The organism is Aquisphaera insulae (genome assembly GCF_011064615.1).
Lineage (GTDB): Bacteria > Planctomycetota > Planctomycetia > Isosphaerales > Isosphaeraceae > Aquisphaera > Aquisphaera insulae.
This window is the reverse complement of sequence record NZ_JAALJH010000050.1, coordinates 1-57,671: the sequence shown is the minus strand read 5'-3', so window position 1 is coordinate 57,671 and position 57,671 is coordinate 1. Positions and strand designations below refer to the sequence as shown.

The following is a 57,671-nucleotide window of genomic DNA, read 5'->3' as shown; positions in this document are numbered from 1 at the left end:
CCACCGACCTGACGAGCGTCTTCCTGGTCACCAAGCACTTCATCGACGACATGGCCGGCCGGGGATGGGGGCGGGTGATCAACATGTCGAGCATGTCGGGCGAGATCGGCAACTACGGCCAGGCGAACTACGCGGCCGCCAAGGCCGGGATGATCGGCCTGACCAAGACGCTCGCCCGCGAGTACTCCCGCAAGGGGGTCACCGTCAACGCCGTGGCGCCCGGCTTCACCCGCACGCGGATGACCGAGGGCATCCCCGACAAGGCCATGGAGATGGTCCTGGCGGCCACCCCCATGGGCCGGATGGGCGAGCCCGTGGAGATCGCCGCCGGCGTCGTCTACCTGGCCTCGCACTCGGCCGGCTTCATCACCGGCCACATCCTCGACATCAACGGGGGATTCGCGATGTGACGCGCGGGCCCGATCGACCGACGGCCCCCGCCGGCACGACACACCTTGACGGGAAAGGCACAGCCATGGCCACCACCAGTCCGCTCAGCGACGCGGCCGCGGCCGCCGCGAGGTTCCAGCAGCAGTGGTTCGAGCAGTTGCTCACGCAGCAGAAGGCCTTCTACGAGGCGACCCTCAAGACGTGGAGCCGCTTCTTCGCCATCCCGCGGGTCATCGAGCAGGCCCGCGACGTGCAGGTGGGCACCACGCCCTCCGACGTCGCCTACGAGGAGGACACGCTCAAGCTCCTCCACTATCGTCGCGAGGCCCCGGCGGCCTTCAAGGAGCCGATCCTCATCTGCTACGCGCTCGTGAACCGCCCCTACATCGTGGACCTGCAACCCGACCGGAGCGTCGTCCGCCAGCTCCTGGCCCGCGGCTTCGACGTCTACCTGATCGACTGGGGCGTCCCCTCCGCGGCCGACCGGAGCATGACGCTCACCGACTACATCGACAGCCTGATGGGCAACTGCGCCGAGGTCGTCCGCAAGCGGCACAATACGCCGGCCCTCCACCTGGTCGGCTACTGCATGGGCGGGACGATGTCCACCATCTTCACGGCCCGCAACCCGAAGCTCGTGAAGACGCTGACCACCATGGCCGCCCCCATCGACTTCGCCGCCGGCAAGGACGACACGCTGGTCTCCTTCTGGTCCAACCCGGAGTATTTCGACGTGGATGCCCTGGTGGACGCCTTCGGCAACGTCCCGGCGACGTTCCTCCAGGCGAGCTTCGCCATGATGAAGCCGGTCCAGAACTTCTACGGCAAGTACCTGACCTTCTTCGAGAAGATGGACGACGAGAAGTTCATGGAGAACTACTTCGCCATGGAGAAGTGGGGCAACGACAACATCCCCGTGGCCGGCGAGACCTTCCGCGAGTTCGTCAAGAAGCTCTACCAGCGGAACGAGCTGGCGAAGAACACGTTCACGCTGGGCGACTCGCCGGTGGACCTGAAGAAGATCACCTGCCCGGTGCAGATCCTCACGGCCACGGGCGACCACCTGGTGCCCCCCTGCCAGAGCGACGCCCTCAAGGACCTGGTCGGATCGAAGGACGTGATGCTCCGGAGCCTGGCCGCCGGCCACATCGGCCTCTCGGTCAGCTCCAAGGCCCACAAGTCCTTCTGGCCCGAGTCCACCCAGTGGCTCGCCGAGCGGTCCACCAAGGCCAAGTGATCGCGGGATGATCGCGCTCGGGCCCCGGCCGGCGCCGATGGGCGCCGGCCATGCCTCGAGCGGTTGCCGGGCGTCTCAGAACGCCTTCGTCAGCCCCGGCAGCGCGCAGGGATAGATCCCGTCCGGGCCCGGCTTCGACCTCGGCGCGGCGTCCCAGGCGATCCGTTCGGGGGCGTACGCCAGGTCGGACTTCACGGCCTCGTCCCAGGTGACGAGCTGGCCGGTATAGGTGGCCATGCGGCCGAGGATCGCCGTCATCGTGCTGTCGGCGGCGCCGTCGAGCTCGTTGTACGGCTTGCCGGCGACGATCGCGGCCATGAAGTCGTCCCATTCCACCTGATGGCCGTCGCGCACCGGCTTGAGGGCCAGCGGGGGCTTGCCGTTCTCGTGGATCGTCACCAGGTCGTTGCCGTCGAAGCTGACGCGGCCCTTCGTGCCGTGGGCGTGATGGCTGAAGTTGGACCAGGTCCCGGCGATCTGGCTGCACTCGCTGAAGCTGTACGAGCCGTCGCCGTAGGTGTACTGGACGCAGTGGTGGTCGTAGATCTCGCCGATGCCCGGCTCGGCGCGGACCTGCCGGCCGCCCAGCCCCGTCGCCCGGGTGGGGACGCCCCGGGCGATCCAGTTGCAGGCGTCGATGCCGTGGACGTGCTGCTCCACGTGATGGTCGCCGCTCAGCCAGACGAAGTGATACCAGTTGTTCACCTGGTACTGCATCTCCGACATCCCGGGCTGACGGGGGCGGTTCCAGATCCCCTGGGTGTGGAAGTACGCCCGCGTGAACAGCAGGTCGCCGATCAGGCCGTCGTGGATCCGCGCGACGACCTCCTTGTGGTTCTTGGCGTGGCGGAGGTGATGGCCGACCGCGATCGAGAGCCCGCGCCGCTTCGCCTCGTCGTTGGCGAGCTTCACGGCGCGATAGCCGGGCGCGTCCACGGCCACCGGCTTCTCCAGGAAGACGTTCTTCCGGGCCGCGACCGCGGCGGCGAGGTGGGCGGGGCGGAAGCCCGGCGGGGTGCAGAGCATGACGACGTCCGCGCCGGCGGCGATCGCCTTCTCGTAGGCGTCCAGGCCGACGAATCGACGCTCCGGCGGGACGTCCACCTTGTCGTGGAACTGGCCCTTCAGGTCGCCGAGGGCCCGATCGATGGGCCCCTCGAAGGCGTCCGCCAGGGCGAACAGCTTGACGTTGCTGTGCGCGTGGTTGCCCAGCGCGTCGGCCGCCGCGCCGGTGCCCCGGCCGCCGCAGCCGACCAGCGCGAGCTTGATCTCGTCGCTGCCGGCCGCATGGACGTTGGCGACGGCGCCGAGGGCGGCCGTGGAGAGGGCCGCGGTCGTGGTCCCCTTGACGAAGTCGCGGCGGGAGACGGGCAGGGGGGAAGAGGCGGGCGATCGCATGGGAGGGCTCCTGTGAAGGAGAGGAGGAGGAACGAGGCAGGGAACGGTAGGGCAGTGCAGGGCAGGGGGCTACTGGAATCGCACGATCGGCTGGTCCACGGCCAGGCTGTCGCCGGCCCTCGCCAGGACCTCGGCGACGACGCAGTCGTCCTCGGCGCGGAGGATGTTCTGCATCTTCATCGCCTCGATCACGGCGAGGCTCTCGCCGGCGCGGACCTCCTGGCCGGGCCTGACGCCGACCTGGGTCAGCAGGCCCGGCATGGGTGAGAGCAGGAACTTCGACAGGTCCGGCGGCGGCTTGTCCGGCATCAGGGCCAGCAGCTCCGCGGCGCGGCCGGTCATGACGATGGCGTCCACCTGCGTCCCCCAGTGGTAGACGCGGTACTTCAGGCCCATCCGCTCGACCTGCATGCAGATCGGCACGCCGTCCCAGGTGCCGCGGAGGAGCAGGTCGCCGAGCCGCCAGTCGGTCCGCAGGGCGTAATCCCTGCCGTCATGGCGGATGTCGCAGCCCCCCGGGACCAGGTGCACGTCCAGGTGATAGCGCCTCCCCTGCATGAGCACGACCCACGCCGGATCGACGCGGCGCTCGTGCCCCTTCATCTGGCCCGTCGTCCGGACGGCGCGGTGGATGTACCGCCGCCGCGCGTACGCGGCCGCCGCGGCGAGCAGGAGCGGATTCTCGTGCTCCAGGGCCGCCGGGGAGAAGCCCTTCGGGAACTCCTCCGCGATGAATCCCGTGTGGAACCGGCCCGAGGCGAACCGCGGATGCCTCGTGAGCGCCGCCTGGAAGGCCAGGTTGGAGGAGATCCCGCGGATCACGAACGAGTTCAGCGCCGCCTGCATCCGCGCGATCGCCCCGGCGCGGTCGGCCCCGTGGACGATCAGCTTGGCGATCATCGAGTCGTAGTAGATCGAGATCTCGTCCCCCTCGAAGACCCCGGTGTCGACGCGGACGGCCCCCGGTTGCTCCTCCGGGGGGATGAAGCGGACGAGCCGGCCGGTGGACGGGAGGAAGTTGCGGAACGGATCCTCGGCGTTGATCCGGCACTCGATCGCCCAGCCGTCCCGCGCGACGTCCGCCTGCTTGAAGGGGAGCCGCTCGCCGGCGGCGACGCGGATCATCAGCTCGACGAGGTCCAGGCCGGTGATCAGCTCGGTGACCGGGTGCTCGACCTGGAGGCGGGTGTTCATCTCCAGGAAGTAGAAGCTGCGGTCCTTGCCGACGACGAACTCGACCGTGCCGGCCGATTCGTAGCGGACCGCCCTCGCCAGGGCCACGGCCTGCTCGCCCATGGCGCGGCGCGTCTCCTCGTCGAGGAACGGGGAGGGGGCCTCCTCGATGACCTTCTGGTGCCGCCGCTGGATGGAGCACTCGCGCTCCCAGAGGTGGACGACGTTGCCGAAGGAATCGCCCAGGACCTGGATCTCGACGTGACGGGGCTCCTCGACGAACTTCTCGATGAAGACGCGGTCGTCGCCGAAGGCGGCCTTCGCCTCGGTCCGGCAGGAATCGAAGCCCTCGGCCGCTTCCCCGTCGTCGCGGGCGACGCGGAGGCCGCGGCCGCCCCCCCCGGCGGACGCCTTGATCATGACCGGGTAGCCGACCTGGCGCGCCACCTGCACGGCCTGCGCGGCCGACTCGATGGGGTCGTCGAAGCCGGGGATCGTGCTGACCCTCGCCTCCTTCGCCAGCTTCTTGGAGGCGATCTTGTCCCCCATGGCGGCGATCGAATGCGGCTTGGGGCCGATGAAGACGATCCCGGCGTCCTCGAGCCGGCGGGCGAACTCCTCGTTCTCGGAGAGGAAGCCGTAGCCGGGGTGGACGGCCTGGGCCCCCGTCTCCCTGCAGGCGGCGAGGATCCGGTCGATATCCAGGTAAGACTCCCGGGACGGCGGCGGGCCGATGCAGGCGGCCTCGTCGGCGAGGTCCACGTGGCGGGCGTCCTTGTCCGCCTCCGAATAGACGGCGACCGTCCGGATGCCCATCGCCCGCGCCGTCCGGATGACGCGGCAGGCGATCTCCCCCCGGTTGGCGATCAGGATCTTCTGGAACATGACAGCCTCGGATCTCGCGGGGCTCCCCGCGGTCTCGTCTCGTCGCTTCGCGTCAGAGCGGGATGTTGCCGTGCTTGCGCCAGGGGTTCTCGAGCTGCTTGCCGCGGAGCATCGCCAGCGACCGGCAGATCCGCTTGCGGGTCTCGTGGGGCATGATCACGTCGTCGATGAAGCCCCGGTGGCCGGCGATGAACGGGTTGGCGAACTTCTCCTTGTACTCCTTCTCGCGCGCGGCGAGCCGCGCCGGGTCCCCCTTCTCCTCGCGGAAGATGATCTCCACCGCCCCCTTGGGCCCCATGACGGCGATCTCGGCCGACGGCCAGGCGAAGTTGACGTCCCCCCTCAGGTGCTTGGACGACATGACGTCGTAGGCCCCGCCGTAGGCCTTGCGGGTGATCACCGTCACCTTGGGCACGGTGCACTCGGCGTAGGCGAAGAGCAGCTTGGCCCCGTGCTTGATGATCCCGCCGTACTCCTGGGCCGTGCCCGGCATGAAGCCCGGCACGTCCACGAAGGTGACGATCGGGATGCTGAACGCGTCGCAGAAGCGGACGAACCGGGCCGCCTTGATGGCGCTCCTTATGTCCAGGCAGCCGGCCAGGACCAGGGGCTGATTGGCGACGAAGCCGACGGTCTCGCCGTCCATCCGGCCGAAGCCGATGACGATGTTCCTGGCGTGGTCGGGCATCAGCTCGAAGAAGTCGCGCTCGTCCACGACCTTGACGATCAGCTCCTTGATGTCGTACGGCTTGTTGGGATTCTCCGGGACGAGGGTATCCAGCGACGTCTCGACGCGGTCCGGGGTGTCCTCGGTGGGCACCGTCGGCGGCCGGCTCGTGTTGCTGGAGGGGAGGAAGCCGAGCAGCCGGCGGGTCATCATCAGGGCCTCGACGTCGTTCTCGAAGGCGAGGTCCGCGACGCCCGATTTCGACGTGTGGGTGATCGCCCCGCCGAGCTCCTCGGCGGTCACCTCCTCGTGCGTGACCGTCTTCACGACCTCCGGGCCGGTCACGAACATGTAGGAGGAGTCCTTCACCATGAAGATGAAGTCGGTCATCGCCGGCGAGTACACCGCACCCCCGGCGCACGGCCCCATGATCAGGGAGACCTGCGGGATCACGCCGGAGGCCAGGACGTTCCGCTGGAAGACGTCGGCATAGCCGCCGAGCGAGGCGACGCCCTCCTGGATCCGCGCCCCGCCGGAGTCGTTGAGGCCGATCACCGGCGCGCCGACCTTCATGGCGTGGTCCATGATCTTGCAGATCTTCTCGGCGTGGGCCTCGGAGAGCGAGCCGCCGAAGACGGTGAAGTCCTGGCTGAAGACGAACATGACGCGGCCGTTGATGGTGCCGTAACCGGTGACCACGCCGTCGCCGGGGACCGACTGGCCCGCCATGCCGAAGTCGACGCAGCGGTGCCCCTTGAACATGTCCCATTCTTCGAACGAGCCGGGGTCGAGCAGCAGCTCGATCCGCTCGCGGGCGGTGAGCTTCCCCTTGGCATGCTGGGCGGCGATCCGCTTCTCGCCGCCCCCCAGCCGGGCCGCGGCCCGCTTCTCATCAAGCTGGCGGATGATGTCGTACATGGCCGACCCCTCGCTGCGCTCGGAGTGAGTGGACGAGAGAGATTCGAGCTTCGATCGGGCTGCAATCGCGTCTTGATCGGAGCGGCCCCCCGCCCCCGGCTACGGGTTCTTCTCCGCGGCCTGGGCCTTCGCGTCGGGCGACCTCGGGGGCGCCGGCAGGTCCAGGTGGCCGAGTAGCTGATACGCCGCCGCGGAGGGGCCCTGCTCGCCGCTCGCCACGGCGGCGATCACGGCGTCCAGGTCGCGCCTCACCGTCGGGTGCCGGCGGAACCGCGCGCGGAGGCCGGCGTCGATCATCGCCCACATCCAGTCCACGGCCTGCCGCCGCCGCCTGGCCTGGAGCTCGCCGCTCTCGGTCATCACCTTGCTGTGCTTCTCGACCTCGGCCCAGAAGGTGTCGATCCCCTTGCCGGTGGCCGCGCTCGCCTCGACGACCGGCGGCCGCCAGTTCGCGGAGGCGGGGCGGAGCAGGCCGAGGGCGCCGGAGATCTGCCCCCGCGCGATCGCCGCCGCCTCGGGGTCGAGATCGGCCTTGTTGACGACGATGATGTCGGCCAGCTCGATGATCCCCTTCTTGATCGCCTGGAGGTCATCGCCGGCGTTGGGGAGCTGGATCAGGGCAAACATGTCGCACATCCCGGCCACGGTCGTCTCCGACTGGCCGACGCCGACGGTCTCGATCAGGACGACGTCGTAGCCGGCCGCCTCGCAGATCAGCATCGTCTCCCGGGTCTTCTCGGCGACGCCGCCAAGCGACCCGTGCGACGGCGAGGGCCGGATGAACGCGTCCTTCTCCTGGCAGAGCCGCTCCATCCGCGTCTTGTCGCCGAGGATCGAGCCGCCGGAGATCGCGCTCGAGGGATCCACCGCGAGCACCGCCACCCGCTTTCCCAGGCCGATCAGGTAGACTCCCAGGGCCTCGATGAACGTGGACTTCCCCGCGCCGGGCGATCCGCTGATCCCCAGCCGGACCGACTTCCCCGTGAAGGGCAGTAGCTTGTCGAGCATCGCCCCGGCCCTCGCCTGATGGTCGGCCCGGGTGGATTCGGTCAGCGTGATCGCCTTGGCCAGCGCCCGGGGCTGGCGGGCGAGTACCCCCTCCATCAGCTTCAAGTCGGCGGCCATCAGCAGCGGCTTGCCGGTCGTGAGGTCTTTCATCATGCGATGCGAGGCAGTGCATTCCTGCGAGGTCGGAGGGCATCCGCCCTCCCCGGAAGAGCTTCGAGACGGCCTCCATTATGAAGCCCACGCGAAGGCGAAACCAGCCACCCGTCGCCCCTGCCCGCGGATCCTCGCGGCGACCCGGCACTGGATCCTCGCCCGCTCCGCTCCGCGCCGCCGGGACCGGCGACGCCGGCGAGGAGATCCCTGCGCCCGTGCGCCACGGAGCATCGTGACTCCTCGGATGCCCCCGGCAAGGGCGTCGAGGGTCTGTCCCCGGGTCCGGCCCGCCGGATAGAGTGTGATTGAAGGCGATTCGCCCGACGAGTCGTCCCGATGTCGTGCCGTCCGCCGATGTCCTCCCTCGTGCCGGACTTCCGAAGGGGACCGCGCCCCGCCCTGGCGGCGGAATCCCCGGACCTGTGCGCCGCCACGTTCGAGGCCGGTCCATCCGGGCGCGACGACGGGAGCCACGACGGCCCGAGCGACGCTCTCCTCCGATGCTCGGGCGATGCGGTCCGGCGGCCTCGAGGTATCCATGAAGATCCCGGGAGTCCACGACGGCCTCGATCACGGCTCCGGCCCCCGCCTTCGGGATGCGGGCCCGGAGGTCCGGTCGCAATCCACGCCGGGACGGGTCGTGCTGACCTATGTGGGGATCACCGCGACGTGGGCCATGGCCTCGATGGTCATCCTCGAGAGGTCCGGCGCACGCGGGGCGCGGCTCTCCTGGCTGGCGGCCGCGGACGTGATCGGCTTCATCGTCGTCACGTCCATCGTCCTGCTCCACATGCTGCGGAGGCACCTCGACCGGATCGAGGCGTCCGGCCGGGTGCTGGCGGCGAGCGAGCGCCGGCTCAGGATGATCTTCGACGCCCTCGCGGACCCGATCTACCTCACGGACGAGGCCGGCCGGATCGTCGATGCGAATCCCCGCGCCTGCGAGTCGCTGGGGCACACGCGAGCGGGGCTGATGGGGCGTAGCGTGGCGGAGTTCGACGCCCAGCTCACGCCGGTCCAGGTCGAGGAGATCATGGGGAGGCTGAGGGCCGACCCGGACCGGACGCTCGTCTTCGAATCGGCTCACCGCCGCGCGGACGGCTCGATCTACCCGGTGGAGTTGCATGCTCGGGCGGTGGACTGGGGGGGTGAGGTCCGCTACCTCTCGACGACCCGCGACCTGACGGGCCGGCGGCGAGACCAGGCGGTGCTGAGGGAGAGCGAGGAGCGATTCCGGGCGGTCTTCGATCAGGCCGGCGTCGGCATCATCCTGGCCTCGCCGGACCGAGGGTTCCTGGTGATCAACGAGGCCCTGCGGGCCATGCTCGGGCTGCCCGGCGGCGAGCCCCCGGCGGCGGGAACCCGGAGGGCGTCTCGTCCTGGCGAGCTCGACCTGACCGACGTCGACCTGGCCCAATTGTTCGACGGCGCCGGGCCCGTCAGGGCGGAGAAGCAATACACCCGGCACGACGGCTCGTCGATCTGGGTGGACGTCTCCGTCGTGGCCATCAGAGATGCCCAGGGCCGCTACGATTACCAGCTCGCGGTGGTCCAGGACATCACCGATCGCCGCCGCGCGGAGGAGGAGTCACGACTGGCCGACGACCGATACCGGCTGGCGACCGCGAGCGGGCGGGTGGTCACCTGGGAAGCCGACGGGGACGCGACCATCCGGCGGATCGATCCGGCGTTCTGGGGGTGGGTCGACGGCGGTCCGGCGGGCCCGCCCGACGACCTGCCGAGCTGGATCGCCTGGCACCATCCCGACGATCGCGAGCGGATCGCCGCGGCGATCCGCGACGCGTTCGAGGGGCGCACGCCGGAGATCGTCTTCGAGTTCCGCTCGCCGACCACCGAGGGCACGACCGGGTGGTTCCAGTGCCGGGGGCGAGTGGACCGCGGGCCCGACGGACGCCCGCTCGGCGCCGCCGGCACGATCGTGGACATCACCCCCCAGAAGCAGGCCGAGCACCGCGAGAAGGAGGCCCGGGCGAGGCTGGAGGCGGCCCTGGCCAGCATGACCGACGCGGTGTTCGTCTCCGACGCGGAGGGCCGATTCGTCGAGTTCAACGAGGCCTTCGCCACCTTCCACAAGTTCAAGGGCAAGGACGACTGCGCGAAGACCCTCTCGGAGTACACGGACTTCCTCGACGTACGGTTCCCCGACGGCGAGCTGGCGCCGCTGGACCGCTGGGCCGTCCCGCGGGCGCTGCGGGGCGAGGCGGTGACCGGCGCCGAGTACACGCTGCACCGCAGGGACACGGGCGAGACCTGGGTCGGGAGCTACAGCTTCGGCCCCATCCGGGGCGAGGGCGGGGCGATCGTGGGCGCGGTCGTGACGGCCCGGGACATCACGGCGCAGAAGCGCGCGGCGGACGAGCTGCGGGAGAGCCGCGAGCGGCTCCGGCTGGCCATGGAAGCGGCCGGCGCCGGGGTCTGGGAGTGGGACCTGGCGACCGACGCCCTCTCCTGGTCCGACGAGGTCTGGCGGCTCTACGGCCTGGAGCCGAATAGCTGCACCCCGTCATACGAGACCTGGCTAGCCGCGGTGCACCCGGACGACCGCGACCGCGCCGACGCGGAAGTCCGGTCCGCCGCGGCGGCCGCGGCCCCCGAGATCTCCATCGAATGGCGGGGCCATGATCCCCGTGGCACGGAGTGCTGGCTGATGTCGCGCGGGCGGGCGGTGCGCGACACCGACGGCCGCCTCACCCGCTATCTCGGCATCGTGGTGGACATCACCGGGCGGAAGCGGGCCGAGGAGGCGCTGCGGTTCTCCGAGGAGATGTTCGCCAAGGCCTTCGCCAGCAACCCGGCCGCCATCGCCCTGACGCGGCTCGAGGACGGCCGATTCCTCAACGTGAACGAAACCTGGTCCGCGCTGACGGGCTATGGCCGCGACGAGGCGATCGGCCGCACGCCCGCGGATCTGCGGATCTGGTGGTCGCCCGCGGAGCGGGAACGATTCGCAGACGCCCTGCGCCAGCAAGGGTCGGTGGACGGATGGGAGCAGGACTTCCGGGGCAAGTCCGGCGAGAACTTCTCGACCCAGCTCTGCGCGCAGGTGATGGACCTCGGGGGCGAGGCGGTGATCCTCTCGACCTTCATCGACATCACGGCCCGCAAGCGTGCCGAGGCGGCCTTCCGGGACAATCAGGCATTCCAGGAGACCCTGCTGAGGGCCATCCCGGCCCCCGTCTTCTTCAAGGACACCGAGGGCCGCTACGTCGAGGGCAACGACGCCTTCTTCCGCTTCCTCGGCCGGGAGCGGGATCGGGTCGTCGGCCACACCGCCCACGAGCTCGTCCCGGCCGGCCTGGCGGACCTCTATACCGAGATGGACCGCCGCCTGCTCGCCGAGCGGGGCCTGCAAGTCCACCAGACCCAGTTGCTCAGCCCCGACGGGGTGCTCAACGTCGTCTTCCACAAGACCACCTTCGACGGCCCCGACGGACGGCCCCGGGGCATCGTCGGCGTGATCCTGGACGTCACCGATCGGGTGCGGGCGGAGGACGCCGTCCGTGCCCTCAACGCCGACCTGGAGCGGCGGGTCGCCGACCGCACCGCGGCCGTCCAGGAGCTCGCCGCGATCATCGACTCGTCCACCGACTTCATCGCCACCGCGACCCTCGACGGCATGCCGCGATGGGAGAATCGGTCATTCCGCGAGGTGGTGGGGATCCCGGCGGCCGGCGAGGGACGCCCGGCCACGATCGCCGCCCTTCACCCCGCCGACTCGGCGGCGCGGATCCTCCAGGAAGGGATCCCGGCCGCCGTCCGCGACGGCCACTGGGCCGGCGAGACCGAGGTGCTCGCCGCCGACGGCCGCGCCATCCCCGTCTCTCAGCTCATCCTGGTCCACCACGGCGACGACGGCGAGGTCGCATACATCTCGACCATCATGCGCGACATCACCGACCGGAAGCGGCTCGAGCGATCCCTCCGCGAGCGCTCGAATGAGCTGGCCCTCGCCAACGCCGAGCTCGTCCGCTCGTCTCGCATGAAGGACGAGTTCCTGGCCAGCATGAGCCATGAGCTGCGGACCCCGCTCAACGGCATCCTGGGGTTCGCCGAGGGCCTGGCGGAGGGCGTCTACGGCGAGTTGGGGGACGACCAGCGGAGGTGCGTCCTCGACGTGCACGAGTGCGGCAGGCACCTCCTGGACCTGATCAACGACATCCTCGACGTGGCCAAGATCGAGGCCGGCATGGTCGAGCTGGAAGTGGCGGAGGTGGCCGTCGGGCCGCTCTGCGAATCGGCCGTACGATTCGTCAAGCAGGCGGCGCAGCGCAAGTCGATCCCCGTGAGACTCTCGATCGACGACCCGGTCGGCCGCGTGGTCGCCGACCAGCGTCGCCTCAAGCAGGTGCTGGTCAACCTGCTGTCCAACGCGGTGAAGTTCACCGACGCCGGCGGGGGGGTCGGCCTGGAGGTCACGTACGACCCGTCGCGCCGGGTGGCCCGCTTCGCCGTCTGGGACACCGGCATCGGCATCAGCCCCGAGGGGCTGAGCCGGCTGTTCAAGCCGTTCATGCAGCTCGACTCGGGGCTGGACCGGCGCTACTCCGGGACCGGGCTGGGACTGGTCCTGGCCAAGCGCCTCACCGAGCTGCACGGCGGTATGCTGGAGGTGGAAAGCGAGCCGGGCCGCGGTAGCCGATTCACGATCGTGCTGCCCTGGGAGCCCGACGTCCGGCCCCGTCCCGAGGGCCGCGAGACGGGGGGGGCGGAGGCGCCGACCGGCGGAGCCGGGACGAATCCCGGCCTTGCTCAGACGCGGGTGCTCATCGTGGACGACGACCAGGCCGGCGTGCGTGCCCTCCGCGACTATCTCGAGGTGAAGGGGTACGCCGTCGAACAGGCCGCCGATGGCGAGGCGGGGATCGCCCGCGCCCGGTCACGGTCCCCCCACCTGATCCTGATGGACATCCAGATGCCGGGGCTGGACGGGCTGGAGGCGATCCGCCGACTCCGCCTGTCCCCGGGGCTGCAGGACGTGCCGATCATCGCCCTGACGGCGCTGGCGATGCAAGGCGACCGCGAGCGGGCCCTGAAGGCCGGCGCCACCGACTACCTGAGCAAGCCGGTCAGGCTCTCCGTGCTCCAGCGGCGGATTCACGACCTGTTGGCGGCCGAGGAAGGACTGCGAGGCAATCCGCGGGGGTGCGAGACGGGTCAGACGCCGAGGATGGACTGAGAGACGACGCCCTCGTTCAGGGTGGCACGCTCGGGCCGGCCCTTGTGCAGGTAAACAAGCCGGGAATGGTCGACCCCCATCAGGTGCAGGATGGTGGCGTGGAGGTCGTGGACGTGGAGCCGGTCCTCGACGGCGTGGAGGCCGACCTCGTCGGTGGTGCCCACGGTGCGGCCCCCGCGGATGCCCGCGCCGGCCATCCACATGGTGAAGCCGTAGGGATTGTGGTCGCGGCCGTCCCCCTTCTCCGACATCGGGGTGCGGCCGAACTCGCCCCCCCAGACGACCAGCGTCTGGTCCAGGAGGCCCCGGCGCTTCAGGTCCCTGAGCAGGCCGGCGACGGGCCGGTCCATCGACCGGCAGAGTTCGGCGTGGTTCTTCTCGATGCCCGAATGGGCGTCCCACCTGGCCCCGGCGCCATGGTAGAGCTGGACGAAGCGGACCCCGCGCTCGACCAGGCGGCGAGCCAGGAGGCAGTTGCGGCCGAACGCGGACGTCTCCCGGTCGTCGACGCCGTAGAGGGCCCTCGTCTCCTCGGGCTCGCCGGCGAGATCGACCGCCTCCGGGGCCTCGGCCTGCATCCGGAAGGCCAGCTCGTAGGCGCGGATCCGCGCGTCGAGCTCGGTCTGGTCGGGGTGATCCTCGGCGTGGCGGGCGTTGAGCCGATCGAGGAACTCGAGCTTGCCGCGCTGGCGGGCCTCGCCGACGTCCGCGGGGTTGCTCAGGTTCGGGATCAGCTCGCGCGAGTCGCCCCCCAGGCGGATCCCCTGGTGGGTGGCCGGCATGAAGCCCGAGCCCCAGTTGCGCGGGCCGCCGGCGACGAGCCCGGGGTTGTCCTGGAGCACCACGTAGCAGGGCAGGTTGCGGTTCTCGGTCCCCAGCCCGTAGCTGACCCAGCTCCCCAGGGAGGGCCGCCCGGCGACCGTCGATCCGGTGTTCATCTGGCAGACGCCGCCGACGTGGTTCAGGCCGTTCGACCAGCACGAGCGGATCACGGCGAGGTCGTCGGCGCAGCCGGCCAGGTGGGGCAGCCAGTCGGAGAGCCAGAGGCCCCCTTCGCCGTGCCGCGCCCACTTGCGCCTCACGGGCAGGATGGGCGAGCCGGCCTCGCCCATCGGCGTGATCACGGGCTTGAAGCTGGCGGGCAGCGGCTTGCCCGCGAGGGCGTTGACCAGGGGCTTGGGATCGAACGTGTCGATGTGGCTGGGCCCCCCCTCCATGAACAGGAAGATGCAGCTCCTGGCCCGGGGCGGGAGCGTCCACGGGCCGCCCCCCGCCGCGAGCGCATTCCCGGTCGGCGGGGCCGCCGGGAGCGGGCTCTCGCCGAGCATCCCGAGGAGCGCCAGCGCGCCGAAGCCGGCGCCGCCCCGCAGGAGCAGCTCTCGCCGCGTGAGCGGGATCTCGGTGTGGGGGATCGTGTCGTTCATGGTCGGGCCCCCGGCCGCGAAGGCGACTCAATCGACGTAGAGGAATTCGCTGGAATTCAACAAGGCATGGCAGAAATCGACGAGGGCGACCGCGGCCCCCGTGCTCGAAGGGGCCGCGGCGATCCCGACGCCCTTGCCGCCGCCCCCGGCGACGGCCTCGGGGGGCGCGGCGCGAAGGGCCTGGTCGTGGAGGAAGATGATGGCGTCGCCCCGCTCGTCGGGGGAAGGGGCGCGGCCGAAGGCCAGGCGATAGGCCAGGTCGACCCGCCCTCGGTCGTCGGAGGCCGACGCGGAGAGCCGGTCGGCCATCGCCCTGGCGCGGGCCATGGGCCACGACCCGTTGATCATGAGGAGCGCCTGGATCGGCGTCACGGTGACGTCGCGCCGCGGCGTGGTGATCGAGCCGTCGGGGCCGTCGAACGCCTCGCCCAGCGGGTCGCGGGTGTTCCGCATGACCCTCGTGTAGACCGTCCGCCGGGGCGCCGCGGGGTCGGAGGCGGGTCCGCCCATCGCCGCCAGGTCGAGCTCGCCGCTGGCGGCCAGCATCGCGTCCCGGATCGGCTCAACCTCGAGCCGGCGGGTGGACCAGTGCCAGAGCAGGCGATTCTCGGGGTCGACCTTCCGGGCGAGGTCCGCGCGGGGGTGTCCGGCCGCCTGACGGTAGGCCGTCGACGTCACGATCAGGCGGTGCACGTGCTTCAGGCTCCACCCGTTGGCCACGAACTCGGTGGCGAGCCAGTCGAGCAGCTCCGGGTGGCTGGGCCGGTCGCCGAGCCGGCCGAAATCGCTGGAGGTGCCCACCAGGCCGCGGCCGAAGTGGTACTGCCAGACGCGATTGACGGCCACGCGGGTCGAGAGCGGGTTGTCCGCCCGCGCCAGCCAGCGCGCCAGGGCCGTGCGCCGGCCGGTCGAGTTGGGGGCCGTCGGCGACCGGCCGACCCGGGCCGGATCGGGGCCGAGGACCGTCAGGAAGCCCGGCTCCACCGGCCGCCTGGCCCGGTCTCCCGGGATGATCGTCGGCGGCGCGATCGGCCCGACGTCCGTGATCGTGGGGGGCCGCGGGGGGGCCTGCGGCCGGTCGCGGTCGTGGGCGGCCAGGCGCTTCGTGAGCTGCTTGTACGTCGCGGCGTCCTTGCTCTTCTTCATCACCGCGTCGATCTTGTCGTGTTCCTCGGTCACCTGGCGGTAGGCGAGCTGGGCGAGCTGCTCCTCCAGCGGGGTCCGCCGGGCCGGCGGCCGGCCGAGGATCTCCTGCATCTCGGCCGGGAACTTGACGAGCGCGCCGCGGCCGAGCTCCTCGAGGTAGGGCCGCTCGAGCGCGGCGATCTCCGCGCGGACGTCGGCCGTCTTCGCCTCCCAGGCCGCCAGGGCATCCTCGTAGTGCTGCCACTGGGCGTTCGACGCCAGGCTCAGGTCATCGCGGAGGGCGATCGGCGCGAAGAAGGCCTGGAGCCGGAAGTAATCCTTCTGGAGGATCGGGTCGAACTTGTGGTCGTGGCAGCGGGCGCAGCCCATGCCCAGGCCGAGGAAGACGTCGCCGGTGACGTCGGTGATCTCGTTCAGGATGGTGCTCCACTGGCCGGGCACGTCGCGCTGGTTGCGCTCGTACGTGCCCAGCCGCAGGAAACCGACCGCGACCCGCAGCGCGGGGTCGGTGGGGTCGATCTCGTCGCCGGCGAGCTGCTCGGCGACGAAGCGGTCGTAGGGGCGGTCCTCGTTCATCGCCTTGATGACATAGTCGCGGTATCGCCAGGCGTCGGGTCGGTAGGCGTCGGCGCGGTAGCCGTCCGACTCGGCGTAGCGGACCAGGTCCAGCCAGTGCCGCCCCCAGCGCTCGCCGTAGCGGGGGCTGGCCAGCATACGATCGACCATGACCTCATACGCGTCGCCGGCCGGGTCGGCGACGAACGCCTCCACATCCTCGGGCGTCGGGGGCAGGCCCAGGAGGTCGAACGAGAGCCGGCGGATGAGCACCCCTCGCCCCGCCTCGGGGGCCGGCGACAGCCCGGCCGCCTTCAACCCCGCGAAGAGGAAGCGATCGATCTCGTTGCGACCCCAACCGCCGTCGTCCACGCTCGGGACGGCCGGCCTGCGGAGGGGCTGGAACGACCAGAACGCCCGGTCCTCGTCCGTGATTTTCGACGCCCTCGCCCCGGCGGCATGCGCCAGGGACGCGGCCCGGGCATCCGCCTCCGGCCAGGGCATTCCCATCGTGATCCAGCGCGACAGCGCCCCCCGCTGGGCCTGGTTGAGCTGGCCGTTGGGGGGCATCTTGAGGTCGTCGCTCGCGTAGTTGACCGCCTCGACCAGGAGGCTCTCTGCCGGCTTGCCCGGCACGACGGCCGGCCCGCTGTCGCCGCCGGCGACGATCGCGGCCTTCGAGTCGAGCCGGAGTCCCCCCTTCTGCTTCTCGGCTCCGTGGCAGCCCAGGCAGCTCGTCGCCAGGAGGGGGCGGATCTCCGTCTCGAAGTACTTCACCTGCTCCGGATCCGGGCCCTCGGCCGCCGCAACTTCGGGCGAGATCCCGATCGTCGTGACGACCGCCGCCAGCGCCATCGCGACGGCCATGCGCGTTCGTCCGGCGACGTTGTTGGATGTCCTGGCCCGGTGTCCCGTCCCTCGCACCATGTCCATCGGGGTGGGTCCTCAACCGGCATGGATCGGATCGCTCGGGACGCGCCGTTTCCCGCGCGAGCTATAGCAGGTGGGACGTGGCAGTGCCTCCAACAATAGTCGCTCTCTCATCTCTCGGCAATCGTTTCATCGAGAGAACAGAGAATCTGGCCAATGGATTGCGACGGCGAGCGGCGGCACCCGGACCGGTCGACATCCGACGGGCCGGGCGCATCGCCGCACGTCGACGGGGGGCTCACCGGGGCCGATGGCCTCCATTCGCGAAGGCCGGCCGGCCTCATGGCCCTCCGCGTCAGGGCCTACCTGGCTCGGCTCCCGGGGCCGCGACTCGCCCCAGGGCCGCGGCGAAGACGCCGCCCGTCTCCCCCTCCCAGGCCGCGACGACCGGGCCGCGGCCTCCGGGCGCGGCGGCGACGACCGGGTCGTTGCCCCGGCCAGCCAGGGTGAGGGGCTCCTCCCGGCCGGGGAGTTTCGCGAGGACTCGCCCGGGGCGGGACGCCAGCCAGACCGCGTAGGCCCCGCCCGGTCCGACCGCCGTCCAGGCCTGGACGCCGCGGCCGAGCCGATGCTCGGGCTCGTCGGGCCGGGCCGTGAAGACCTCGCCCGCCCTCATCCACGCCGTCTCGATCGCGCCGGGGGGCCCCACCGCCACGGAGCCGCCGTCCATCGGGCAGGCCTGGAGCCGCCAGGTCCCGCGGCCGAGCTTCTCTGCCGGGCCGAATGAGGATCCCCCGTCGAGGGAGCGGGCGAGGAAGAGGTCGCGCGAGCCCTCCACCTGGTTCCTCCACATCACGACGACCTCCCCGTCCGGGCCGACGGACACCGAGGGATGGCAGCACTCGCAGACGCTCCCGCCCGGCGCCCGATAGACCAGGCGATCCGGCTCCCAGGTGGCTCCGCCGTCCCGCGAGCGGGCCAGGAACACCTCGGTCTTCTTCGCGCGGAGGTCCAGCCAGGTGCAATACACGGAGCCGTCCGGCCCCGCGGCCATGCCGTGCAGCCCCTCCCGCGCCGAGCCCTCGACGCGGTTGACCCGAATCGGTCCGGCCCAGGTGTCCCCCGCGTCGGCGGATCGCCAGGCGAGCAGGTCGCCGGACCATCCCTCGCGCTCCAGCCCCCCGATCGCCGTGACCACGACTCGATCGCCGACGGCGGCGATGCGCGGCCCCCGCCTCATGCCCACCATCAGGGCATCCGCCCTGCCGACCTCCGAGGCCCGATAGCTGCGGCCGCCGTCGTCGGACCGCGCGAAGCGGATCGCGCCCCCCTCGCCGAAGGCCACGAAGATCCGGCCGCGGCCATCCACCGCCACCTGCGGCTGCCGGCCTCCACGCCCGGCGCCTTCCGCCGCCGACGCCACCGTCACGACGGTCGGCGCCTCGCCGCCCGCGGCCGCGGAGGCGAGCGCCATCCACGCGGGCAGGGCCAGGCCGCCGATCCACCGCCACGATAGATCATTTTCACATATCATCGCTGCATCCCCCATCGCCGGCCGGATCCCCAGGACCACACGGACGGTAACCGATCAGCCCGGGGCAATCCAGCGATCCGGCATCCACGGGCCGCGTCCCGGCCGCGCCAAATATCAAATATTTGCGATCACAGGATCTTCACTTGAAATGAGGCGTGGCGCGGCAACAATTGGTCCCGCCGATGATGAGTCGGACGCGGGAGCGGGGGGAAGTCCCCCTTCAGCCACGCGGCCCCGAGCCCTCGAGCGATGGCCTTGCCGCCCGGAAGGTCGCCGCCTCGGAATGAGCGTGCCCACCCTATTCCTCGAGTAAGATAAGCTCGATCGTCCTCGGCCATCCACTGCGTCCATCGAAACCGGACTCCATCCGCAGGCCGTCACGCCGGACGAGCTGGACTCACTAGAAGGAACTCCCGTGAAGCGAGCCATCTGGACCGCCGCCGGTGCGCTATTCATCGCCTCGGCCCTCACTCGTGGCGCGGCGGCGGGGCCGGTCGTCGAGCACGTCGTCCTCATCGGCATCGACGGGCTGAGCCCCGACGGCCTCCGCAAGGCGAAGGTGCCCGTGATCGACGGCCTGCGGAAGGGAGGGGCCTGGACGTACCACGCCCGGGGCGTCATGCCGACGTCCAGCAGCTCCAACTGGGCGTCGATGATCATGGGCGCCGGGCCCGAGCAGCACGGCGTCACGTCCAACGACTGGAAGCCCGGCGACAAGGCAATCACCCCCACGGCCGTCGGCCCCCGCGATCACTTCCCCACGATCTACGGCCTGCTCCGCGATCAGCGGCCGAAGGCGAAGATCGGGATCTTCCACGACTGGGGCGACTACGCCCGCCTGGTGGAGAAGGGCGTGGCCGACGTCATCGAGAACCCGAAGGGGCCGCAGGCCACGGCCGAGCGGGCCGCCGCCTACATCAAGTCGGAGCGGCCGACGCTCGCCTTCGTGCACCTGGACCACGTGGACCACGCCGGCCACAGGCACGGCCACGGCACGCCGGAATACTACGGGTCGGTCGAGGAGGCGGACCGCCTGGTCGGCCGGATCCTCGAGGCCATCCGCGAGGCCGGCATCGCCGAGACGACCGTGGTCCTGGTCACGGCGGATCACGGCGGCAAGGGGAAGGGGCACGGCGGCAACACGATGGGCGAGCTCGAGATCCCCTGGATCATCGCCGGCCCCGGCATCGCGGCCGGCAGGGAGATCCAGGCGCCGGTCAATACCTTCGACACGGCGGCGACGCTCGCCCTCGTGCTCGGCCTCGAGACGCCGGAATGCTGGATCGCCCGGCCGGTCCGCTCGGCGTTCTCGGCCGCCCCCTCGCACGGCAACGACCGCTGAGGCCCCGACGACATGGACCCTTCCAGGCGGCTGAAAATCCGGCGATGGGCGACGCTCGGCCTGCTGGTCACGGGCTACGCGGGCTACTACGCCTGCCGCTCGAACCTGCCGGTGACGCAGGTCATGATCGAGGACGACCTCGCGAGGGGCGGCATCAGTCACGAGGCGGCGCGGCTGGGCATCGGGGCGGCGGTCTCGCTGGGGATGCTCGCCTACGCCCTGGGCAAGCCGTTCGCCGGCCCGCTCGCCGACTTCCGGGGCGGCCGCGCGGGGTTCCTCGGCGGGATGCTCGGGGCGATCGCCTGCACCGTCGCGATGGCGATGACCGGCACGCTGCCGGCCTTCACGGCGCTCTGGGTCGGCAATCGACTGACGCAGTCGTTCGGCTGGGCCGGGGCGCTGAAGGTCGTCTCCCGATGGTTCGGCCCGGCCCGCTACGCCTCCGCGATGGGGGTCGTGAGCCTGAGCTTCCTCTTCGGCGACGCGGCGGCGCGGTTGGTCATGGGCCGGCTGATCCACCTGGGCCTGGGCTGGCGGGCGATCTTCCTGGCCGCGGCCGGATTGCTCGCCTCGCTCTTCGTGCTCAACGCGATCGCGCTGCGGGAATCGCCCGCGGACCTCGGCCTGCCGGAGCCGGACGCCGGGACCGACTCGGTCTACGGTCGCGAGGGGGACGATCCCACGGCAAGGGGGCTGCGGGACCTGCTCGGCCCGCTGATGATGAGCCCGGCCTTCTGGGTCGTCTGCATGCTCTCCCTCGGCCTGACGCTGCTCCGCGAGGCGTTCAGCACCTGGACGCCGACGTACTACACCGAGGGGCTCGGGCTGTCCAAGGCCCAGGCCGCCGACGCCAGCGCCCTGTTCCCGCTCTTCGGCGGCCTCTCGGTGCTGCTGGCGGGGTATCTCGGCGACCGGCTGGGCCGAGCCGGGCGAGGCTGGGTGATCCTCGGTGGGCTCTCGATGGTCGGCGTCGGCCTGCTGACGCTGGCCCTGGGGGACTTCGGCAAGAGCCCGGTCGGCCCGATCGCGATCGTGACGGCGGTGGCCTTCTGCCTGCTCGGGCCGTATTCGTACCTCGCCGGGGCGATCTCGCTGGACCTCGGCGGCAAGCACGGGGGGGCCACGGCGTCTGGCTTCGTGGACATGGCCGGCTACCTCGGCGGGGCCTTCGCCGGCTGGGGCCTGGCCAGGACCTCCCTTGACATCGGCTGGCGGGGCGTCTTTGCCCTGCTCGCGGGCGTCGCCTGGGCCTCGGCGGCCGTGGCGCTGATCTACCTTTTCATGCAGGCGCGGGCCGCGGCCAGACGCGGCACGCCCCGGGACACGACGACGACGATGACGATGACCCTCTTCGACCGGATCCTCGGACTCTTCTCCGATCGCGGCGACTCGGCCTACTACGGCGAGAAAGTCACCCAGTCCGAGCACGCGCTCCAGTCGGCCCACCTGGCCGCGCTCGAGGGGGCGGACGACGACCTGGTGGTCGCGGCCCTGCTCCACGACATCGGCCACCTGGTCAGCGGGCACGACGAGGACATCGCCGACCGCGGCCTCGACGGCCGCCACGAGGACGCCGGCGCCGCCTGGCTGGCGGCGGCCTTCGGGCCGTCCGTGATCGAGCCGATCCGGCTCCACGTCGCGGCCAAGCGCTACCTCTGCGCCGTCGACCCGGCGTATCGCGACGGCCTCTCCGACGCCTCGCGCCAGAGCCTCTCGCTCCAGGGCGGCCCGTTCGACGCCGCCGGCATCGGCGCGTTCGAGGCCAATCCCCATCACCGCGAGGCCCTCCGCCTCCGCCACTGGGACGACGCGGCGAAGGTCCCCGGGCTGGCCGTCCCCGGCCTGGATCACTACCGCGACCGGATCGAGGCCGCCGCCGCCCGAGCGGGGGCGGCCCGATGAGCCTTCGTTACGACGACGCCGTCGTGGGCGCCGGGATCGTGGGCCTGGCCCACGCCTATCACCTGGCGAGACAGGGGCGGCGTGTGATCGTCTTCGAGCGTCACGGCCGCGCCATGGGGGCCTCGGTCCGCAACTTCGGGATGATCTGGCCGATCGGCCAGCCGGCCGGCCCTCCCCGCGAGCTCGCCATGCGGAGCCGGGAGATCTGGCTCGACGTCCTCCGCGAGGCCGGGCTCTGGCACGGCCGCGTCGGCTCGCTCCACCTGGCCTATCGCGACGACGAGGCCCGGATCCTCTCCGAGTTCGCCGTGTCCGAGGCCACGGCCGGCACCGGCTCCGCGGTCGAAGTGATCGATGCCGGACGGGCCCGCGCGATGGCGCCGGGCGTCCGCCGCGACGGCCTGAAGGCGGCGCTCTGGAGCCCGGCCGAGACCTGCGTCGACCCCCGCGCCGTCGTCGAGCGGCTCCCGGCCTGGCTGGCCGAGACCTACGGCGCCCGGTTCGAGCTCGGCCTGCCGGTCCTCGGCTACGACCGGCCCCGCGTCCTCACCCCGGCCGGCGACCGCGAGGCCGATCGGCTCTGGGCCTGCACCGGCGACGAGTTCCACGCCCTCTACCCCGACGCCTATCGCGAGGCGGGCCTGGTCCGCTGCAAGCTCCAGATGATGCGGTCGGCGCCCGCGGAAGGGGGATGGCGGCTGGGTCCGATGCTCGCCGGCGGCCTGACCCTGCGGCATTACCGGTCGTTCGAGCACTGCCCGTCGCTGCCGGCCCTCAAGGCGCGGGTCGCCGCCGAAAACCCGGAGCTCGACCGCCACGGCATCCACGTCATGGCCTCGCAGAACGACCGGGGCGAGGTCGTCATCGGCGACTCGCACGCCTACGGCGATCCGGGCCCGTTCGACGACGCCGCGATCGACGCGCTGATCCTCGGCTACCTCGCGACGTTCCTGGAGGTGCCCGGCCTCCGGATCGCCTCGCGGTGGCACGGGACCTACGCCAAGCACCCGCGCGACCCCTACGTCGTCGCGAGCCCGGCCCCCGGGGCGGTCGCCACGATCGGCCTCGGCGGCGCGGGGATGACGCTCTCCTTCGGGGTGGCCGAGAAGGTCGTCCGCGATCAACTGGAAGGGAACTGAACGATGGCGATTGAGCTGGTGATCTTCGACCTGGCCGGCACGACCGTGGACGACGGCGACGCCGTCAACCGCTGCCTCCGCGACGCCCTGGCCGCCGCGGGCGTGACGGTGACGCGAGACGCCGTCAACGGCGTCATGGGGATCCCCAAGCCGGTGGCGATCGGCGTCCTCCTCGGCGGCGACGCCCCCGCCGATCGGATCGCCGCGATCTTCGACGACTTCGCGGTCCGGATGACGCGGTTCTACGCCGAGGATCCGGCCGTCGCCGAGGTCGCCGGCACCTCGGAGACCTTCGCCGCGCTCCGCGCGGCCGGCATCAAGGTCGCCGTCAACACGGGATTCGACCGCGCCGTCACCCGGACCCTCCTTGACCGCCTGGGCTGGGAGCGAGGCGGCCTCATCGACGCCAGCCTCTGCAGCGACGAGGTCCCGCGCGGGCGGCCCCACCCCGACATGATCCGCCGGTTGATGGCCGACCTCGGCGTGGGCGACCCCCGGTCCGTCGCCAAGGTCGGCGACACCCCGGCCGACCTCCAGGAGGGGACGGCCGCCGGCTGCGGCCGCGTCGTCGGCGTCCTCAACGGGACCCACACCCGCCCGCAGCTCGAGGGCTTCCCGCACACCGACCTGATCGCCTCCGTCGCCGACCTCCCCGGGGCCCTCGGCCTCGACCCGGCCTCGGATCGCCCGGCGGGATGAAGCCGGCGCCCCCGCGGGGGCGCCGGGGGCGGGGCCTTCACGCAATATTCCTCATTTCAAACTAATGGGGTTCATATCATCACGATATAGTTATGCAAGATTTTTGACAGTGCGGATCGCCGAGGAGCACTCATGCGTCGTCTTGCATGCTACGCGTCGTTCACCCTGATCCTGCCTCTCGCGGCGCTGGGATGTTCCGGGGAGCCGTCGCGGTACGCCGCCTCCGGGGCGGTGACGATGGACGGGGCGCCCGCCCCGTTCGTGGTCCTGAAGTTCCACCCCGTCGGGGGGGATCCGAAACTCGGCGGGGCGGGCCATACCGACGACGCCGGCAAGTTCACGATCGGCGAGGACGGCAAGAACACCGGCTTCCCGGCGGGCGACTACAGGGTCACCTTCTCGCAGACGCTGGTGAAGGGGAAGCCGACCCTCGCCGGCAGCGGCGGCAAGGCCGCCGAGAGGGAGAAGACGGAGAAGGAAGCCGTCCCCGACGACTACCGGAACCCCGAGAAGACCCCCGTCACCGCGACCATCGGCCGCGGGGCCAATGCGTTCACGTTCGACATCAAGACCGGCAAGTAAGCGCCGGTCCCCGGGCCCCCCGCCGCGAATCCCGGCCCCTCCCCCCGCCTCCGCACCTTCGCGCGACGTAGAGGGTCGGATTCCGCCTCCCCGGACCGAGGGGAGGTTGCCCGTGGGACAGGCTTCATCCCCCCAACCGTCCTTCATCTTCATCCTCCTCCCGACCCAAGGTAGACCCATGAAACAGCGCCGCGCCTTCACCCTGATCGAGCTGCTGGTCGTGATCGCGATCATCGCGGTCCTGATCGCCCTGCTGCTCCCCGCCGTCCAGTCCGCCCGCGAGGCCGCCCGCCGCTCGCAGTGCACGAACAACCTCAAGCAGCTTGGCCTTGCCCTGCACAACATCCACACCTCCGAGAACAAGTTCCCTCCGGGGGCCAATGACAACGGGACGACCTGGTCCGCCTGGCTCACCCCCTACTTCGAGCAGTCGGCCCTGAAGGATGCCATGTGGCTCCTGCCGGAGAAGAACCACGTCGACGACGTCGCCGTCGGCATGCCCGGCTCGAACGGCGACTGGGCCGCCCCGTACCCCGGATTCGCCAACGCCAGCATCACCGCCGGGGTCACCTCCAACCAGGAGAACTACGGCGTGGGCGGTGGCTGGGGCCCGGCCACCGAGCGCTGCGTCGCCGCCTGCGAGACCGTCGTCTCCGTCCTCCGCTGCCCGTCGTCGGCCCTGCCGGAGCACGTCAACACGCCCAGCTATGAAGACTGGATCGTCCAGAAGCGCGTCCCGATCAACTACGCCGCCAACGCCTCCGGCACGCTCACCCAGCTCTATCAGGATATCGACCTGGTCGGCGACCCCAACGGCTCCAAGCTCTCCGACGGCGCCTTCCAGCTCGAGCGAAATGCGAACCAGGGCGGCCGGCGGCTGTCGATCCAGTCGTTCACCGACGGGCTCTCCAATACGGTCTTCATCGGCGAGGAGCATTTCACGCTCAAGACCAGCTATGACGTCTCGGAAATGGACCTCCAGGGGGTCGCTCGCCGCAAGGCGGTCTGGCAGTTCGGATCGGACAGCATCGACTGCCAGTACGGCATGAACGAGGCCTTCGGCAGCACCGGCGTGCCGATCAACCTGAAGCCCCCGGTGCCCGCGGTCACCAGCGGCGCCCAGCTCGAGGCGTACATCGCCAGCTACGGCAGCATGCACCCCGGCGGTGCCAACTTCCTGATGGGCGACGGCAGCGTCCGCTTCATCAAGCAGTCGATCGCCCCGAGTATCTTCTCCGGCCTGGGCACCCGGGCCGGCGGCGAGACCATCAGCGCCGACAGCTACTGATCGACCGTCGTGCCCTCGTCAACAATCCGATCCGGCTCGGCCCGGTCCGCCGACGATGGCGGCGCCGGGCCGGATCGCATCTCCCCCCGAACACGCGTCCCCCCGCGGAGTCGATTGATCATGTGGATTCGCCGGCGGCCGGCCCTGACGGTCCTGCTCGCGCTCTCGATCGCGGCCGCCGCCGCCATCCTCGGCCTCGCCCGGGCCCGCGACCACGCGATGGCCGTGGCGGCTTCGCCCGGATCCCCGGCCCAGGCCCGCCAGCGGCCGGCGGTCGCGGTCGTCTTCACCTCGCGGACCGAGCCCGCCAGCCTCCGGGCCGAGGCCCCGGAGTCCTCGCCCTACCGCGAGCCGGTGCCGGTCCCCTGGGCCGCCGGGGTGGGCCGGCTCCGCCTCCTCGACGACGCCGGCCGCCTCTGCGAGCTGACCTGGGGGCGACGCCTGCCGGACGGCTCCACGCTCGTGGACGTGATGAGCCCCTCGGCCTCGATCGACGGCCGGCGGATCCTCTTCGCCGGCCGCAGGTCCGCGGCCGACCGCTGGCGGATCTACGAGGTGTGCGTCGACGGATCGGGCCTGCGGCCGCTCACCGGCGGCCCGACCGATCCCGGCTGCGTCGCCGTCCCACCGCTCCGCTTCCGGGCCGACGGCTCGCGGATCCCCGACGACGAGCGGAAGCGCATCGACTACGACGACGTCGACCCGACCGACCTTGGCCCCAACGGCTTCGCCTTCGCCTCCAGCCGGCTGCCGGACCTCGGCCGCGACCACGGCCGCCGCGCCACCCAGATCTGGGCCTGGGCCCCGGGCGAGCCGGCCCCGATGCCCCTCACCGCCAACCGGAACAACGACCGCTGGCCCGTCCTCCTGCCCGGCGAGCAGGTCCTCTTCAGCCTCTGGAGCCGCAACCGCGAGGCCGTGACCGCGGACCTCTCCGACGTCCGGCCCGTCGCCGACGGCGGCACCTTCGCGACGAAGCCGGCCGACAACTGGATGGCGGCGATCGTCATGACCAACGCCGCGCAGTTCGGCTACGCCGTCAAGGCCCGCGAGCCCGTCTGGCGGCCCCGGCCCCTCTTCAACGGCCGGATCGCCTTCATGACGTCACCGACACCCGGCGGGCCGCTCCGGCTCGCCCAGGCCGACTGGGGCTACATCCGGACCTCGCCCAGCTCCCTCGCCGACGCCCCGGAGCTCCCCTACGAGGGGGGCGCCCAGCGGCACTTCGGCCCCGATCGCGACGCCCAGGGGCGCCCCCTGGTCGCCGCCTGCCCGTCCGCCGCCCCGGGCCATTCGGTCCTCTTCGCCGCCGCCCCGGCCGATGCGCCGCCGGGCTCGTTCGCCATCTACCGGGTCGCCGACGACTGGTCGGCCGGCGCCCCCGCCCCGGAGCTCGTCTTCGACGACCCGGCCCTGGTCGACGCCGAGCCGGTGGCCGTCTATCCCCGACTCCTCTCCCCCGAGCCCAGGCGGATCACCCCGCCCTCGGCGGACGGCTACGCCGCCCTCCGGAAGATCACGCTCGCGTCGGGCGAGGCCTACGACGGGCCGGCGGGCTACCTCGAGAACGTCGCCATGGCCGCCGCGATCCGCAACCCGATCCCCTGGCACGACCGATCGGCCGGGGAACGGGTCGACCCCCGCCGCAACCCGGTGGTCTCGCCCCCGCCCAACCTCGCCTCCATCGCCGTCTACGCGGCCGGCCGCGACCGCTTCGACGATCCCGACGCCCTCCGCGTCCCCGGCACCTGGGAGAAGCGTACGACCGTCCCCGTCGCCGCCGAGGACGACCTCCGGGCGTGGATCCCCAGCGACCCCCTCCGCCCTTCGGTCCTCGTCGGCCTCGACAAGCAGGGCAAGGTCGCCCGCTGGACCACCCCGGCCTCGGGCAATCGGCCGGCGCGCAGCTATCTCGCCTACGCCGGCGACCACTACAGCGGCGTCCGTCCCAATGGCTACCACTACTGCAACGGCTGCCACACCGGGCACACCTTCGTCGTCCTCGACCCCCGGGAGCGGACCGTCGAGCCGATCCGCGGGATCTTCTCCGCTCGGTAGGCCCCATCTCCGCCCATGAGGGCGAGCAGGGCGGCTCGATCTCGGAACACCGGGGCCCGAACGCCGGGCCCCGGAAGCCTGCCAGGGCGGGCTCACCCGTCGTCGGCACCCTCGCGCCGGCCCCCGGCCGGCGATGCGGGAAGTCGACGCCGGCGACGTCGCTGGTCCTCCGAAAGGCCCGCATGCTAGAATGCCCAGCCTGGCCGCCGCCCGCCGGGAATCGCCCCCGCTGGAATCCCCGCTCCAGGTCCCCGAGAATCGAGCCCATGTCGACCGACGCCGCCCACGACCCCGGAACCCGCCCGGCGACCGCCGAGGGAGGTGAGCAGACCCCGCGCGTCCTGATCGTCTGCCAGCACGCATCGGTCCGGTACGGCGGCGAGGCGGTCCTCCCCTGGCACTACTTCCGGCTCCTCCGCCGTCGCGGCGTCGAGGCCTGGATGGTGACGCATGAGCGGACCCGGGACGAGCTGATCGGGCTGCTGCCCGGCGAGGTCGACCGGATGTACTTCATGCCCCATATCGCCATCGAGCGCATCTCCCTGAAACTCGGGCGGAAGCTGCCACCCCGGATCGCGTACGCGACGCTCGGATCCGTCTGCCGGCTCAAGGAGCAGCTCGCCGCCCGGGAGGTGGCCAGACGACTGGTGAAGGAACTCCGAATCGACGTCGTGCACCAGCCGATCCCGGTCGGCCCGCGCCTCCCGTCCGTGCTCCACCACATGGGCGCGCCGGTGATCATCGGCCCGATGAACGGCAACATGAGCTTCCCCCCGGGCTTCGGCCACAAGGACACGGCCTACGGCCTGCTCCGCAAGGGGGCCAACGCGATGAACCGGCTCTTCCCCGGGAAGCTCCGGGCCGAGATCCTGCTGGTGGCCAACGAGCGGACGCGGCGGGGCCTGCCCGCCGGCTGCCGCGGCGAGGTGATCGAGCTGGTGGAGAACGGCGTCGACCTCTCCCTCTGGTCCCCCGCCCCCGACCGACCGCCTCGCCACGGCGAGCCCGCCCGGTTCCTGGCCATGGGACGGCTCGTCGACTGGAAGGTCTTCGACGTGGCGCTCGACGCCCTGGCGCGGGTGCAGGCCCCGCATCCGCCCACGCTCGACATCCTCGGCGATGGCCTCATGCGGCCGTCCCTGGTCGAGCAGACGGCCCGCCTCGGCCTGGGAGACCGCGTGCGGTTCCTGGGCTGGAAATCCCAGCAGGAATGCGCGCGGCTCCTGCCCGAATACGACGCCCTGATCCACCCGAGCATCTACGAATGCGGCGGCGCCGTGATCCTGGAGGCCATGGCCAGCGGCCTCACCGGCGTCATCGCGGACTGGGGCGGCCCGGCCGATTACCTGGATCCCACGTGCGGCTTCCTGGTCCCCCCCACATCCCGCGAGGCGCTCGTCGCCGGCTTCGCCGACGCGATGACCCGCCTGGCCACCGACCCGGAACTCTGCCGGCAACTCGGCCGCGCCGCCCTCGAGAAGGTCCGCAGCCAGTTCGACTGGGAGGCCAAGATCGACGCCATCCTCGACGTCTACCGTCACGCCATGGCCGGCCGCCAGGCGGCCGGAATCCGGTGATTGCCGCCCTCGACATCGCGGTCGTCGCCATCATCGGTCCGCGATGGCCGGCAGCCAGGCCGCGATGACGGCGATGAGGCCGGGCAGGCCCTGCTTGACCAGGAAGCCCGTTTTCTCGAAGGTCGCATAGCCGACGACCGACGCGAGCACGGCCCAGGTCCCGAAGAACGTCGCCAGGGGGCGGACCCACTCCGGGCCCTGGAGCCACGGGGCCGCCATCCCCCACGCCGCGCCGGCCGCCAGGGCCGCGTTGGAGTACCCTTGATTCCGGCCGACTCCGGCGGCAGCCCGCGCGTCCGCGTCCGACATCCCGAGGATCTTGGTGGCTGAATTCTCCCAGTCGAAGATCTCCTTGTACGCGAACACGGCGTGGGCGATCAGGAGCGGCACGAGGCCCGCGACCGGCAGCCATTTCAGCACCATGGGACCCATGACGAACCACCCTCTCCCAGGAACGATGTAAACGTACACGACGGCCGCCGGGCCGGCACGGTCAATGCCCCTTCTTGTAGACGAGCGTCCCCTCACCCGCCCAGCCGTAGCCGACCGGATCCATGGCCCCGAGGACGAAGGGCTCGGTCACGGCGGTCATGATGAAGCTCCCACCGATGACCTTCGCGAACCGCCCGGTGCACAGGGCGGGGACGGGATTGAACTCGGCGACGAAGACCGCCACGAAGAGCCCTCCGCGCACGGGGTAGAGCGTCACCTTGCCCGGAGCGGCCGCGCCATTGGACGTATCGCCGTAGGTGAAGACCAGCCGGTCCCCGTTCGCGGCCGTGAAGACGAACGGCACGGCGCTGTCGAAGTTGGCCGTCCCGTCGGGGTTGAATCCGAGGACCTGGAACGCCCCCTCGCCGTAGTACCGGCCCAGCTCCGTGGCCTGGCCGACGGCGAAGTGGCCGGACGGAACACCTGGCACGAGGGGGAGGTAATCCGCGATCCCCCCGCCGACGACCTTGAACGGCTTGACGACCTGCGCCTGCACGGGTGCCCCCGCCAGGCAGGACCCCGCGGCCAGCGTCACGAGATAAGCCGCGACCGAGATGCGATGCGTCCCGCGAGCCATGAGAGTGCCTCCACGTCCGCGTGAGAGGTGAGGCCGGCGCCCGCGCCGCGGACGAGGCGTCGGAGCCGGCCGAGGGTGGACCTGTTCGTCCTGACGCAGGAGTCCGGTCGCGACCTACCGGCCGCGCCGTCGGATGAGAGCGAGGCCGACCCCGGCCGCCGCGATCCCTCCCAGGCAGAGCGCCGAGGGCTCGGGCACGGCCGAGACGATGATGGAGCCGTTGGTCGTGTAGCCGATGAGCAAGCCGTTGCTCGGGTCGCCGTAATAGATCGGGTTCCTGTCGGTCGCGGAGCCCTGGAGCGTCGTCGTCGTGCGCGGGGGCAGCCCGTCCAGGGTCGCGGTCAGGGCATAGACCCCTCCGGTCTCCAGGATCGTGCCGTCCGCCAGCTTGAAGAAGAACCGGTCGAGGTACGCCGTGTAGTCCCCGCTCGCGAAGCTCGACGGGTCGCCCGAGGCGAACCCCGGGTCGTTCGTATTCTGCATCACGTTCTCGATCATGCCGTGGAAGCTCCCCCCGCCCAGGGGCGCCCCCGTGCCGAATGTATAGTCGCCGAGCCCGGCATACGACCCGCTGAACAGCGAATCGCCGCCCGTGAACTCGATGGTGCTCCCCACCTGGGCCTGCCGATGGATGGTGAAGTACCCGACCCCGGATAGCCCGTAGAGCGTGAACTCGGGTCCCTGGTTGAACGCCGTGCCGCCGAGGATGGTCACGTCCTGGACCGCCATCCCATGGAACGTGGTATCCCCTGCGACGATCGGCGCCGCCCGGGCTGTGGTGGAGGCGATCAGCGGGAGGAGGGCGAGGCAGGAGAGACAGGCTCGGTGGCGTATCATGCTGGGCTCTCGTTGGGGGATGGAGGGCTGGACCGACCGAAGGGATCTGACACCGGCTTCCTGAAGGCAGCAGGGGGCCGTCCTCCTCGGACCGGAAGGGATCACACCATCGATCCTGCTCGCCGTTCCAAAAGGTCACGACGATTCGGCAATTTCCCGTCGCAGAGAGCCGATCCCCGAGGGTCGAGGCCGCGGGGGACCTGGCATCCTGCTCGCGAATCTGCAAAGATCCGTGTGACGATTGAACACCCTTCGGCAGGATTCATGGTGACGGGGCCGCGGATGGCATCGACACCGCCCGATGAACAGGATGACGATCACGACCGGCTCTTGAGGGAGGCCGCGCGCGGGGACCAGCACGCGCTGCGGCAGCTCCTGGAGGCCCACCGGGGGAGGCTCAGGCGGATGGTCGCCCTGCGGATCGATTCGAGGCTGGCGGCGCGGGTGGACGCGTCCGACGTGGTCCAGGAGGCCATGCTCGACGCGGCGAAGAAGCTCGCGGATTACGAGCGGGAACGGCCGCTGCCCCTCTATCCGTGGCTGCACCGGCTGGCCGCGGAGCGGCTGGCGGCGGCGCATCGGCATCATTTCCGAAATGGCCGCTGCGTCGGCCGCGAGGAGCCGTGCGGCTCGTGGCTGGACCCCTCCGCCGCGATGCTCGTCGACCAGCTCGTCGCCGGCGACACGACGCCCGGACACGGGCTGCTCCGCGAGGAGCAGCGGCAGCGGGTCCGCGAGGCGCTCGGCCGGCTCGCCCCGGCCGACCGCGAGATCCTGGTGATGCGATATCTCGAGGACCTCACGTTCCCGGAGATCGCGGCGATCCGGGGGGTCACCGAGGGGGCCGCCAAGATGCGGCACCTCCGCGCCATCGAGAAGGTCCGCTCGCTCCTCAGGGACGACGCCTCGGGGCCGCTCCCATGAGCGAGCCGGATGTCCTCGCCGAGGAGGACGATCCCGAGCTCGCGGAGGCCGCCGCGGAGGCCGGCGAGCGGCTCCGGCGGGGCGAGGAGGTCCGGCCCGAGGACTACCCCCGGCACGCCGAGGCCCTCCGCCGCCTGCTGCCGGCCCTCCGGATGATGGCCGGGATGCCGGCGTCGCCGGCGAGCCTCGCGCCGGAGATCGGCCGGCTGGGGGACTTCCGGCTGATCCGCGAGGTCAGCCGCGGCGGCATGGGGATCGTCTACGAGGCCGTCCAGGAATCGCTGGGCCGACGCGTCGCGCTCAAGGTCCTCCCCGAGGCCGCGGCGCTCGACCCGAGGAGCCTCCGCCGGTTCCAGGTCGAGTCCCAGGCCGCCGCCAGCCTGGACCATCCCCACATCGTCCCCGTCTACGCGACCGGGGCCGCCGGCGGCATCCCCTACTACGCCATGCGGTTCATCGACGGCCGCGACCTCGCCCGGGTCCTCCGCTCGCTCCGCCGCGACGACCCGGATGAGACCCTGGCCGGCGCACGCCGCCGGAGCTCCCCCGCGCCGAGGTCCACGCTCGGCCCCTCCCACGCCCGCGAGGCGGCCCGCCTGGCGAAGCAGGCCGCGGAGGCCCTGGACCACGCCCACGCCGCCGACATCCTCCACCGCGACGTGAAGCCCTCCAACCTCCTGGTCGACGACGCCGGCCAGCTCTGGGTCGCCGACTTCGGCCTGGCCCGGATCAAGGGGGGCCTGGACCTGACCCACACCGGCGACGCCCCGGGCACCCCCCGCTACATGAGCCCGGAGCAGGCCCTCGGCCGCCGCGAGCCGCTCGACGGCCGCGCCGACATCTACTCCCTGGGCGCCACCCTCTACGAGATGCTCACCCTCCGCCCCGCCTTCCCCGGCGACGACCGCATCGAGGTCCTCCGGAAGATCGCCCAGGAAGAGCCCCCCCGGCCCCGGTCCATCGACCCCGCGATCCCCGTGGACCTGGAGACGATCGTCCTCAAGGCCATGACCAAATCGCGCGGGGGGCGCTACGCGACCGCCGCCGACCTCGCCGCCGACCTCGGCCGGTTCCTCGACGACCGCCCCATCCTCGCCCGCCGCCCCGGCCTGGCCGAGCGGGCCGCCAGGTGGACGCGGCGGCACCGCGAGCTCGTCCTGACCGCCGCGGCCGCGGTCGGCCTCGTCCTGCTCGCCGCCGCCCTCGGCGCCGCGAGTTACATCGACTCGATCCGGCGCAACGAGGCCGTCCTCAAGGCCGCCGCCGACCGCGCCGACCGCAGCGCCGCCGACGCCGAGCGGCAGGCCCGCGAGGCCGACCGCCATCGCCAACTGGCCCAGCGCCATTACTTCGCCGCCGAGTTGCGCCTGGCCCAGCAGGCCATCGATGCCCGCGACTTCGAGGTCGCCCAGGACCTCCTCGACTCCGTCGCGCCCGCGTCCGGATCCGCCGAGCCCGCCGACTTCGCCTGGAGCTACCTCCGCAAGCTCGCCCGGGCCGAGATCGTCCGCCTGCCCGAGCAGGATATGCCGATCAATGGAATGGCCCTGTCCCGGGACGGCCGGACCCTCGCGACCAACCACGGGGGGACGACGCTCGCGGTCTGGGACCTGCCGGCCGAACGGATCCGCACCACGATCGCGGAGCCGGGGGCGATGTATCGCGAGCCCCATCTCACGCACGACGGCCGGCTCCTCGTCGCGCCCATCCTCTACACCCCGCACCTCGACGAGCACACCCTGGGCCTCTGGGACGCGGCGACGGGGCAACTCCGGGCGGTCCGCCGGGCGGCTCCCCCTCCCCGAGTCGACATGGAGTATCTCTGGAATCAGGTCCATTTCCTGGATGGGGAACGGCTCGTCGCCCACGTCCTGTTTCTCCCGGGCAAGACCATGTCGATCCGGATCTGGGCGGTCGATTTCGACCCGGCGAAGTCCACCCCCATGGTCACCCTCGACCGCCTCGACGCGGTCGCCTTCGCGGACCGGGGCACGCGGTTCGCGACCCGGGAGGGGGATCGCCTGAAGATCCGCGACGTCTCCACCGGCACCGTCCTCGGCGAGCTGGCGGCCGTGCCCGCGGGGTTCCGGCGGCTGGCCCTCTCGCCCGACGGCCAGATGCTCGCCGACTGGGCGGGGGGCGGCCGGATCGTCATCCGGAGCCTGGAGCGACTGATCGATCTCGCTGAATACGACTGCGGCGCCCCGTACGGCGAGATGGCCTTCGACCCGACCGGCAGGACGGTCGTGGCGATCGCGGAGGGGGGGAAGCTGCATCTCTGGGACTGGGCGACCGGCCGGGCTCGTGTCTTGATCCCGGACGATCTCGATCGGTCCCGCAGCGGCGTCCACTTCGGCTTCTCGCCCGACGGCCGCCTCCTGACGACGGGGGCGACCGGCAATCCGGGAGGGGACCAGCCCCTCCTCCTCTGGGATATGAAGTCGGGCCGACGGCTCGGCGCCCTGGCCTACGGCGATCACCACCTTCCCAGGGATCACCTCTTCACCCCCGACGGCCGCTCGGTCGTCCTCAACCTCGGCCGGTCGCCACAGATCTGGCACTTCAACCCGATGCCCGAGCCCCCCCAGCCGGCCGGTCATCGGGACGAGACGTGGGCCCTCGCCTTCTCGCCCGACGGCTCGCTCCTGGCCACCGGCAGCGACGACGAGAAGAACCCCGAAGGAGTGACGATCAAGCTCTGGGATCCGGCCACCGGCCGGCTCGTCCGCGCCTGGGACGGCGGCCCCGGCACGGTCGCCTCGCTCGCCTTCTCGCCCGACGGCAAGACCCTGGCCTCCGGCCACATCGAGACCGGCGACAACCTGCGGACCTGGGACGTCGCGACCGGCAAGCCCATGCAAACCCATCGGGGGCACATGCAGCGCGTCCGCGCGGTGGCGTTCTCACCCAACGGCTCGATGCTGGCCGCCGCGGGGGGCCAGAAGCTCAGTCCGAATGAGGACTGGCAGGTCCGCGTCTGGGAGGCCGCCACCTTCCGCGGCCTCCGCTCGCTGACGGGCCATGAGAACACCGTCCACGCGATCGCCTTCTCCCCGGATGGTCGCACGCTCGCCTCGGCCGACAGCGACGGGGTCGTGCGGACCTGGGACGCCGCGACCGGCTCCGCGCCGGCGACCCGGCGAGGCGCCGCCCCCATCGCCGGCATCGCGTTCGCGCCCGGAGGCCGGACCCTGGCGGTCGCGGACGAGTCCGGCGTCGTCACCCTTTTGGACCCCGACGGCCTGGCCGTCCGCTCGACGATCCGGGGGGCCACCGACCGCCTCCTCGGCCTGGCCTACGCCCCCGACGGACGGTCCATCGCCACCTGCGGCCGCTCGGGCGTGATCCGCCTCTGGGACGCCCTGACCGGCCAGGAGCTCCTCGTCCTGAAGGGCCACAAGGCTCAGGTCAATGCCGTCGCCTTCTCCCCCGACGGCTCCACGCTGGCCTCCTGTTCCCACGATGGCGAGGTCCACCTCTGGCGCGCCCGCTGACGCTCGCGAACGAGGGGATCGGCGAAAATCGAGAGTCGACCGGGACGACGGGGGGACCACGCCGACGGCGACACCGATCTCAGAAAGGATCGAATCTTCAAACACTTCGCCTCCTCGGGGCGTAGAATGAAGGTTGATGAAGGGGAGTAGCGACTGCCTTCGAGCAGGAGTGGGCGCCGTCAGGACGTTCGCGGCAGCGAGCCGGTGTCCACACCGATGAGTCGGTTACGCGAGACCTTCACCTCGGGCGAACTTCGCCCTGGGTGGAGGTCTTTGGCTTTTGGGCTCGAGCGCTCATCGGGCCGCTTCCCTTCCACCTCCGAGCCCGTGCCGTCGCGACAAGGCGGGGGGCATCATGAGTGTCCTGACCACGGAAACGCCCGGTCCGGCCGCCTGGCATGCGATGCCCGCGATGGCTTGCCTCGATCGCCTCGGCTCGACCTGCGGGGGCCTGAAGTCCGCCGACGCGGCGCGGCGGCTGGCGGAGTGCGGGCCGAACGAATTGCGGAGCGGCGGTCGGGTCTCGCCCTGGGCGTTGCTCCTCGATCAGTTCCGCAACGTCCTCATCGTCATCCTGCTGATCGGCATCGTGCTCTCGGCGGTGCTCGGCCATGCGGTCGAGGCGGTCGCCATCGCCGTGATCGTGCTCTTCGCGGCCCTGCTCGGGTTCGTCCAGGAGTATCGGGCGGAGCGGGGCATGGAGGCCCTCCGCGAGATGGCCGCCCCCACCGCCACCGTCCTCCGCGACGGCGAGGAGACCGAGGTCCCCGCGCGGGAACTCGTGCCCGGCGACGTCATCCTGCTGTACGCGGGTGACCGGATCCCGGCCGACGCACGGCTGATCGAGGCCGTGAACCTCCGCGTGGAGGAGGCGCCGCTCACCGGCGAGTCGGTCCCGGTGGAGAAGCAGGACGGGCCGACGACCGACGACGAGCCGGCGGTCGGGGATCGCGCGAGCATGGTCCACGCCGGCACGGCCGTGACCTACGGCCGCGGCCGCGCCGTCGTCACGGCGACCGGAATGGACACCGAGTTCGGCAAGGTCGCGCGGATGCTCCAGGGCGTGGAGGTCGCGCCGACCCCCCTGCAGCAGAACCTCGCGAATCTCGGCCGCGTGCTGGCCCGGTCGGCGCTCGCCGTGGTGGCGGTCATCGTGGCGGTCGGCCTGCTCCGGGGCCAGCCGCTCGTGGAGATGCTCGTCTTCGGCATCGCGCTGGCGGTCGCGGTCGTCCCGGAGGCCCTCCCCGCGGTGGTGACGATCTCGCTGGCGATCGGCGTCCAGAGGATGCTGCGCCGCAACGCCCTGATCCGCCGGCTGTCGGCGGTCGAGACCCTGGGCAGCACCTCGGTCATCGGCTCGGACAAGACCGGCACGCTGACCCGCAACGAGATGACCGTGCGGCGGCTCGTCGTCGCCGGCCGCACGGTGGACGTGTCGGGCACCGGCTACGAGCCGGTCGGCGCGTTCTCGCACCGGGGCGAGGGGACCGCGCCGCCGGGCCCGGTCGGCCGGCTGCTCCGGGCCGCGGTGCTCGCCTCGGACGCGCACGTCGCGCGCGAGGAGGGGACCGACCGGTGGGTCGTGAAGGGGGACCCGACGGAGGGTGCGCTCGTCGTGGCCGCCGCCAAGGCGGGCCTGCACAAGGCGGACCTGGACGGGCGATACCCGCGGGTGGGGGAGGTCCCGTTCACCTCCGAGGCCCGACGGATGATCACCCTGCACGAGACGCCCGGCGGCCTCCTCGCCTGCGCCAAGGGGGCGCCCGAATCCCTGCTGGAGTCGTGTCGCCTCGTCGCGATCGAGGAAGGGGAAGGGCCGCTGGGCCCGGAGGGGCGCGAGGCGATCCTCGACGAGGCGCGACGGATGGCCGACGAGGCCCTCCGCGTCCTGGCCGTGGCCGACCGCCGCGGCGCCTCGCTCGAGGACGCGGAGGGCGACATGACGTTCCTCGGGCTGGTCGGCATGATCGACCCGCCCCGGCCCGAGGCCCGGGCGGCCATCGAACGCTGCCGGCAGGCCGGCATCAAGGTGGTGATGATCACCGGCGACCATCCCCTGACGGCGGCGGCCGTCGCCCGCGACCTCGGCATCCTCCGCGACGGCCGCGTCGCCACCGGCGCCGAGCTCGAGGCGCTCGGCGACGAGGAGCTCGCCCGCCGGGTCCAGGATATCGACGTCTACGCCCGCGCCTCCCCGGCCCACAAGCTCCGCGTGGTCACGGCCCTGCAGGCGCGGGGCCACGTCGTCGCGATGACCGGCGACGGCGTCAACGACGCCCCGGCCCTGAAGAAGGCCCAGATCGGCGTGGCGATGGGGATCACCGGCACGGACGTCACCAGGGAGGCCGCGGCGATGACCCTCACGGACGACAACTTCGCCTCGATCGTGGCGGCGGTCGAGGAGGGCCGAGGCGTCTTCAACAACGTCAAGAAGTACCTGATGTATCTCCTCTCGTCGAACTTCGGCGAGATCGGCCTGATGGCGGGCGCCGCGATGCTCGGCCTGCCCCTCCCGCTCTCGGCGGTGATGCTCCTGTACGTGAACCTCGCCACCGACGGCCTGCCCGCCCTGGCCCTGGCCATGGACCCGCCCGAGGCGGACCTGATGCGACACCCGCCGCGGGCCCCGCGCACCGGGATCTTCGCCCGCCCGGTGATCGTGCTCATGATCGTGGGCGCCATCTGGTCGGCGCTGATCAACCTCGGCATCTTCGCCTGGGCGACGCACGCGGGGAGGCCGCCCGCGGAGGCGATGACGCTGACCTTCGCCACGCTGGTGCTGACCGAGTTCTTCAAGGCTTACAACTTCCGTTCCGACCGGAGGTCGGTGCTGGTCCGGCCGTTCGCCAACAGGTGGCTGAACCTCGCGATCGCGTGGGAGCTGCTCCTGCTGGCGTTCGTCGTCGAGACGCCGCTCCTCCGCGGGCCCTTCGGCACGGCGGCCCTGGGCGCAGCCGACTGGTTCCTCGCCGTCGCGCTGGCGTTCACCGTCTCGCCCGTCCTGGAGCTCGCCAAGTGGCTGGAGCGGCGCGGCTGGTTCGGGCGGCTCGATTGCGCGTGAGCCGGCCCGGACCCTTACTTTCCACCCAGAGGAGGCCACCATGTCCGTCTTCCGAACCATCCTCGTCGCGGCCGATTTCTCGCCCGAATCGAGGGGCGCCTTCGACACGGCCTGCTCCCTCGCCGGCGGAGGCGAGGCACGCCTGACCATCCTGCACGTCCGGCCGGAGCCGCAGGGCCAGGGCGCCGAGGACGACCGCGAGGCCGTACTCGACCGCCTCCGCGAGGCCTACGTCCCCGACCGCCCCCTCGCCACGGAATACCGGGTGCGGCACGGCAACCCCTCGGACGTGCTCCTCATCGAGGCCGCGGAGATGCGGCCCGACCTGCTCGTGATGGGGACGCACGGCCGCACCGGCCTGGGCCGGCTGCTGATGGGCAGCGTGGCCGAGGAGGTGCTCCGCCGCGCCTCCTGCCCGGTCCTCGTCCGCCGGGCCGCCGGCGGCCATGACGCGGGGCGCCCTCCGCGCGTCATCGTCCATCCGACGGACTTCTCCGAGTCGTCCGACGCCGCGCTCCAGGTGGCCCGCGCGCTGGTCCGCGAGCAGGGGGCGACGCTGATCCTCCTCCACGTGATCCAGGTGCTCGCCCCGCCCAACATCGACGTGCCGGGGACGGTGGAGGATCCGGTGCTCTGCAAGCAGACCCTGCAGGCGATGTGCGAGTGCCTGGACGACGTCGACCTGCGGCGGTCGGTGACGTCGCAGCTCAAGTTCGGGCACTCGACCACCGAGATCCTCCAGGCGGCCGAGGACGACCGCTGCGACCTGCTCGTGATGGGGACGCACGGGCGCACCGGCCTTGGCCGGCTGCTGATGGGCAGCGTGGCCGAGGAGGTGCTCCGCCGCGCCTCCTGCCCGGTCCTGCTGATCCGAGCCGGCCTGGAAGCCCCAGCCGAAGCCAGGTACGCCCCATCCACGATCCGCTCCGTCACGCGGGCGGCGGCGACGACGGGCGGATGATCGACCGCGTCGGGGCCGGTTGCCACGCGAGAAGGACGAGCCCCGCGTGGCAACCGCCGGCCTCCGCGATTAGAATCCCGGGATCGATTCAACCGCCCCGCGCCCGCACCCCGAGAAACCCGCCCATGCGAATCGCCGGACTCGCCGCCCTCCTCGCCTCCATCCTCCTCCCCGCGCGCGCCGAGTCCGGCACGACCGGCTACTATCGCCAGCCGACGGTCGCACGGGGCTCGATCGCCTTCGTCGCCGAGGGGGACCTCTGGACGGTCCCGCTGGCCGGCGGGCCGGCGCGGCGGCTGACGACCCATCCCGCGGCCGAGTCGCGGCCGGCCTTCTCGCCCGACGGCAAGACGCTCGCGTTCGTCGGCCGCTACGAGGGCCCGGCCGAGGTCTACACGATCCCGGCCGACGGCGGCCTCCCCCGCCGACGGACCTTCAACGCGGCCAATCCCGTGTCGCTCGCCTGGACGCCCGACGGCAAGATCCTCATCGGCACCCGGGGCCGCTCCGCCCTCCCCAGCGTCCAGCTCATGACCATCGACCCCGCCAGCGACAAGACCGAGATCGTCCCCCTGGCCGAGGCCGCCGAGGGGGCCTTCCATCCCGGGGACAAGACCCTGGTCTTCACCCGCCTGCCGTTCCAGGGGAGCCACACCCGCCAGTACCAGGGGGGAACGGCCCAGAACCTCTGGCGGTTCGCGCCGGGCGCCGACGAGGCGACCCCCCTGACGGCCAGCTACCCCGGCACCAGCAAGTCCCCCATGTGGCACGGCGGCCGGATCTACTTCGCCAGCGACCGGTCCGGCACCATGAACCTCTGGTCGATGAAGCCCGACGGCACCGACCTGAAGCCGCACACCAGGCACAAGGAATTCGAGGTCCTCTCGCCGTCGATCGACCCCGAGGCCGGCCTGATCGCCTACCAGCTCGGCGCCGATCTGCGCGTCTACGAGATCGCCGCCGACCGCGACCGGCCGGTGCCGATCACCCTGGAGACGGACGTCGACCAGGAGCGGCAGAAGTGGGTCGAGAAGCCGGCGGACTGGCTGACGTCCGCCCACATCAGCCCCGACGGCAAGGGCGTCGCCCTGACCGCCCGCGGCAGGGTCTTCGTCGCCCCTCGCGGCCCCGGGCGGATCGCCGAGGCCTCCCGCCGGGCCGACGGCGTCCGCCATCGCGACGCCCGCTTCCTCCCCGGCGGCAAGTCGCTCCTGAGCCTCTCCGACCGCTCCGGCGAGGTCGAGCTCTGGACCCTCCCCGCCGACGGCGTCGGCGATCCCGCCCAACTGACCAGGGACGGCGAGGTCCTCCGCTGGGAGGCCGTCCCGTCCCCCGACGGCAAGTTCATCGCCCACCGCGACAAGAACCAGCGCCTCTTCCTCCTCGACGTCGCGAGCAAGAAGGACACGAAGATCGCCGAGTCCGAGGTCGACGACCTCGGCGACCTCGCCTGGTCGCCCGACGGCAAGTGGCTCGCCTTCTCCGACGCCCTCGAGAACGGCTTCCACCAGATCAAGCTCCACGGCGTCGACGACGGCGCGACCCTCGCCCTGACCACCGACCGCTACGACAGCTCCAACCCCGCCTGGTCGGCCGACGGCAAGTTCGTCTACATCCTGTCCGACCGCAACCTGGTCTCCGCCGTCGGCAGCCCCTGGGGCACCTACCAGCCCGAACCCTACTTCGACAGGCCGACGCAGGTCTTCGAAATCGCCCTCGCGAAGGGCCTCCGCTCCCCCTTCGCCCCGCCCGACGAGCTCCACCCCGACGACGACAAGGATAAGGATAAGGATAAGGACAAGGAGAAAGACAAGGACAAGGACAAGCCCTCCGGCGAGCCGGACTCCGGCAAGAAGGCCGAGGGCGACAAGGCCGGCGAGCGCAAGAAGGACGACGCCAAGTCGACGTCTCCCCCCCGGGTGACGATCGACCGCGACGGCCTCTCCTCGCGGCTGTCGCGCGTGCCCGTCGACGCGGGGCGTTATTCCGGCCTGTCGGCCAATGCGAAGGGGCTCTTCTGGCTGTCCCACACGCCCGGCAAGTCGCAGGCCGAGCTGAAGGCCGTCAAGTTCGCCCGCAAGGAGGTCGAGGTGAAGGTCGTGGCCGGCGACGTGTCGGGCTACGAGCTCTCGGCCGACGGCAAGTCGTTGCTGATTCGCAAGGACAAGACCCTGGCGATCATCGACGCCGAGCCCGCCCCGGCCGACCTGGCGAAGAAGGACGTGGACCTCTCCGGCTGGTCGCTGGCGCTGAGCCCTCGCGAGGAATGGCGGCAGATGTTCGACGAGGCCTGGCGGCTGGAGCGGGACTACTTCTACGACCGCGCCATGCACGGCGCCGACTGGAAGGCCGTGCGGTCCAAGTATCGTCCGCTCGTGGATCGCGTCCGCTCCCGCGACGAGCTCTCCGACCTGATCGCCCAGATGGTCGCCGAGCTCGAGGCCCTGCACATCTTCGTCTTCGGCGGCGACCACCGCGCCGGCCCCGACGACATCCCGACCGCGTCCCTGGGCGCCCGGCTCGTCCGCGACGAGGGGAAGGGGGGCTATCGGGTCGATCACATCTACAAGTCCGATCCCGACGAGCCCGACCTGACGTCCCCCCTGGCGCGCCCCGGCGTCGACGTCCATCCCGGCGACGTCCTGACGCGGGTCGACGGGATCCCGGCCCTGGACGCCCCGGACCTCCACGCCCTGCTCCGCCGCAAGGTCGGCCGCCAGGTCCTGATCCACGTCGAGCCGAAGTCCGGCGCCCCCCGCGACGTGATCGCCCGCCCGATCAGCACCGAAGCCGAGGCCGACCTGCGCTATCACGAGTGGGAGCTCACCCGCCGCGAGCGCGTCGAGGCCCAGGGGGGCGGCCAGATCGGCTACGTCCATCTCCGCGCCATGGGGGGCCGGAACTTCACCGAGTTCGCCAGGGGCTTCTACCCCGTGTTCAACCGCCAGGCGTTGATCATCGACGTCCGCCACAACCAGGGGGGGAACATCGATAGCTGGATCATCGGCCGGCTCTTGCGGAAGCCGTGGTTCTACTGGATCTCGCGGGTGGGCAAGCCGACGACCTGGAACATGCAGTACGCCTTCCGGGGCCACCTGGTCGTCCTCTGCGACCAGTTCACCGCCTCCGACGGCGAGGCCTTCTCCGAGGGCGTGAAGCGCCTCAAGCTGGGCACGGTGATGGGCACCCGGACGTGGGGCGGCGAGATCTGGCTCTCCTCCAGCAACGTCCTGGTCGACCGCGGCATCGCCACCGCCGCCGAGACCGGCGTCTACGGCCCCGAGGGCACCTGGCTCATCGAGGGCCACGGCGTCGACCCCGACAAGATCGTCGACAACCTCCCCCACGCCACCTTCCTCGGCAAGGACGCCCAGCTCGACGCGGCGATCTCCCACCTCAAGTCCGAGATCGCCGCGCACCCCGTCGGCACCCCGAAGCCGCCGGCGTACCCGAGGAAGGCCGTGGAGGATATCCGTACGGAGGCAGGAGGCAGGTGAATTCGATCTGCGCCCAACGACGACCGTCACCAAGCCCATGCGAGAGAAGGAATCTTCCCAGATCCTGGAGCCGCGAGTCGACACCTTGCCGACGTGACTGGGCGGCCGTGGTGGAAGCGCAGCGACACCATGGGATCGCATTGTCCTTCGGAGAATACTCGGACGATCGCGGCGGCTAGGGGGGCGGAGGGGAATCACTGGTCACGGGGGAATCACTGGCCACAGGAATCACTGGCCACGCACTCAAGATAGAAAAGCCGAAGCGGCTGAACCACCGGGGGAGGTATCCAATGGGCGATGAGCTGGTCAAGGCATGGCCTCGCCAGGTGGACACGCTGTTCGCGGGCCTGCGAGCGGGCTTCAGCGATGGTAGAATGAAGGAAATCGAGCGAAAGGAGCGAGGCCATGAGTGCGGTGCTGAGGGGCTTCATTCGCAACGGCCGGGTGGAAGTGGATGAGCCGATCGACATGCCTGAGGGGACCAAGGTCGTGGTCGCCCCGGAGAGGATGAGCCAGGAAGAAGGCCCGGTGACCCCCGAGGAGATCGCTCGCGTCCTGGCGGCCATGCAGCGGCTTCAGCCGCTCGACATTCCTGACGAGGTCGAGGCCGACCTCAACGCCTGGGAGCGGACGCTGAACCAGCGCGGGATCGATCGAAGCGAGTCCGGTATCGAGGACGTGTTCCGGTGAGACGCTTCATCCTCGACACCGGCATCACCGGCCTCTACCTCGACCGGAAGCGGGGCGTGTTCGAGCGAGCCGCGGCCGAGGTCGTCGCCGGCAACCGGGTTGGGGTCGCCGGCCCGGTCGTGGGCGAGTTGGCGTTCCGGGCCGAGGGCAGCCCGAAGCGGGAGCTGAACCTCTTGCGGCTCCGCGACGCGTTGGATGTATGGAAGGTATGGCTAGCCGACATCGCAGCCGAGTTTGAGTCCGGGCGGATCGCGTTCGAGATGAAGACCATTGGCCGCCCGATTGGCCAGAACGACCTGACGATCGCGGCCATTGCTTTCTCCCTGGGCAACGCCACCGTCGTGACGATGGACGCCGACCTGTCGGCCGTGCCGGGCCTGACCGTCGAGAACTGGGCGGAGCCGGATTGAATCGGACCACTCGGCAACACAAATGTCGCGGACGCCTCCACATCCGGCATGCCGCCCCACAACTCGTTCGAATTCGGCAGGAACTCCCGAGGTGGCCGCGACGAATCGAGCAAAGGACTTCCGGCCGATCGCGGCGGCCCGCCCCCGTCTTCCGCGCAAGATCGTCATCTCATCAGGGCCGGACAGCCCACGCCTCGTCCTCCAGGTCGAGCGCCGATCGGCATCGACGCCACGCGATGGCCAGCGGGACCTGCAAGTCCTGCCACCACCTTTGATAGATCCGCAGGGTCGAGTCGAGTTGCTTGCGGCAGGCGGGTTTGCTTTCAGCGGTCTCCCGCGCCAGAGCCTCGGCCTCGCTGACGACCTCCCCCGACTGCGCCGTGGCCGCGATCCGGGCCAGGAGCCGGGTCGGCCTGAGCCGGGACCAGACGAGCAGGAGGTCCGCGCACAGGAGGATGCCCGGCTCATCGAACATGGCGTGCCGGCGATCGCCGCAGAGCAGGCCGTTGCCCAGGTAAGGATTCTCGTCCAGCGCGTCGGCCACCTCGTCCAGCCCAAGCCAGCATGCCTTCCTCAGCTCGTCGGTCTCGGCGGGGGACCACTTCCACGTCGTCCGGGCCCATTCGACGAGCCGGGGACGGATCCTCGCTCGCGACGCCGCGTCCGGCCGCTCCCCGAGCGACTCCGGATTCGCACGTTCGGTCCAGGTATTCTCATCATCGATCTCGAAGCCTTCATTCGTCCGCAGGAACCGGCGTGCGACCGGATCACCCAGGCGGGCCCGGACCGCCGCGAACGGGACCGATTCGAAGGCCTGGGCCGCGAACCAGCGGCGGGCCACGTCGGGCAGGTCGTGGCGAAGCCGCCAGACCAGTTCGACCACGGCTTCGCCCATCTCGGAATCCGGCTCGATCCGCCGGAGCAGCTCGCGAGCCCTCTCCATCGCCCGAGGGTCGCCCGCGTCCACGAGGACAACCAGGGCCGCCGGATTCGGCCACTCGTCGGCGAGGGACCGTTCCGCCAGGTGGACCCAATCGGCGCGGGTCGCCCAGGTGTCGCGCGAGGCGTCGAACCGGTCGGGCCTGCGGTAGTCGTCCAGGGCGTTCTCATCGCGCAGGTACGCGGCCAGCGTACGGTCCGCGAAGTCGTCCATCGCGCGGATCGTCGGGCGATCGAGCGTCCGAAGCGTGGGCTGCCGCGAGGGCAGGGCGGGGGCGAGCTCTCGCTCCGGCAAGGCCGGCGGCGGACCCTCTTCCCCGAGCGCCGCGACGCATTCCGCGGCGAAGGCGGGCTGGGACGCGAGCAAGCTCCGGATCGCCCGGTCCGGGGATTCGGCCCGCAGCGCGTCGGTCAGCTCGCGGCCCACGCGGAAGGAGACGTCCCGCCGGACCCGCCCCAGGTGCCACGTCGCGGAAATGCCGGGCGCCAGGAAGAACGGCCGCAATCGCTGCACGCTCCAACCGCGACGCGACGCCGCGCGACCGACCGCGCCCAGGACCAGCGTCCGTGCGGAATTCAAGCGCAAATATTCGTCGGCGAGTTGATGGGCGGCCCCCTCGATGCCCAGGGATCGGACGAGGCGGGCGAGCTCGCGCGACCGCCGCGAGATCCGATAGCCGTCCTCGCCGTCGTCGAAGTCCAGGACGATGGAACAGTCGCTCATTTCACAACTGGCGGAGACGTCGGGGAGCCTCTCCGCCACGCTCAGGAGCGCCCGGCCGAGCCTCCCGGTCGGCGTCAAGGCGTCGAGGATCGCCTCGGGCAAGGTCAAGGCGTCCGGGTTCCGGGCCGCCTCGCAGAGGCCGAACGACAGCAGGACCTTGCGGAGCGTCCAGGGGGGATCGGCGGCGGCGGATTCGTCGGGCCAGGGACGCTCGTCGACGGGCGGGCCGCCGGTGGCCAGGAAGCGTCCGATCGTGTCCTCGTCCGGCGGGTCGCCGAGGATCGTGTGCTCGTAGCAGGCCGAGAGGATCCGGCCCAGGTCGCGCTCGCCGAGGCATCGCGCGGTGAGCGTGGGGCCGACGTTGATGCTCGACGAGATCGCTCCCGACTTCACGGCCCAGTCGCCGCTCCAGCGGCGATCCACGCACATCCCGCGCCCGGCCATGTCGTGCCGGATCACGTGCAGGACCGTCGTCCGCAGCCGGTCGATGGTCCTGAACTCGTCCAGCAAGGCCGCCGCGTTCGGCTCCGTCTCGGCGATCCAGGTCGAGGAGGTCGCCTCGCCGGGCAGCATCCAGAAGACGTCGTTCCCGTCCGAGAACTCGAGCCCCACGCCCTCCGGGACGCTCAGGACCGGCCGATCCTCCCGCACGGCATACGCTTCAAGCTGTGCGCGCCAGTTCATCGCTCGCTCGTGGAAATCGCCGAAAGGCCACGGATCCCGCTTGCCCGGACACCCTCATTCGCCGCCCGGTTCGCACGCGGCTCCGGGGCGGGACGGGCCCGCGTGGTCACCGTTCGGCCCCCTCCCGAATCCCAGGACATCGATCATCCTGGTTGATTTTCACCTCATAATTCACGATCAGTAATTCGGTGATGTCCCTCTCCCGGGGGTCGAGGTTGATCTCGCGCCGATTCGAGACCGGGATCATCGCGTAGCCGTCGAACAGGCGGCGGACGAAGGGCGTGTCGCTGTTGCTGACCGCCCAGAGGACACCGCGCGCGTCCAGTTCCCGGCAGACGGACGCCAGGCGGGCGTGGTCGTCCTCGCGGAACCGGCCCTGGGTGTAGCGGTTGAAGTCGGAGTAGCCGCCGAGCTTGTAATAGGGCGGGTCGAGGTACGCGAAGTCGCCCGGCCTGATGCCGGCGAGCGAGCGCTCGAAGTCCCCGGATCGAAACTCGATGTTGCGGAGCGCCTCGGCCACCGCCGCGAGCTCGTTCGGGTCGTAATACCGGCGATCATAGGCACCGTAGGGGACGTTGAATTGATTCTCGCGGTTCACCCGGAAGAGGCCGCGGAAGCACGTCTTGTTCAGGTAGATGAAGTGCGCGGCCCGGGTGAACGGGTCCAGGGTTCCGGGCCGAACGGCGCGGATGCGAAGGTAGTCTTCCCTGGTATTGGGCAGGACGTCGAGGACCCCGGCCACTCGCGGCCAGTCGTCGCGGATGGCCGCATAACAGCCGAGCAGCCATTCGTTCTGGTCCCCGCAGACGGCCACCTCGGGGCGAGCCGCGAACAGGACGCTCCCGCCGCCCAGGAACGGCTCGTAATGGCAGCCATACCTCCCGGGGAACATCCCGACCAGGACGCTCGCAATCGCTTGCTTGCCGCCGGCCCACTTCACGAACGGTCGTGCCCGCCGCTTCGTCATGTCGCTATCGTACCCGAAGGCAGGGACCCTTCCGAAACGGGCCGATGATCGAGGAGGGGCCGCCGCTCGATCAAGGGTCGGCGACGGCCGTTGCCATCTCGCCGCATGGACAGGAAATCCGGGCAGGCCCGATCCACCGGATCTCGGTTTCTCGGTCGTCCTCGCCCGCAACCTTTCCCGAGGGGAGGGGAGGCCGCCGCCGCCTCGAGAGGACTCGCATCAGCGAACGTGGGGACGGGTGAAGCAGGCCGCCTCGAGGGCATTCACCGCGGCCACGGTCCGTGTGATCGGGCCCTTGCCATTGGGTTCGCTCGTCGCGCAGGCTGCTTCGAAGGACTCGCCGTAAGTTCTTTTCCAGCAACATCCCCGACGCGGTTTTTGATTGGCTTCGCCCCCCCCGATCCCGGCAGAAAACCGCCCGATCCCCGCATCCTTCGCGACCTGGATCATCGGCCCGGAAGGAGAGACGTTCCGGTTACACGTCATCGTGGGACCTCCGCCATCGCCGCACGGCCACGCGACCCGCCGGCGCGCAGCGTGGCCACGGTGCGATGCCTCTATCTAGAGAGTGCGCCATGTTTCGCGATTTTCGATCGGGCTCGCCGAGATTTCTCCGAGATCATCCCCGCGGAAATCCGCAAAATCGGGAGATCCGGACCGGGGGAGCCGGCGCGATTGCCTTCCTGTCACCAGCATGGAGGCCCCCCTCTCCATCCAGGCTCGAGCGCCGCGGCGACATGGACTGGATACCCTGCGGGGCTTCATCGAAGCCAGGGGCGGGCAGCTCGGTCCGCGAGGAAGGGGGCCGGCCTGCCTGGGCACTCGCTCAGGGGGGGAAGGACTGCCTCAGGCACATGCCCCACCAGTTCTTCGGCACCTCGCAGTGCCCGTAGACCAGCCCGGTGGGGGTCTTCCTCAATGCGGGTTGCGCCGGCTTCGGGTCCCGGCGGGGCGACCAGTCCCCGAGCGGCACGTCGTAGAACGACGGGTAGACCGTCACCTGGCTCGTCCGGGGCTCGGTCTTCGCGAGCTTCTCGAGCTCGGCGCAGGCGTCCTTCGTGCTGCTGCCCGCGCACATATTGACCCAAACATTGGTTCGCCTGGCCAGCTTGAGCCAGGGCTCGGCGCCCTGATAGAGCGAGTCGAACCCCCAGCATTGCTTGAGGGCCGACGCGTCGAAGGAGTTGCCGCTCGTCAGCTCGTTGGCCAGGGCCAGCATGGGGGCTCCTCCCCCCGAATGGCCCGCCAGGACGATCTTCTTGACCCGGGCGTCGGGGAGCGGCGTGGTCCCCCCGGCTCCCGACGGGTTGCCCGGCGGCTGAGGCGCCTGTGGCTGCGGCGGCGCCTGTAGCTGCTGCGGCGGCGGCGCCTGCGGGCCGTAGGCGGCGATCCCGCACGCGACCTGGTCCAGGTACCAGTCGATCTTGTCGACGAGGGTGCCCCACTTATCCGCGGGCGTCAGCCCGCCGGCCCCCGGGCGGGGGCCCAGGGTGGGGGCGACCAGGATGGCCTTCTCGCTCTTGCTGTCGTTGGTCAACTGGCGGAGCGGGAACAGCTTCCCGGACCAGTAGGCCTTGATATCCTTGACCCCTTCACATGCACTCCCCTCGAACCGGTCGCCATGCAGGTAGATGAGCAGGTTGAGGGACGACAGGTTGTAGCTGTATCCCGCCGGGAAGAAGACCCCGGTGACCGGGGCCCAGTTGCCGAGCGGGATCTCGAGGTACAGGGTCTTTTGACCCGGCGATTGCTCCGATTCCAGGAGCCTGGGCGGTGTCTGGCTCATGCGATCCTCCCGGATCGATATCGGCGACCGGACGGGCGCCGGACATCATCCGGGCCGGATTCTCGAGAGGGGATGCGACGATGGCGAGCGTGAACGGGGCCGCTCCGATCCCCGCGGCCGGCCCCGACCCGGGAGGAGGCTGGGTCCCTGCGGCCCGGGGGAAGGCCGGGCGGCCCCGCGAGGGCTCGTCTCCGGGCGAGGTCATTCCGGCCGGCGGGACCGATGCGGAGACGGAGGCCGCCGGCGAATCCGGCCGAACGCCGCGACGGCGACGCCCGCGATGGCCATCATCGCCAGGGAGCCGGGCTCGGGGACGGCGGCCGACACGCCGGCGAGTCTGACGTTGTCGAGGCCCGAGGTCTCGCTCAGGCCGATCGTGTATTCGCCGCGGATGAAGAGGCCCGTCAGGTTCCCCAGCACGTTGCCGAAATCCGCCGCCGTGGCGAGGGCGCCGTTGGAGGTCCCCACGTGCCATTCCGTGGAGGGGACGAAATCGACATTCACGCTCAGCCATGAGGTTCCCGGCACGATGTCCGGGCTGCTCTTCCAGAGCAGGGTCTGGCCGTTGCCCATCAGGATGACGTCCGTGGGCTGATAGTTGATCGCCCCCACGGGGTAGATCAGGTCGTAGCTGAGCCCGGTCGCCGCGGACACGTTCCCCAGGAACTTGCCCGGCGCCGCGTACGTGAAGTCGCCGTTGTCCTGATCCGACGTGGAGATGTATCCGCCCGGATTTCCGCCCGTTGCGTTGAAGGTGGGGGTATAGGTCGCCATGATCGAGAAGTTGTCGGCGGTGAGATTCTCGAAGCTCACCACCTGCCAGCCCTCGTCGCCGGCGTCGAAGCGGCTCACGATGTCGCCCCTGGCGACCGCGAGATCGAGCGTGAACGCGAAGGTCCCAAGGAACAGGGCAGAGAGGACATGCCGGCTCATGTGATCACCTCTTTCGGCAGTTCGGGAGGAAGAGGATGCCGCCCCGGGTCGCTCGCACAACCGAATCAGCCTAATTCCCCGCCCACCCCTTGACCAGATCCGAACCGCGACAATCGGCGTCTCGAACGCGGATCGCGTGCTCGGCCGAGGCAGCCTGGCACGTCACACCCCGCCCGATCCGAGAGCTCCTCGCCCCCCCCCGCCCCCGAGCGGCGAACCATCAACCTGAAGCCGGCTCCCCGATCCCCCGGGCGGATCGGACGAGACTTCCGAGGCGTGGGCGATCTGCTGGGACCCGTTTGATGTACGTCAATCGAATTTGATCGAGTTTTTTCCTATATAATCAATAATTTATGGTGACACAAGAATTCCAACAATTGTAACTCCGAATCCCCCGGCGGCAACCGCTCGTTTTAGTCCGAGCCGCCACGGAACCTCATGCCGAGGTGGATCAATCCGAGAATCGCGATCCCGTTCAAGATCGCCTTGCCGACGAAATCGACCGGGGGGGCACCACCGCCCTTCAAGACCAGGAATCCCGCCGACATGCTGGCCAGGAGCGCACCGGAAGCGAGGGCCAGAGAATGAAGCTCCTGCCAGCCGGGGCGATGGGCCCATCGGTCGACCAGCAGGATCGCCACTACGGCGAGGCCGATGCCAGCCAGCAGTGGGATTCCGACGGGCAGCGTGGGGGCTGCTCCGTAGGCCAGAAAGAGCAATACGGACCACGCGAGCCCGACCCCGAGGGCGGCGATTGCCACCAGCCACGGAGGGGGCGCCGCCCCGGTCGCTGGCCGCACCGTCTCAGAGGACGACGGCGCTTTGAGGCCGCCAACCACGAGCATGCCGATCGCGACCAATGCGAACACGATCGTGAACGGCGATGGCCGGTGCGCCCACTGTGGGAAGTTCTGGGGCACGAACACCTGCGTCCAACCGTACCACCTGACCAGGCCGGCGACCACGAAGACAACGGAGGCGATCACAAGGCCCTTGCTGCCCATCCACGGCCCGTTGCGCCGCTCGGGATACATCCATTCGACGAGGAGGATGGGCAGGGCAACGGCCCAGACGCTCTCGTACCCGAGTGCCCAGAGGAGATAGGGCCAGTTCACCCCGAAGGCACGACCGTACACATGATTCGGATCGACTCCGATGAGCGGCAACAGGGACGTCTGCAAGAAGACGCACTCCTCGGCGATGGCGAGTGCGACGCCCAGCAAGAGAATCGCGGCCCAGCCCCGATGGCGGCGGCGCACCAGGTCGCGGATGATCAAGGTGCCGAGGCCCCATGCGGCGGCGGCGGGGAGCACGGCGAGAATGAACGTGATACGGATGGCGCCGAAGAGCACATTCACCACGATGGGCGACAGCAGAAGTAGCGTGACGGCGGGGGCCACTCGTTGCCGTCGCGTTAGTGTCGGAGGGGCCGGCACGCCGATCACCGGGTTCGCCGTGGTCATTCAGAGGACCTCCAGGGTAAGAAGCCAGAGGAGCAGAGTCGGGCACGCCGATCACGTGGTTCGCTGTGGTCATTCAGTGTCACCATCCCGAGCAGCGTAGGGTCTGCGCTCGCCCTCTGGCCGAGAACCGGGGTGGAACGCGGACGGTCCCGGGCCGATGCCACCGCGGGCATTGATGGAAGACAAGCGGCATCAGATACCCGGAGATTCGGCGGAGGTGGAGTGTTATTGGGGCCGGATAGAGGCCGGACAAGGGGCCAGGGGCCGGATAGGGCGCCATCGCTCTATCTCAGCGGGATGGGCGCAGTCCGGGAAGGATGCCATTCCAGGGGTCAGCGGCGGCTTCGGTCCGCAGCTTGAAAGGGGTGGCCACGGTGGCCAGGCTCCGAAGCGGAGCTATCTGGGCAAGACAGAGAGAATGGCGGGACGGTCGGGTCGAACCCATCGCCAACTGGCTCAACGTTCCTCGTTGAAAGATGGACGAGCGGGTCTGGCGACGCGAGGGGCCGACCGGCCTCGAGCGCTCCGGAGTTGGCTGCGGGGACCGGGGGACTTCGAGATGGGATCGGACGAGGACCGGCGTGCGAGGTATCGGGGATCATCGGACCGGGTGCGGAGAGCGTAGGTCGGGATGTCGTGAGGGCCGGCTGGCGAGGCGGTCGCGAGGGCTGCTCGCGGCCCAGCCGGCCCCGGGGCTGCTGAGGGCCTCGAGCATGTCCTGCTATCCAGAATGATATTCCGAATCGACGACCGCTCGGCCGGCACTCCATTCAGTATCCCCCACTTCTCTGTTTTGGGTGCGTGGCCACTGATTCCGCGTGGCCCTGATTCCGCTGATTCCCCCGTGCTGATTCCCTGACTGATTCCCTACTTCTCGATGAGACGGGCTCCGGCTACCTTGCAAATCGCTTCTGGCCGGAAGGCCTGGGCGACGTGGCGACCGTGTCGACACAGTGCCGCATCTGGCTCCAGCAGAACGCCGCAGCATTTGCGGCGAAAGGTCCCGCGGCAATGAAGCGGTCCCAATGAAGCGGTCCCAATGAAGCGGTCTCAATGAAGCGATCCGGCAAGCGAAAGCCTCGGCCCGCGTCGTCCTCCGCCGAATAGGTTGAGTCAGGTTCCGTCTGGCGGCCCTCATTGACGAGTCGCTACCGGGGCGGGATGGCCGAATGCACAGGGAATGATCTCCGGCAAACCGGTGGCCGAGGATTCCTGAGGCCGGGATCGGCTTGGGCTCCGAAATTGCTGAGGTTTTTATATCTCCGAGATTTGGGGGCGGTTCCTTCTCTGTTCCGGCACCGGCGGCCCGTTCCCATCTTCCGATCCAGGCCGCCGGTGTTTCCTGCCTTTCGGCGTTCGAGCTGCCCTGTCACCTCGGGTCAACGGGTCCGAGGATTCGGCTTGGATTTTGACTTGTACGCCACTTCCGGCGAACACGGATGTGCGAGTAGAGGGACGGAATCCGACGCGAACTTCCGACAAAGAAAGGCCCACCATGGCAGCCAAGGGAAATTCGACCGTCGTCGGCGTCTTCGAGGACCGCCGCCACGCCGACCAGGCCGTCGCCGACCTCAAGAAGGCCGGCTTCCGTGACGACCAAATCGGCGTCGCCATGCGGCAGACCGAGGGGACGACCGCGTCCGGCAAGACGGGCGATACGTACGCCGAGGAGGGGGGCGTCGCCGGGTTGTTGACGGGCCTGGGCCTCGGGGCCCTGGCGGGCCTCGGCGTCCTCTCCGGCGTCATCCCCGTCGTCGGGCCGGCCATCGCCGCCGGCACCCTGGGCGTTATGATCTCCAACGCCGCGGCCGGTGCCGCGGTCGCCGGCCTGGCCGGGGCCCTCATCGGCTACGGCATCCCCGAGGACGAGGCGAAGTACTATCACGAAGAGTTCGAGGCGGGCCGGACCATCGTGACGGTCACGGCCGACGGCCGCCGCGACGAGGCCCACGCCATCCTGAACCGGCACGGGGCGTATGACATGAGCACGCGGGGCTCGGTCGCGGGCCGGTCCGCGACCGCCGTCGGGACGGCCAGGGCAGCGACCGGGACGGCCAGGGCAGCGACGGGCCGCGAGGGCGATACCATCCAGGTCAAGGAGGAGCGGTTGCACGCCGAGAAGCATCCGGTCGAGGCCGGCGAGGTCCGGGTCCGCAAGGAGGTCCGCACCGAGACCAAGCACCTGGAGGTCCCGGTCCAGCGGGAGGAGGTCGTCATCGAGCGGACCCCGGTGCATGGCCGTGCCGCGACCACCGGCGTCGGCGACGACCTGCGCGCGGGCGAGGAGGTCCGCATCCCGGTCCGCGAGGAGCAGGTCAACGTCTCCAAGGACGCGGTGGTGACCGAGGAGGTCAAGGTCGGCAAGCGGGTCGTTCAGGACACCGAGCACGTCTCGGGGCAGGTCCGCAAGGAGGAGGTCAAGGTCGAGCAGACCGGCAACGTGGACGTCCGCACCGGCGGCGATAAGACCTCCAGCTGACATGAGCGAGGTAGGGCACGGAATCCGTCTTGAACGTCGCCGGGCCTCGGTCCTTCGCGTCGAAGGCCGGGGCCCGCGACTTTCCGGGTCGGGAGTTCCACCGCCATGAAGAGGAAGTCCAGCGTCCGAGAGCTCATCGACACCGGCACCGACAAGCGATCTGTCCGCCGTGATGAGCAAGGCCGGTTCACCGAGAGCGATGATGTCGGCCGTTCCCTCTCCCAGGACGTCAGGAAACACGCGAAGACCGAGGCCCGGGCCGGATAAGAGCCGGATAAGGGGCTATCGACAATCGGCGCCTCGGTCGCGGATCGCGTGCTCGGCCGATTCGGCCCGTCACCGCGGCATCTGAGCCCGGCGCGCCGTTTCGGTTGCGCGACCTGTTCCCCCAGCGGCCGCTTCCTCGTCGCCGGGGAGCCGCGGCGTCGGTGCGGGGCGGAGGGACCGGAAGGAGCCCGCTGCCGAGAGGATCTCGACGCCGGGCGAGGATCGGGCGAGAATACCCCGATGCAAACCCTCGGCCCCATCCTCGATCGCATCGGCAGGACGCCGACCGTACGACTCCAGCGCCTCGGGGCGGGCCTGCGTGCGCCGGTCCTGGGGAAGTGCGAGTTCCTGAACCCCGGCGGGAGCATCAAGGACCGGATCGCACGGGCCATCCTCGACGACGCCGAGAGGCATGGGCGGATCGCACCGGGGGCGACCCTCATCGAGGCGACCGCGGGGAATACCGGCATGGGCCTGGCCCTGGTGGCCGCCGCGCGCGGCTACCGCCTCGTCTGCGTGATGCCGGAGAAGATGTCGGCGGACAAGAGGGCCGCCCTGGTCGCCGCCGGGGCCGAGGTCCTCATCGTCCCCAACGCACCCCCGTCCTCGCCCGACAACTTCCAGAACGTGGCGCGGCGGATGGCGGAGGATCACGGCTGGTTCCTGACCGACCAGTTCGTCAATCCGGCCAACCCGCGTATCCACGAGGAGACGACCGGGCCGGAGATCCTCGAGCAGTGCAGCGGCCGCGTCGGCGCGTTCGTCAGCGGCATCGGCACGGGCGGGACGATCACCGGCGTCGGCCGCTACCTCAAGGCCCATTGCCCCAACGTCCGCATCATCCTGGCCGATCCGATCGGGTCGAGGCTGGCGCACATGGTGGACCCCTCGCATCCGGACCACGACGCGGGATACCAGGTCGAGGGGATCGGCGGCAGCGTCATGCCCGCCGCCTGCGATCCCGGCGTCATCGACGCGGCGGAGCGGGTCTCCGACGAGGAATCGTTCGCCACGGCCCGGCGTCTGATCCGCGAGGAAGGCCTGCTCGTCGGCGGCTCCTCCGGCACGGCCGTCGCGGCGGCCCTCCGCGTCGCGGCGACCGGCTGCGACGGCCCGGTCGTCGCCGTGCTCGCCGATTCCTGGGACCGATACCTCTCCCGCCCGTGGTTGCGCTAGAACGCCCAGCGTTCGGATCGCGTACAAACCTGGAGGCGGCTCCGGCCGGAGACCGGGCCGACCATGACCGGAGACCGCGCCGGCGATCGGAGGGCCGGCGAGCCCCGTGGGAGATACTATGAACCCGAGAGGTGAATGGAAGACGTGAGTCGCCGCTGGTAATCACCGCAGATGGTTTCCACACCCTTAAGAGGAGCCTAGGGCCGGATGGGGGGCCATCGCTATTGCTCAGGGCCGGATAGGGGGCCGTCGCTATTGCTCAGATGTGCGCAGTCTGGAAAGGATGACATTCCAGGGGTCAGCGGCGGCTTCGGCCCGCAGGTTGAACGTGAGCGTCCGGTAAGACCATCCTTGCCACGTCGGCTATCGTCGGGGGTTGGTCCTTATCGCCCACTCCCGGAGATTGCCCATGGGAAGGCCGAGAGATCCCCGGCTCGAGAGGCTCTCAGGGCAGGCGAGGTCATGGCAGACGCGAAGGCAGCCGAGCAGCCGGGGGCCTGCGCGGCCTGGCTGGTCACCGAGGCGGGCTGATGGCGGAGAAATTGGTGAAGGTCTTGCCGTCGTAGCGGCATGCGCCCGCGTCGGCGCTGCCGAACCAGATGTTTCCGGCCCTGTCTTCGAGCATGCCGAAGACGGTCAGGCTGCTGAGGCCATCGCGTTGGGTGAAGTGCCGGAAGGACTTTCCATCATATCGGCTCGCGCCGCCGCCCTTGCCAGAGGGGAAACTCCCGGGATGCCCGAACCAGAGGTTGCCCGTTCGATCGAGGATCATCGAGCCGACGAAATCATCCAGCAGCCCTTCCCTGGAGGTGAATGTCGCCAGGGTCTTGCCGTCGTAGCGGAAGGCCCCCTCCTGGCCGCCGAACCAGAGGTTCCCCGATCGATCCACGACCATCGAGCGAACATTCACGAACGGCCTTCCGACCCGGTCGGCGAGATTGGAGAACGATTTGCCGTCGTAGGAGCAGACGCCGCCCTGGGTCCCAAACCAGATTCGCCCCGAAGCATCCTGGGCGATCGTGTAGACCGCGTTGTCGACGAGCCCCTCCTTCGTGGTGAAGTTGGTCATCGATTTGCCGTCGTAACGACTTGCGCCGTTTCCGGTGCCGAACCAGATGTTCGCATCGCGATCTTCGAAGATCCACATCACGTCGTTGTTGCCCAGGCCCTCTTTTTTCGTGAATTTCTCGAACGACTTCCCGTCATATCGCGACGCGCCGCCGGTGATGGAGCCGAACCAGAGTGCGCCCGATCGGGCTTCCAGCAGCGAGAAGATCCGTGTCCTCGTCAGGCCCACCTCCTCGGAGAAGTTCGCGAACTCCTTGCCGTCATAGCGAATCGGGCCGCCGAACGTGGCGAACCAGATGTTCCCGGCACGATCCTCCCGCATGTTGCGAATGATCACCCGCGGCATGGACGAGGTCGACCTGGCCGCAGTCGGCGTGAAGTAGGGATCGCGATCCTCGGACTGGCCGGCCGGGCCGGCGATGGCGACCAACCCCGCAATCAAGGTGGTGTAACGGCTGGGCAGCAGGGGAAGCGGCATCTTTTCTCCGATCAAGGGTGAAGCGAGTTTGGCCAGAAGGTTGCGCGGTCTGTCGGAGGGAGATCCATGCCTGGGCGCCGAGCGAGGGAATGCTCCCCTGCCTGCCATCGGCGTGTCCTCCCGGTTTCCCGCCCGGACGCAGGTCGTTGATCCAAGCGAATAGGCGGGAATCGGGAGCGTGGAGAGCGCGGATCTCACAGAATTTGTCCCTCCGCGATGAGCCCATGGCGGCCGGCACGGGGCGACGAACTCGAGGCGTTGGGACATGAGCGACACATCCTTCCAGGTCATGGCGGGCCTCCTCGGTGTAGGGCCCGCCATGATGCCACGATGTGTTACCCATGTCCCCGAACACCTGTTACCCATGTCCTCGGTCCGTACACATGGGGGAGGGGACCGTAATGGCTCGGCCTGCTCGACGTGCGACCTCGCTCGACTTGCACTTGTGGGTAAAGCAGAGCCGGCCAACCTTATCTTCACTCACAAGTGAGGGGGCCAATCCTGGTCCCCTCGGACCGGACGGCTCGCCTCGCTCCGCATGCTCCCTCGCCTGGCCGAGGGATGATCGCCGGCGACTCCGATTTGAAGCGGGATGCTGTGTGCCGCGTGGGGTGCGTGGTAT

Annotated in this window: 37 protein-coding genes (1 of these 37 running past the window's edge); 21 read left to right on the top strand and 16 right to left on the bottom strand. The window is 70.5% G+C overall.

Features of this window, described 5'->3' with window-relative positions; all coding sequences use genetic code 11:
• Together fabG and phaC are read left to right on the top strand one after the other, a co-directional pair.
• A protein-coding gene (fabG, locus tag G6O54_RS23355) for a 3-oxoacyl-ACP reductase FabG (protein ID WP_165228611.1) crosses the window boundary here: on the top strand, positions 1–410 show its 3' portion. It extends 391 nt beyond the left edge of the window; the window shows 410 of its 801 coding nt (coding positions 392–801); its start codon lies beyond the left edge, outside the window; its stop codon occupies positions 408–410.
• A 65-nt stretch (positions 411–475) separates the two neighbouring features.
• Positions 476–1,627 (top strand): class III poly(R)-hydroxyalkanoic acid synthase subunit PhaC, encoded by a 1,152-nt coding sequence (phaC, locus tag G6O54_RS23350; protein ID WP_165228609.1) that lies wholly within the window; start codon positions 476–478, stop codon positions 1,625–1,627.
• Positions 1,628–1,702: 75 nt separating this feature from the next.
• Here phaC and G6O54_RS23345 read toward each other — a convergent pair whose 3' ends face one another.
• From G6O54_RS23345 to meaB, 4 genes are all read right to left on the bottom strand, one after another.
• Positions 1,703–3,025 carry a Gfo/Idh/MocA family protein gene (locus G6O54_RS23345; protein WP_165228607.1) on the bottom strand — a complete coding sequence of 441 codons (1,323 nt, stop codon included), beginning with the start codon at positions 3,023–3,025 and terminating at the stop codon, positions 1,703–1,705.
• A 69-nt stretch (positions 3,026–3,094) separates the two neighbouring features.
• On the bottom strand, positions 3,095–5,083 hold the full coding sequence (gene accC / locus G6O54_RS23340; protein WP_165228605.1) for an acetyl-CoA carboxylase biotin carboxylase subunit: 1,989 nt from the start codon (positions 5,081–5,083) through the stop codon (positions 3,095–3,097).
• A 52-nt stretch (positions 5,084–5,135) separates the two neighbouring features.
• Positions 5,136–6,668 (bottom strand): acyl-CoA carboxylase subunit beta, encoded by a 1,533-nt coding sequence (locus G6O54_RS23335; protein WP_165228603.1) that lies wholly within the window; start codon positions 6,666–6,668, stop codon positions 5,136–5,138.
• A gap of 99 nt (positions 6,669–6,767) precedes the next feature.
• The gene (meaB, locus tag G6O54_RS23330) at positions 6,768–7,829 is read right to left on the bottom strand and encodes a methylmalonyl Co-A mutase-associated GTPase MeaB (protein WP_165228601.1); all 1,062 of its coding nucleotides are present in this window, start codon (positions 7,827–7,829) and stop codon (positions 6,768–6,770) included.
• 538 nt (positions 7,830–8,367) lie between these two features.
• On the opposite strand from meaB, the gene G6O54_RS23325 reads away from it, so the two are divergent.
• Entirely contained in the window at positions 8,368–13,026 is a 4,659-nt protein-coding gene (locus G6O54_RS23325) for a PAS domain S-box protein (RefSeq protein ID WP_165228599.1), read from the top strand.
• On the opposite strand, the gene G6O54_RS23320 is transcribed toward G6O54_RS23325, so the two are convergent.
• The 3 genes from G6O54_RS23320 to G6O54_RS23310 all read right to left on the bottom strand — a co-directional run bounded on the left by G6O54_RS23320 (position 13,005) and on the right by G6O54_RS23310 (position 18,555).
• Positions 13,005–14,450 (bottom strand): DUF1501 domain-containing protein, encoded by a 1,446-nt coding sequence (locus G6O54_RS23320; RefSeq protein WP_165228597.1) that lies wholly within the window; start codon positions 14,448–14,450, stop codon positions 13,005–13,007. The two genes, G6O54_RS23325 and G6O54_RS23320, sit on opposite strands and share 22 nt — an antisense overlap.
• 27 nt (positions 14,451–14,477) lie before the next feature.
• On the bottom strand, positions 14,478–17,018 hold the full coding sequence (locus tag G6O54_RS23315) for a PSD1 and planctomycete cytochrome C domain-containing protein (protein WP_165228595.1): 2,541 nt from the start codon (positions 17,016–17,018) through the stop codon (positions 14,478–14,480).
• A gap of 358 nt (positions 17,019–17,376) precedes the next feature.
• Positions 17,377–18,555: an exo-alpha-sialidase gene (locus G6O54_RS23310; protein ID WP_165228593.1), complete on the bottom strand. Its 1,179-nt coding sequence runs from the start codon at positions 18,553–18,555 to the stop codon at positions 17,377–17,379.
• A 415-nt stretch (positions 18,556–18,970) separates the two neighbouring features.
• On the opposite strand from G6O54_RS23310, the gene G6O54_RS23305 reads away from it, so the two are divergent.
• From G6O54_RS23305 to G6O54_RS23270, 8 genes are all read left to right on the top strand, one after another.
• Entirely contained in the window at positions 18,971–19,897 is a 927-nt protein-coding gene (locus tag G6O54_RS23305; RefSeq protein WP_165228591.1) for an alkaline phosphatase family protein, read from the top strand.
• A gap of 12 nt (positions 19,898–19,909) precedes the next feature.
• Positions 19,910–21,799 (top strand): phosphonate degradation HD-domain oxygenase, encoded by a 1,890-nt coding sequence (locus G6O54_RS23300; protein WP_165228589.1) that lies wholly within the window; start codon positions 19,910–19,912, stop codon positions 21,797–21,799.
• Complete coding sequence (locus G6O54_RS23295; RefSeq protein WP_165228587.1) at positions 21,796–22,938, top strand: TIGR03364 family FAD-dependent oxidoreductase; 1,143 nt, start codon at positions 21,796–21,798, stop codon at positions 22,936–22,938. Before G6O54_RS23300 ends, G6O54_RS23295 begins: the two co-directional genes overlap by 4 nt.
• Before the next feature lie 3 nt (positions 22,939–22,941).
• A complete protein-coding gene (locus G6O54_RS23290; protein ID WP_165228585.1) occupies positions 22,942–23,637 on the top strand; it encodes a phosphonatase-like hydrolase in 696 nt (231 codons plus the stop codon).
• A gap of 132 nt (positions 23,638–23,769) precedes the next feature.
• Complete coding sequence (locus G6O54_RS23285) at positions 23,770–24,219, top strand: hypothetical protein (protein ID WP_165228583.1); 450 nt, start codon at positions 23,770–23,772, stop codon at positions 24,217–24,219.
• Positions 24,220–24,397: 178 nt separating this feature from the next.
• Complete coding sequence (locus G6O54_RS23280; protein WP_165228581.1) at positions 24,398–25,507, top strand: DUF1559 family PulG-like putative transporter; 1,110 nt, start codon at positions 24,398–24,400, stop codon at positions 25,505–25,507.
• A gap of 120 nt (positions 25,508–25,627) precedes the next feature.
• Positions 25,628–27,565 (top strand): TolB-like translocation protein, encoded by a 1,938-nt coding sequence (locus tag G6O54_RS23275; protein WP_165228580.1) that lies wholly within the window; start codon positions 25,628–25,630, stop codon positions 27,563–27,565.
• Between the two features lie 266 nt (positions 27,566–27,831).
• Positions 27,832–29,142, top strand: a complete 1,311-nt coding sequence (locus G6O54_RS23270; protein WP_165228578.1) for a glycosyltransferase family 4 protein — start codon at positions 27,832–27,834, stop codon at positions 29,140–29,142.
• Between the two features lie 30 nt (positions 29,143–29,172).
• Here the strand turns inward: G6O54_RS23270 and G6O54_RS23265 are convergent, their stop codons facing one another.
• From G6O54_RS23265 to G6O54_RS23255, 3 genes are all read right to left on the bottom strand, one after another.
• Positions 29,173–29,574 (bottom strand): DUF1304 family protein, encoded by a 402-nt coding sequence (locus tag G6O54_RS23265; protein ID WP_165228576.1) that lies wholly within the window; start codon positions 29,572–29,574, stop codon positions 29,173–29,175.
• 61 nt (positions 29,575–29,635) lie between these two features.
• Positions 29,636–30,211 carry a hypothetical protein gene (locus G6O54_RS23260; protein ID WP_165228574.1) on the bottom strand — a complete coding sequence of 192 codons (576 nt, stop codon included), beginning with the start codon at positions 30,209–30,211 and terminating at the stop codon, positions 29,636–29,638.
• Positions 30,212–30,325: 114 nt separating this feature from the next.
• A complete protein-coding gene (locus tag G6O54_RS23255) occupies positions 30,326–31,048 on the bottom strand; it encodes a PEP-CTERM sorting domain-containing protein (protein ID WP_165228572.1) in 723 nt (240 codons plus the stop codon).
• 282 nt (positions 31,049–31,330) lie between these two features.
• On the opposite strand from G6O54_RS23255, the gene G6O54_RS23250 reads away from it, so the two are divergent.
• The 7 genes from G6O54_RS23250 (at position 31,331) to G6O54_RS23220 (ending at position 44,085) form a co-directional block, all read left to right on the top strand.
• Positions 31,331–31,972 (top strand): sigma-70 family RNA polymerase sigma factor, encoded by a 642-nt coding sequence (locus G6O54_RS23250; protein ID WP_165228570.1) that lies wholly within the window; start codon positions 31,331–31,333, stop codon positions 31,970–31,972.
• On the top strand, positions 31,969–35,466 hold the full coding sequence (locus G6O54_RS23245; RefSeq protein WP_165228568.1) for a WD40 repeat domain-containing serine/threonine protein kinase: 3,498 nt from the start codon (positions 31,969–31,971) through the stop codon (positions 35,464–35,466). Before G6O54_RS23250 ends, G6O54_RS23245 begins: the two co-directional genes overlap by 4 nt.
• Before the next feature lie 355 nt (positions 35,467–35,821).
• Positions 35,822–38,527, top strand: a complete 2,706-nt coding sequence (locus tag G6O54_RS23240) for a cation-translocating P-type ATPase (protein WP_165228566.1) — start codon at positions 35,822–35,824, stop codon at positions 38,525–38,527.
• Between the two features lie 40 nt (positions 38,528–38,567).
• Positions 38,568–39,488, top strand: coding sequence for a universal stress protein (locus G6O54_RS23235; protein WP_165228564.1), 921 nt, complete (start codon positions 38,568–38,570; stop codon positions 39,486–39,488).
• Positions 39,489–39,613: 125 nt separating this feature from the next.
• Positions 39,614–42,985 (top strand): S41 family peptidase, encoded by a 3,372-nt coding sequence (locus G6O54_RS23230; protein ID WP_165228562.1) that lies wholly within the window; start codon positions 39,614–39,616, stop codon positions 42,983–42,985.
• Positions 42,986–43,390: 405 nt separating this feature from the next.
• Positions 43,391–43,675 (top strand): hypothetical protein, encoded by a 285-nt coding sequence (locus G6O54_RS23225; RefSeq protein ID WP_165228560.1) that lies wholly within the window; start codon positions 43,391–43,393, stop codon positions 43,673–43,675.
• Positions 43,672–44,085: a type II toxin-antitoxin system VapC family toxin gene (locus G6O54_RS23220; protein ID WP_205679009.1), complete on the top strand. Its 414-nt coding sequence runs from the start codon at positions 43,672–43,674 to the stop codon at positions 44,083–44,085. Before G6O54_RS23225 ends, G6O54_RS23220 begins: the two co-directional genes overlap by 4 nt.
• 172 nt (positions 44,086–44,257) lie before the next feature.
• Here G6O54_RS23220 and G6O54_RS23215 read toward each other — a convergent pair whose 3' ends face one another.
• The 5 genes from G6O54_RS23215 to G6O54_RS23195 all read right to left on the bottom strand — a co-directional run bounded on the left by G6O54_RS23215 (position 44,258) and on the right by G6O54_RS23195 (position 51,581).
• The gene (locus G6O54_RS23215; RefSeq protein WP_165228558.1) at positions 44,258–46,432 is read right to left on the bottom strand and encodes a P-loop NTPase family protein; all 2,175 of its coding nucleotides are present in this window, start codon (positions 46,430–46,432) and stop codon (positions 44,258–44,260) included.
• Between the two features lie 106 nt (positions 46,433–46,538).
• Positions 46,539–47,399 carry a DNA adenine methylase gene (locus G6O54_RS23210; protein ID WP_165228556.1) on the bottom strand — a complete coding sequence of 287 codons (861 nt, stop codon included), beginning with the start codon at positions 47,397–47,399 and terminating at the stop codon, positions 46,539–46,541.
• A gap of 826 nt (positions 47,400–48,225) precedes the next feature.
• Positions 48,226–49,185: a hypothetical protein gene (locus tag G6O54_RS23205; RefSeq protein ID WP_165228554.1), complete on the bottom strand. Its 960-nt coding sequence runs from the start codon at positions 49,183–49,185 to the stop codon at positions 48,226–48,228.
• Between the two features lie 201 nt (positions 49,186–49,386).
• Entirely contained in the window at positions 49,387–50,118 is a 732-nt protein-coding gene (locus G6O54_RS23200; protein WP_165228634.1) for a laminin B domain-containing protein, read from the bottom strand.
• Positions 50,119–50,531: 413 nt separating this feature from the next.
• Positions 50,532–51,581, bottom strand: a complete 1,050-nt coding sequence (locus G6O54_RS23195; protein ID WP_165228552.1) for a hypothetical protein — start codon at positions 51,579–51,581, stop codon at positions 50,532–50,534.
• 1,495 nt (positions 51,582–53,076) lie between these two features.
• On the opposite strand from G6O54_RS23195, the gene G6O54_RS23190 reads away from it, so the two are divergent.
• The 3 genes from G6O54_RS23190 to G6O54_RS23180 all read left to right on the top strand — a co-directional run bounded on the left by G6O54_RS23190 (position 53,077) and on the right by G6O54_RS23180 (position 55,503).
• On the top strand, positions 53,077–54,060 hold the full coding sequence (locus tag G6O54_RS23190) for a YsnF/AvaK domain-containing protein (protein WP_165228550.1): 984 nt from the start codon (positions 53,077–53,079) through the stop codon (positions 54,058–54,060).
• A 105-nt stretch (positions 54,061–54,165) separates the two neighbouring features.
• Positions 54,166–54,327 carry a hypothetical protein gene (locus tag G6O54_RS23185; RefSeq protein WP_165228548.1) on the top strand — a complete coding sequence of 54 codons (162 nt, stop codon included), beginning with the start codon at positions 54,166–54,168 and terminating at the stop codon, positions 54,325–54,327.
• Positions 54,328–54,567: 240 nt separating this feature from the next.
• Positions 54,568–55,503: a PLP-dependent cysteine synthase family protein gene (locus G6O54_RS23180; protein WP_165228546.1), complete on the top strand. Its 936-nt coding sequence runs from the start codon at positions 54,568–54,570 to the stop codon at positions 55,501–55,503.
• 514 nt (positions 55,504–56,017) lie between these two features.
• On the opposite strand, the gene G6O54_RS23175 is transcribed toward G6O54_RS23180, so the two are convergent.
• Entirely contained in the window at positions 56,018–57,049 is a 1,032-nt protein-coding gene (locus tag G6O54_RS23175) for a ligand-binding sensor domain-containing protein (protein ID WP_165228544.1), read from the bottom strand.
• Positions 57,050–57,671 lie beyond the last annotated feature (622 nt).

Excerpts from the sequence above, each read along its gene's own strand:
- meaB (WP_165228601.1), bottom strand. The coding sequence starts at position 7,829 with ATGATGAAAGACCTCACGACCGGCAAGCCGCTGCTGATGGCCGCCGAC.
- G6O54_RS23250 (WP_165228570.1), top strand. The coding sequence starts at position 31,331 with ATGGCATCGACACCGCCCGATGAACAGGATGACGATCACGACCGGCTC.
- G6O54_RS23215 (WP_165228558.1), bottom strand. The coding sequence starts at position 46,432 with ATGAACTGGCGCGCACAGCTTGAAGCGTATGCCGTGCGGGAGGATCGG.
- G6O54_RS23265 (WP_165228576.1), bottom strand. The coding sequence starts at position 29,574 with ATGGGTCCCATGGTGCTGAAATGGCTGCCGGTCGCGGGCCTCGTGCCG.
- G6O54_RS23315 (WP_165228595.1), bottom strand. The coding sequence starts at position 17,018 with ATGGCCGTCGCGATGGCGCTGGCGGCGGTCGTCACGACGATCGGGATC.
- G6O54_RS23270 (WP_165228578.1), top strand. The coding sequence starts at position 27,832 with ATGTCGACCGACGCCGCCCACGACCCCGGAACCCGCCCGGCGACCGCC.
- G6O54_RS23200 (WP_165228634.1), bottom strand. The coding sequence starts at position 50,118 with ATGAGCCGGCATGTCCTCTCTGCCCTGTTCCTTGGGACCTTCGCGTTC.
- G6O54_RS23245 (WP_165228568.1), top strand. The coding sequence starts at position 31,969 with ATGAGCGAGCCGGATGTCCTCGCCGAGGAGGACGATCCCGAGCTCGCG.
- G6O54_RS23290 (WP_165228585.1), top strand. The coding sequence starts at position 22,942 with ATGGCGATTGAGCTGGTGATCTTCGACCTGGCCGGCACGACCGTGGAC.
- G6O54_RS23255 (WP_165228572.1), bottom strand. The coding sequence starts at position 31,048 with ATGATACGCCACCGAGCCTGTCTCTCCTGCCTCGCCCTCCTCCCGCTG.
- G6O54_RS23295 (WP_165228587.1), top strand. The coding sequence starts at position 21,796 with ATGAGCCTTCGTTACGACGACGCCGTCGTGGGCGCCGGGATCGTGGGC.
- G6O54_RS23345 (WP_165228607.1), bottom strand. The coding sequence starts at position 3,025 with ATGCGATCGCCCGCCTCTTCCCCCCTGCCCGTCTCCCGCCGCGACTTC.
- G6O54_RS23185 (WP_165228548.1), top strand. The coding sequence starts at position 54,166 with ATGAAGAGGAAGTCCAGCGTCCGAGAGCTCATCGACACCGGCACCGAC.
- G6O54_RS23210 (WP_165228556.1), bottom strand. The coding sequence starts at position 47,399 with ATGACGAAGCGGCGGGCACGACCGTTCGTGAAGTGGGCCGGCGGCAAG.
- G6O54_RS23280 (WP_165228581.1), top strand. The coding sequence starts at position 24,398 with ATGAAACAGCGCCGCGCCTTCACCCTGATCGAGCTGCTGGTCGTGATC.
- G6O54_RS23260 (WP_165228574.1), bottom strand. The coding sequence starts at position 30,211 with ATGGCTCGCGGGACGCATCGCATCTCGGTCGCGGCTTATCTCGTGACG.
- phaC (WP_165228609.1), top strand. The coding sequence starts at position 476 with ATGGCCACCACCAGTCCGCTCAGCGACGCGGCCGCGGCCGCCGCGAGG.
- G6O54_RS23235 (WP_165228564.1), top strand. The coding sequence starts at position 38,568 with ATGTCCGTCTTCCGAACCATCCTCGTCGCGGCCGATTTCTCGCCCGAA.
- G6O54_RS23195 (WP_165228552.1), bottom strand. The coding sequence starts at position 51,581 with ATGACCACGGCGAACCCGGTGATCGGCGTGCCGGCCCCTCCGACACTA.
- G6O54_RS23310 (WP_165228593.1), bottom strand. The coding sequence starts at position 18,555 with ATGATATGTGAAAATGATCTATCGTGGCGGTGGATCGGCGGCCTGGCC.
- G6O54_RS23285 (WP_165228583.1), top strand. The coding sequence starts at position 23,770 with ATGCGTCGTCTTGCATGCTACGCGTCGTTCACCCTGATCCTGCCTCTC.
- G6O54_RS23225 (WP_165228560.1), top strand. The coding sequence starts at position 43,391 with ATGAGTGCGGTGCTGAGGGGCTTCATTCGCAACGGCCGGGTGGAAGTG.
- G6O54_RS23205 (WP_165228554.1), bottom strand. The coding sequence starts at position 49,185 with ATGAGCCAGACACCGCCCAGGCTCCTGGAATCGGAGCAATCGCCGGGT.
- G6O54_RS23275 (WP_165228580.1), top strand. The coding sequence starts at position 25,628 with ATGTGGATTCGCCGGCGGCCGGCCCTGACGGTCCTGCTCGCGCTCTCG.
- G6O54_RS23325 (WP_165228599.1), top strand. The coding sequence starts at position 8,368 with ATGAAGATCCCGGGAGTCCACGACGGCCTCGATCACGGCTCCGGCCCC.
- G6O54_RS23240 (WP_165228566.1), top strand. The coding sequence starts at position 35,822 with ATGAGTGTCCTGACCACGGAAACGCCCGGTCCGGCCGCCTGGCATGCG.
- G6O54_RS23180 (WP_165228546.1), top strand. The coding sequence starts at position 54,568 with ATGCAAACCCTCGGCCCCATCCTCGATCGCATCGGCAGGACGCCGACC.
- G6O54_RS23230 (WP_165228562.1), top strand. The coding sequence starts at position 39,614 with ATGCGAATCGCCGGACTCGCCGCCCTCCTCGCCTCCATCCTCCTCCCC.
- G6O54_RS23335 (WP_165228603.1), bottom strand. The coding sequence starts at position 6,668 with ATGTACGACATCATCCGCCAGCTTGATGAGAAGCGGGCCGCGGCCCGG.
- accC (WP_165228605.1), bottom strand. The coding sequence starts at position 5,083 with ATGTTCCAGAAGATCCTGATCGCCAACCGGGGGGAGATCGCCTGCCGC.
- G6O54_RS23300 (WP_165228589.1), top strand. The coding sequence starts at position 19,910 with ATGGACCCTTCCAGGCGGCTGAAAATCCGGCGATGGGCGACGCTCGGC.
- G6O54_RS23175 (WP_165228544.1), bottom strand. The coding sequence starts at position 57,049 with ATGCCGCTTCCCCTGCTGCCCAGCCGTTACACCACCTTGATTGCGGGG.
- G6O54_RS23320 (WP_165228597.1), bottom strand. The coding sequence starts at position 14,450 with ATGAACGACACGATCCCCCACACCGAGATCCCGCTCACGCGGCGAGAG.
- G6O54_RS23190 (WP_165228550.1), top strand. The coding sequence starts at position 53,077 with ATGGCAGCCAAGGGAAATTCGACCGTCGTCGGCGTCTTCGAGGACCGC.